Origin of the sequence: Pseudomonas sp. 10-1B, from assembly GCF_000935045.1 — a bacterium.
GTDB lineage: Bacteria > Pseudomonadota > Gammaproteobacteria > Pseudomonadales > Pseudomonadaceae > Aquipseudomonas.
In genome coordinates this window covers 1-57,671 of record NZ_JYKS01000032.1, presented here as the reverse complement: position 1 = coordinate 57,671, position 57,671 = coordinate 1, and the positions used below count along the sequence as shown (strand labels likewise).

The window sequence follows — 57,671 nt, the reverse complement described above, 5'->3', positions numbered from 1 at the left end:
GCCGGATGCCCGTGGCCGCCGCAGCCCGGAGCCGATCCCGGGGTCCGAAGAGATCCTGCCGGCCGATGCCGTGGTCATAGCCTTCGGCTTCCGCCCAAGCCCGGCGCCGTGGTTCGAGCAGCATGGCATCCAGCTGGACAGCCAAGGCCGTGTGGTGGCGCCGGAGAAGGGCAAGTTCAAGCACCAGACCAGCAACCCGAAAGTGTTTGCCGGTGGCGACATGGTGCGCGGTTCGGACCTGGTGGTGACGGCGATCTTCGAAGGGCGTACCGCTGCTGAGGGTATCCTGGACTACCTCGAAGTCTGATAGTTCGCATTCGCGGGCAAGCCCGCTCCTACAGGTTCCGTGCGATTCCTGTAGGAGCGGGCTTGCCCGCGAAGCTTTTGTATACAAAAATGCTTGATCTGTGGCATCCAATAGACAAAACGCATGGCCACGGCCGTGCCTTTTGCGCTGGCGTCTGAGAAAATGCCCGCACTTTTTTGCTGGATGCCGACATGACTGCCCTGAAGAACGATCGTTTCCTGCGTGCACTGCTCAAGCAACCCGTAGACGTCACCCCGGTGTGGATGATGCGCCAGGCCGGCCGCTATCTGCCGGAGTACCGCGCCAGCCGCGCCAAGGCCGGTGACTTCATGAGCCTGTGCATGAACCCGCAGTTCGCCTGCGAAGTCACCCTGCAGCCGTTGGACCGCTACCCGCTGGATGCGGCGATCCTGTTCTCGGACATCCTCACCATCCCCGACGCCATGGGCCTGGGCCTGTACTTCGAAACCGGCGAAGGCCCGCGTTTCAAGAAGGTCATCAGCACCCCGGCCGACATCGAAGCCCTACCGATCCCCGACCCGCAGAAAGACCTGGGCTACGTGATGGATGCGGTCAGTACCATCCGCCGCGAGCTCAATGGCCGTGTGCCGCTGATCGGCTTCTCCGGCAGCCCATGGACCTTGGCCACTTACATGGTCGAAGGCGGCTCGTCCAAGGACTTCCGCAAGACCAAGGCCATGGCCTACGACAACCCGCAAGCCCTGCACTTGCTGCTGGACAAGCTGGCCCAGTCGGTTACCAGCTACCTCAACGGCCAGATCCTGGCCGGTGCCCAGGCCGTACAGATTTTCGACACCTGGGGCGGCAACCTGTCGGCAGCGGCCTATCAGGAATTCTCCCTGGCCTACATGCGCAAGATCGTCAGTGGCCTGATCCGTGAGCACGAAGGGCGCAAGGTACCGGTGATCCTGTTCACCAAGAACGGTGGCCTGTGGCTGGAAAGCATCGCCGAAGCCGGTGCCGATGCGCTGGGCCTGGACTGGACCTGCGAGATCGGCGACGCCCGCCGCCGCGTGGGTGACAAGGTGGCGCTGCAAGGCAACATGGACCCGACCGTGCTGTACGCCAAGCCTGAGGCTATCCGCCAGGAAGTGGCGCGCATCCTCGCCAGCTACGGTCACGGCACTGGCCACGTGTTCAACCTGGGCCACGGCATCACCCCGGAAGTCGACCCGGAGCACGCAGGCGTGTTCATCAATGCTGTGCATGAGCTGTCGGCGCAGTACCATCAATGAATTGAGTGCTGAAACAAAACGCCCGGCCCTGTGCCGGGCTTTTTGTTGCATTAAGTTTTAATTCAGCGATCGTCGCTAATCTGGTCCCATCGAAACCGAAACAGGACCTGATCCTCATGAAAGCTCGTTACCTCGCCCTGATCCTTGCCCCGCTGTTCAGCACTGCCGCCCTGGCTGCTGGCTACACCGGCCCTGGCGCGCAATCGGTTACCACCGTGGCTGCCGCAAACGATGCCGCTGATGACACCCCGGTGGTGCTGCAGGGTTTCGTGACCAAGAAGATCAACAACGACGACAAGTACGAATTCAAGGACAGCACCGGCACCATCACCGTTGAAATCGACGATGAAGACCTGCCGCCGACGCCATTCAATGACAAGACCAAGGTCAAGCTGACCGGTGAGGTGGAGAAGCACCTGATGAGCCGGGAAGTGGATGTGGATATTGTCGAGATCATCAACTGATCCGAGGGCCCTATCGCCGGCAAGCCAGCTCCCACAGGTATTTCACGGGCCATTAGCCTTGTGGGATCCTGTGGGAGCTGGCTTGCCGGCGATGGGCTGCAAAGCAGCCCCCTGCTCAGGCTGTCTTGGGCGGTAACTTGCTCAGGTGCAACGCCACCAGCAACGCCACCGCCAGCAAGCTGCCAATGAACAGCCCAATGCCATTCCAGCCCCACTGGTGCCAGAACACCCCACCCGCCGTACCGGCCACGCTCGACCCGGCGTAATAGCTGAACAGGTACAGCGACGACGCCTGCCCCTTGGCCTTCAGCGCCCGCCGGCCGATCCAGCTGCTGGCCACCGAGTGCGCGCCAAAGAAGCCGAAGGTGAACACCAGCATGCCCACGATCACCATCGCCAGTGGGCTGGCCAGGGTCATCAGCAAGCCGCCCGCCATCACTACGATACTGGCCCAGAACACCTTGCGTCGGCCCAGCTTGTCAGCCAGGGCACCGACCTGTGCCGAGCTGTAGATGCCCGACAGGTACACCACCGACAGCAAGCCGACCAGCGCCTGGTTCATGTGATAGGGCTCGGCCAGCAAGCGGTAGCCGATGTAGTTGAATAGGGTGACGAAGGCCCCCATCAGCAGGAAGGCCTCGAGGAACAGCCAAGGCAGGCCGGCATCCTTGAAGTGCATGACGAAGCCGTCCAGCAGGCTGCGCGGGTTCATCGCCTGCGGGCGGAAATTGCGCGATTCGGGCAGCACTTTCCAGAACACCAGCGCGGCTACCAGGGCCAGGCCGCCGATGGTCAGCATTGCGGTGTGCCAACTGACGAAGTCGATCAGTACCCCGGTGATCAAGCGCCCGCTCATGCCACCAATGGCATTGCCACCGATGTACAGGCCCATGGCCAGGCCGATGTGCTGTGGGTGGATCTCTTCGCTCAGGTAGGTCATCGCCACTGCCGCCAGGCCGCTCAACGACAGGCCGACCAGGGCGCGGCTGGCCAGTACCAGTTCCCAGCTGGGCATCACCGCGCTGGCCAGGGTGGAGAGGGCGGCGCAGACCAGGGCGAAGACCATCACCGGTTTGCGCCCGATGCGATCGGAGATGGGGCCGGTGATCAGCAGGCCGAACGCCAGCATCGCCGTTGACACCGACAGCACCAGGCTGCTCTGCGCTGCGTTGATGGCGAATTCCTTCGACAGCAGCGGCATCATCGGCTGTACGCAATACAGCAGGGCGAAGGTGGCGAAGCCGCCGCTGAACAGGGCCAGTACGGTCTTCATGAAGGCGGGGGTGCCTTTTTCGATCCACATTTCGTTCAGGGAGGCGGGTTCTGGCTCGGCGGGAAGGGGGGCTACAGCAGTTTTCACGGGCGGGTACCTCTGGCGCAATGAAAAAAGCATATAGCTGGCTAATGATTAGATCCAATATATTGTTCGACCTATTTAAGATGTTTAACGACCTGTTCGGAGCCGATCATGGAACTGCGCCATCTGCGTTACTTCATCGCCGTGGCCGAAGAGCTGCACTTTGGCCGCGCCGCCCAGCAACTGGGCATTTCACAGCCACCGCTGAGCCAGCAGATCCAGGCGCTGGAGCAGGAGCTGGGGGCCCGGTTGTTCGAGCGTACCAATCGTCGGGTCGAGCTGAGCGAGGCGGGGCGTCTGTTCCTCGAGGAAGCCCGCCAGGTACTGGCGCAGGTGGAGAAAGCCGCCGATGTGGCCCGGCGTGCGCAGTTGGGTGAGCTGGGCGAGATGAAGATCGGCTTTACCTCCTCGGCACCGTTCACTTCGAAGATTCCCAAGGCCATCCATGCTTTCCGTCAGCGCTTTCCGGCGGTGCACTTGAACCTCAAGGAAATGAGCAGCCGTGATGTCGCCGAAGGGGTGTTCGACGAATCCATCGAAGTTGGGTTGATGCGGCCGATGCCGTTGCCGGAAGGCTTGCTGGCCACCGAATTGTTCCGTGAGCCGCTGGTGGCGGTGATCAATGCTTCGCATCCGCTGGCCGAGGGCACCGAGCAAGGCGTGCACATGGCGGCTCTGGCCCATGAGCCGTTCGTGTTCTTTCCACGCAGTTACGGCAGCGGTTTGCACGCACAGTTGTTGAGCCTGGCGCGGCAGGCGGGGTTCAGCCCGCATTTTGCCCAGGAGGCGGGCGAGGCGATGACCATCATCGGCCTGGTGTCGGCGGGGCTGGGGGTGTCGGTGCTGCCGGCGTCGTTCCAGCGCATGCGCATCGAAGGGGTGGTGTATCGCACCTTGCTCGATGAAGGGGCGATGTCGGCCGTATGGCTGGTGCAGCGTGAGCGTGGAGGGTCGGCCATGGCCAAGGCGTTTGCTGAACTGCTGACGGGGCAGGTGGCTGGCGGATCTATGTAGTTGCCTGATCTGGCCTCATCGCCGGCAAGCCAGCTCCCACACCGACCGCATCGCTCTTGAGTCACCCTGTGGGAGCTGGCTTGCCGGCGATGAGGCCAGGACAGGCAGTACAAGTCTGATGCTCCGGGCAAATGGCACTGGCCATTGCTGCGGCGCCGCCACATACTCGGGCATTCGTTGAAACACGGAGGTCAATCATGCGGCGCGTGGTGTTCAATCAGAAAGGTGGCGTGGGCAAGTCGAGCATCGCCTGCAACCTGGCGGCGGTCAGTGCCAATGAAGGCTACCGGACCCTGCTGATCGACCTGGATGCCCAGGCCAACTCGACCCAGTACCTCACTGGCCTGACCGGCGAGGACATTCCCATGGGTATTGCCGACTTCTTCAAGCAAAGCCTGTCCAGCGGGCCGTTCAGCAAGAAGAACAAGGTCGATATCTACGAAACCCCGTTCGACAACCTGCATGTGGTTACCGCCACGCCAGAACTGGCCGACCTGCAGCCCAAGCTCGAGGCCAAGCACAAGATCAACAAGCTGCGCAAATTGCTCGACGAGCTGGACGAGGACTATGAGCGTATCTACATCGATACCCCGCCGGCGCTGAACTTCTATGCGGTTTCCGCGCTGATTGCTGCAGATCGCGTGCTGATTCCTTTCGACTGCGATAGTTTCTCGCGCCAGGCCCTGTATGGCCTGCTGGCGGAGATCGAAGAGCTCAAGGACGACCATAACGAAGACCTGCTGGTCGAAGGCATCGTGGTCAACCAGTTCCAGTCCCGCGCCAGCCTGCCGCAGCAGATGCTCGACGAACTGCTGGCCGAAGGGCTGCCGGTGCTACCGGTGTATCTGGGCAGCTCGGTGAAGATGCGTGAGTCGCACCATGCCAGCCTGCCGCTGATTCACCTGGAGCCCAGGCACAAGCTGACGCAGCAGTTTGTCGAGTTGCACGATTTGCTGGAGCGCAGCGAGTAGGCATCAAGCCCACCTCCTTGCACGACCTCTGATTCCGACGCATAATCTCCCAAAACGGGAGATTTGCTTGGATGCGCGTCATTGCCAAAAGCACCTTGGTGAAGTTCTGGGAGCTGCCCGGGTTTGAGGATGCCAAGGCCCCCTTGGAAAGCTGGCACGATATAGCGATCAAGGCCGTCTGGCGAACGCCGCAGGATGTAAAGGATCAGATTGGCAACGCCAGCATATGTGGCAACAACCGCGTGGTCTTCAACATCGGGGGTAACAAGTACCGGCTTGTGGTTGAGATGCAATATCGCGCCGGTATTGCCTGGGTGAAGTTCGTCGGTACGCACAAGCGCTATGACGAGATTGACGTGGAGACAATCTGTGAATATTAAGCCGATCCGTAATGAGGACGATCTTCGAGCAGCATTCCAGCGCCTCGAAGCCATTTTTCAGTCTGAAGCGGGCACGCCTGAGGCTGATGAAATGGAAGTGCTTGTGACACTGATCGAAGTGTACGAGAACAAGCACTATCCCATTCACCCCGCCAATCCCATTGAGGCCATCAAGTTTTGTATGGATCAGCAGGGGCTTACGCCACGAGATCTTGAACCGTACATCGGTCCAAGCGGGCGAGTTTCGGAAGTATTGAGCGGGAAGCGCGGGCTGAGCCTTTCCATGATCAAGCGCCTGCATGATGGCCTTCGCATTCCCTATGAGTCGCTACTGGCAAGCGCTTGAAAACTAAACCCCCTGGCTACGCAACCACTCCAGCAACGACTGGAGTGGAAACGCCCCGGCCTGGCGGCTGACTTCGCGGCCGTTCTTGAACAGCAGCAGGCTGGGGATCGAGCGGATGCCCAGTTGCCCGGCCAGGTTGCGGTTGGCCTCGCTGTCGAGCTTGGCCAGGCGGCAGCGGCCGGCCAGTTGGCGGGCGGCTTGTTCGAAGGTGGGGGCGAAAGATTTGCACGGGCCGCACCAGTCGGCCCAGACGTCGATCAGCAGGGGCAGGTCGCCTTTGATCTGGCTGGTGTAGCTGGCTTCGGTGAGTTCGAAGGGGGCGCTCAGCAGCACCTGCTGTTTGCAGCGGCCGCATTTCGGCGCGTCGCCCAGGCGCTCGGCGGGCAGGCGATTGAGGCCGTTGCAGTGGGGGCAGGGGATGACCAGTGGTTCGGACATATCAATTCCTTGTGTTGTTTGTTCGAGCCCTATCGCCGGCAAGCCAGCTCCCACAGGGGTACCGTTTGCCTCAGGCGTGGCGCAGTACCTGTGGGAGCTGGCTTGCCGGCGATGGGGCCAGTACAGCCACCATCAATTCAAGATGAGCAGCTGATTTCCAGGTGTTTGCCCCACTCCGGCGGGCGTTCGGCATACGCCTGCATCCCGGGCTGCTCTTCGAAGGGTTTGCTCAGCACCTGGTGCAGCTGCCGCACTTCACTGTAATCCCCCGCTTCAGCTGCTTCGATGGCTTTCTGTGCCAGGTAATTGCGCAGCACGTACAGCGGGTTTACCGCATGCATGCGCTCGCGCCGCCCCTCGGCATTACCGACCTCTCGCTCGCAGCGGGCCAGGTAGTCCGCGCCCCAGGCATCGAAGCCGGCCAGGTCGATGAAGTCGTCGCGTACTACCTGCAAAGCCTCAGCCACCGGCTGCTCACCCAGTTTGCGGAAGAACAGGTTGTAGTCCACGCCACCGCTCTGCATGCGCTGCAACAGGCGCTCGACCAGCGCCATGTCGTCGTCCTCGGCGCTGGTCAAGCCCAGGCGTCGGCGCATCAGGTCCAGGTAATGGGCCTGGTACAGCGGCAGGAACAGCCCCAGCGCTTCCTTCAATGGCTCCACCTCGATCACCGTGGTCAGTGCCTGGGCCAGCGCGCTGAGGTTCCAGTGGGCGATAGGCACCTGGTTGGCGTAGCTGTAGCGGCCACGGTCGTCGGAGTGGTTGCAGATGAAGTTGGCGTCGAAATCGTCGAGGAAGGCGTAAGGGCCGAAGTCGAAGGTGATGCCAAGGATCGACATGTTGTCGGTGTTCATTACGCCGTGGCAGAAGCCATAGGCCTGCCAGCGGGCGATCAGTTCGGCATTGCGCTCGACGATGGTACGGAACATGGCCAGGTACGGTTGTTCGGCATCGCGGCACTCGGGGTAATGCTGTTCCAGCACATGGTCGATCAGCAGCCGCTGCTGCTCGGGCTGCTTGGTGTAGTAGAAGTACTCGAAATGGCCGAAGCGCACGTGGCTCTGTGCCAGGCGAGTGAGCATGGCTGCGCTTTCGCGGGTTTCGCGCCATACCGGGGTACTGGAACCGATCACGCACAGCGCCCGGCTGGTGGGGATGCCGAGGGCGTGCAGGGCTTCGGAGGCGAGGAACTCGCGAATCGACGAGCGCAGCACGGCGCGGCCGTCACCCATGCGTGAGTACGGGGTCTGGCCGGCGCCCTTGAGGTGCAGGTCCCAGTGTTCGCCGGCGTCATTGAGTACTTCGGTCAGCAGCAGGCCACGGCCATCGCCCAGGCGCGGGTTGTAGGAGCCGAACTGGTGGCCGGAATAGACCATCGCCCGTGGGTCGGCTTCTTCCCACAGCTTGTGGCCGCTGAACAGTTCGGCGAACACTGCCAGGTCGGCCTGGGCGGGGTCGAGGTCGAGCAGGGCCATGGCCGACTCGCTCGCTACCACCAGGCGCGGGTCTGCGATGGGTTCGGGCAGCACCTGGGTGGAGAACGCGTCGCCCAGGCGGGCGAAGCGGTTGTCGAAACTGAGTTGGTCGAGGGCTTTCACGGGCTGCTCCTGGAAATCGATGCCTAGGGGGCCGCTTTGCGGCCCATCGCCGGCAAGCCGGCTCCCACACCGACCACGCCGACTTCAAGTCATGTGCAGTGCCTGTGGGAGCTGGCTTGCCGGCGATCGAGGGCGAAGCCCTCGCAGGCATTTTGGGCGTTCATGTCCTATGGAGTCCACTCACACAGGTTGAGTGCCATCCGATTTCGGCTGTTCCATGGGAATCAGCTGCTGCTTGCCGCCTTTCGGGTCCATCAGGAATACCTCCACCTGGCGCACCGAGATCTTGATGTCGTGCGCCTTGAACTCGCGGTTGATGTAGCGGTTGATCTCGTCCAGGGTCGGGTTGCGGTCGCCCAGGTCGCGTACGTGCATGCGCAGCTCGTGGTCCAGCGAGCTTTCGCCGAAGTTGAGGAAGTACACGATCGGCTCCGGGTCCTTGAGCACCCGCGGGTTCTCATGTGCGCCCTTGAGCAACAGCTCGCGCACCAGGTCGAGGTCGGAGCCGTAGTCGATGCCCAGCTTCAGCGTCACCCGGGTGACGGTGTCGGTCAGCGACCAGTTGATCAGCTGGCCGGTGATGAAGGTCTTGTTGGGGACGATGATGTCCTTGCGGTCGAAGTCGGTGATGGTGGTGGCGCGGATGCGGATCTTGCTGACCGTGCCTGACAGGTTGCCGATGGTGATGGTGTCGCCGATGCGCACCGGGCGCTCGAACAGGATCATGATGCCGGAGATGAAGTTGGCGAAGATCTCCTGCATGCCGAAGCCCAGGCCTACCGACAGCGCGGCCACCAGCCATTGCAGCTTGTCCCAGCTGACCCCCAGGGTCGACAGGGTGCTGACGATGCCGACGCCGACGATGGTGTACGACAACAGCGTGGTGGTGGCGTAGGCGCTACCCTGGGCCAGGTTCAGGCGCGACAGCACCAGTACCTCCAGCAGGCCCGGCAAGTTGCCGGCCAGGGCAAAGGTGATGCCGACGATCACCAGCGCGCCCAGCAGGTCGCCGAGGCTGATCGGCACCATGCTGGCGGCGGCACCGGTGCCGCTGGTGTATTCGTACAGGACGAAGTTGTTGAGGTAGGCGAACACGGTGATCAGGTCCGACCACACCCAGTACAGGCCGGCGATGAAACCGCCGAGCAGGGCCAGGCGGATCAGGCGCAGCGACTGCTGGTTGACCTGTTCGATGTCCAGGGTCGGCTCTTCGCTGATGACTTCGCCATCCAGCCCTTCCTTGGCCGCCGCCCGCTTGCTGAGCGCGCGCTGGTAGGCCAGGCGCCGTGCCGCGACCGAGAGGCCACGCACGAACGCAGCCTCGATCACCAGCCAGAACAACAGCAGGTACAGGGTGTAGATCAGCCGGTCGGTGAGTTTCAGCGCGGTGTAGTAGTAGCCGAAGCACACGGCCACGAACAGGGCGATGGGCAGGGCGGTGAAGGCCACGCCCACGGCCTTGCGGAACAGCGAGGTGTCGCGGTGCGCGGGGCTGCTGAGCAGCAGGCGGCTGAGTAGCCAGGCCATCAGCGCGTAGCAGGTCAGCACCACGCCGATGCCCAGCACATCGTCGGCCAGCGCCGAAGGCTGATGCTCGGCCACCGCCACCACGCCGACCAGCGCCAGCACCACGGTACCCAGGCGGCGCACCCAGCCGCGCAGGAATTCGACCTGCGGCTTGTGCCAGCGGAAGTGGATTTCTGCCACGCCACCGGGGGCGAGGATGCGGTAGGCGGTGTAGAACACCAGCCAGGCCTGGGCCAGTTGCCAGAGTGCGGCGCCGAGGTTGGCGTTCTGCCCGCGGGCGTCGATCTGCAGGGCGTAGCTGCACAGGGCCAGGCCCAGGCTGACCGGCATTGCCAGGAGGATGTTGATGAGGATCGCCTGGGGTGTGTGCCACTGGCTGTCACGGCGGAAGTGGCCGATATCCTGATGCACCTTGCCCAGCCGTTGGTGCAGGTACTTGCGCCGCCACAGCAGGGCGCCGATCGCCAGCAACAGTGGCAGGAACAGCAGCGGGCGCTGGCTCAGGCCGTCGGCCAGTTCCTTCAGGCCCGAGCTCCACGGCAGGTTGGCGACCTGGTCAGCCAGGCGCTCTGGCACATAACTCAGCCAGTCCCAGTCCAGCGGTTTGTTGCTGGGGATCCAGAACATCTGCTCGTCGAGGGTGGTGCGCAGGCTCTGCGCGGTGCTCAGCAACTGCTTCTGGTTGAGCTGCAGGGTGATCGATTCGTTGAGCAGCGCCGACAGCTCGCGGTTCAGCCGTTCCAGCAGGTCGCTGCGGGTGATCGCCACTTCCAGCAAGGCCTTGCGCAGCTGCGGGTTCACCTCTTCCTGCGGCTGCGCGGCCAGCAGCTTGTCGACGTAGGTGACCGGGTTGCTCATCTGCTCGCGTTGCTGGTTGACCTCGAATTGGTACAGGCGGGTGTCGGCGATCTGGTCGGCCAGGTTGCGGTCGACCTTCAGGTGCGGCAGGGTCTGTTTCTGTTTGTAGAGAATCTTCGATAACAGCAGGCTGCCCTTGAGCACGTTGATCTGCTCGTCCAGCGCCTGGTCGGCCTGGGTCAGGCTGTCCAGTTGCTGCTTGGTACGCAGGTTCTGCTGGGTCAGTTCGTTGAGACGGTCGGTGCTCTTGAGCAGGTAGTCGGAGAGCTTGAGGTTGACCGAGCTTTCGGTGGCCAGCAGGCTGCTGCCGCCGGCTTTCTGGGCCTCGATCGACTGCTGGGTGACCGCTTCCTGGGACTGGGCCAGGCGCTTGTCGTTGATCAGCGTCTGCAGGTCCTGGATTTCCTGCTCCAGGCGCGCGGCGCGTTCGATCAGCAGGTCGTGGCGGGCGTTGCCCAGGTCTTGCAGCAGGCTGTTGCCGGCCAGCTCCTGGCGGCGCAGCAGGGTCAGCGCATTGAGCGAGGCCAACTCGGCATTGAGCTGGTTGCGCTGGTCGGCGTTGATCGGTTTGCCGGCGTCTTTGCCGTTCTTGAGGATGCTGTTGATCTGCTGGGTGCGTGCCTGGCTGTTGCTGATTTCGGCCTGGGCGCGTTCCGGGCGGGTCTGCGAATTGATGATCAGGCTGTTGGCTTCGGACAGCGCCTTCTGCAACTCGCCCTGCAGGGTGCTGCGCTCGCTGAGCATCTGCTCCAACTGCGGCACGCTGAGGCTGGCATAGCGCTGGACCACCGGCTGCGCCTTGCTTTCCTTGAGTTTGGCCAGTTCGCGCTGGTTGTCGCTGGTTTCTTTCGGCGCATCGGCCAGTTGCTGCTTGAGCGCGGCCAGTTTCTTCTCGTTGTCTTCCTTGCTGGCGAGCAGGTTGAGGGTTTGCTCCAGCACCTGCTGCAAGGCTTTCTGCTCGGCTTCGGGTAGCTTGCGCTCGGCGATCTTGTCGAGGCTGTTCTGGATGCCGGCGGTGGTTGGGGCTTCTGCCGCGATGGCCGCAAAGGAAAGAGACAGGCACAGCCCGAGCAGGGCTGTGCGAAGGTGTACGCGCAGGGACATAGGCAGACTACTTGTGGATCCGGCAGAAACGAAGTTTAGAGGAACAATCCTGGTCCGGGTCGCGTTCCTTCGGGGAATCTGACGCCCACTTTCTGGATCTTGTTCCCGTCGATGGTCGCCACGGTCCAGATCGTGCCATGCCATTCGACCTGATCACCTACTACTGGAGCGCCTCCGACCTTCTGTCGGATGAACTGTGCCAGTGGCATTTTCGCGTCCAGGCCATCGAGTTTCAGGCCGTACAGTGCCGCCACCGCACCCAGTTCGGCATCGCCTTCGAGCACGAAGTCGCCAAAGAAGCGCAGGTCCAGGCCGCGCTGCGGTGCCTGGCTGAACAGTTTGCCCAGGGCCGGCAGGTTGTGCTCATGGCCGATCACGCAGAGCATGTCGCCCACTTCCAGCACGGTGCTGCCCGACGGGTGCAGCAACTGCTCGCCACGGAACAGTGCGGCGATCCGCGTGCCTTCGGGCATTTTCAGCTCGCGCAGGGCGGCGCCGATGCACCATTTTTCGGTACCCAGGCGGTAGACGAACATTTCCCACTCGCTGGTGATGTGCACTTCCAGGGCGGAACGGGAGATCGGCGCCGGGTCTGGCGGTACTGTCACTTTCAACAGCTTGGCCATCCACGGCAGGCTGGTGCCTTGCACCAGCAGTGACACCAGTACGATGAAGAACGCCAGGTTGAAGAACAGCTGGGCGTCGGGCAGGCCGGCCATCAGCGGGAATACCGCCAGAATGATCGGTACCGCGCCGCGCAGGCCAACCCAGGAAATGAAGCCTTTCTCGCGGCCATGGAAGGCCTTGAACGGTAGCAGTGCAGCGACCACCGACAGCGGCCGCGCCACCAGGATCATCCACAGCGCCAGGCCCAGCGCGGGCAGGGCGATCGGCAGCAGGTCGTGGGGCGTGACCAGCAGCCCCAGCACCAGGAACATGCCGATCTGGGCCAGCCAGGCCATGCCGTCGAGCATGTGCAGGATGCCGTGGCGGCTGCGGATCGGCTTGTTACCCAGCACCAGGCCGCACAGGTACACGGCAAGGAAGCCGCTGCCATGCAGGGCGTTGGTCAGCGAGAACACTACCAGGCCGCCGGCTATCACCAGGATGGGGTACAGGCCGCCAGCCAGGCTGATGCGGTTGACCAGCTGCAGCATCAGCCAGCCGCCGCCCAGGCCCAACAGCCCGCCGATGCCGAACTCGCGCAGCAGGTGGCCCAGCAAGCTCCAGTGCAGGCCGGTCTGACCGCTGGCGATCATGTCGATGAGGGTGACGGTGAGGAACACCGCCATCGGGTCGTTACTGCCTGATTCGATTTCCAGGGTGGCGGTGACCCGCTCGTTCAGGCCTTTGCCGCCGAGCAGCGAGAACACCGCCGCGGCGTCGGTGGAGCCGACGATGGCACCGATCAGCAGGCCCTGGATCAGGCTCAGGTCGAACAGCCAGGCAGCCACCATGCCGGTGAGCGCGGTGGTGATCATCACACCGACGGTGGCCAGCGACAGCGCCGGCCACAATGCCACGCGGAAGCTCGCCACGCGCGTGCGCAGGCCACCGTCGAGCAGGATCACGGCCAGTGCCAGGTTGCCCACCAGGTAGGCGGTCGGGTAGTTGTTGAAGATGATCCCGCCACCGTCTACACCAGCGACCATGCCGACGGCGAGGATGATGACCAGGATAGGGATGCCCAGGCGCGACGACAGCGAGCTGACCAGGATACTTGCGCCCACCAGCAATGCGCCGATCAGGAACAGGCTGTTGATGGTGCTTGCATCCAAAGGCAGGTACTCCGGGACAGCGCGGGGAAAAGGGACTTGGTAGCGTACTTTTCAGCAAAAGCTAGCAGGTCGCGTGCCAATCGATTCTAACCTGATGAATTGGCAGCATGTAAAGCGTTTCTGCAGATGTACAAAAGGCACCGTGGTGGGTGCCTTTTGTTGTAGTGCCTGGGCGGGCCTCTTCGCGGGCTTGCCCGCTCCCACAGGGATATCACAAGGCTTGCTGGCGATGCAGTACCTGTGGGAGCGGGCGCGCCCGCGAAGAGGCCGGTGCAGGCTTACGCCTGCTTCACTTCACGCATCGGCTTGCCCTTCACCGGTGCACCGTTGGCCTTGTAGTACTTGGCGGTGCTGCGCGCCAGCGGCTTGCGGCCACGGATCTTGTCCGAGATCTTCTCGGCGATCATGATCGTGGTGGCGTTGAGGTTGCCGGTGATGATGATCGGCATGATCGACGCATCGACCACGCGCAGGCCCTGCATGCCGTGCACGCGACCCTGATTGTCGACCACCGCCATGTCGTCGGTGCCCATCTTGCACGAGCAGGACGGGTGGAAGGCGGTTTCGGCGTGCTCGCGGATGAACTTGTCCAGTTCCTCGTCGGTTTGCACGTGCGCGCCCGGGCTGATCTCGCGGCCGCGGTACGGGTCCAGCGCCGGCTGGGCCATGATTTCGCGGGTCAGGCGGATGCCGTCACGGAACTCCTGCCAGTCCTGCTCGGTGGCCATGTAGTTGAACAGGATGCTCGGGTGTTGGCGCGGGTCCTTGGACTTGGCCTGTACGCGACCACGGCTTGGCGAGCGCATCGAGCCCATATGCGCCTGGAAGCCGTGCTCCTTCACCCCGTTGGAGCCGTTGTAGTTGATCGCTACCGGCAGGAAATGATACTGGATGTTCGGCCATTCGAACTCAGGGCGAGTACGAATGAAACCGCCGGCCTCGAACTGGTTGCTGGCGCCGATGCCAGTGCCCTTGAACATCCATTCGGCACCGATGGCTGGCTGGTTCCACCACAGCAGCGATGGGTACAGCGATACCGGCTGGGTGCAAGCGTACTGCAGGTACAGCTCCAGGTGGTCCTGCAGGTTTTCGCCGACGCCCGGCAGGTCGTGCACCACCGGGATGTCGAGGCTTTCCAGCAGGGCGCGCGGGCCAACGCCGGAGCGTTGCAGCAGCTGCGGCGAAGCGATGGCGCCGGAGCTGACGATCACTTCCTTGCGTGCGCGGGCTTCGACACGCTCTTCGCTGTCGCCGACCAGGTAGGTCACGCCGACAGCGCGCTTGCCGTCGAACAGCACGCGGTCAGTCAGGGCATGGGTGACGATGGTCAGGTTCGGGCGCTTCTTGGACTGGTCCAGGTAGCCGCGGGCGGTGCTGGAGCGGCGGCCTTGCTTGGTCACGGTACGGTCCATCGGACCGAAGCCTTCCTGCTGGTAGCCGTTGAGGTCTTCGGTGCGCGGGTAACCGGCCTGCACGCCGGCTTCGACCATGGCGTGGAACAGCGGGTTGTTGCCGGCTTTTGGCGTGGTCACGCTGACCGGGCCTTCGCCGCCGTGGTAGTCGTTCGGGCCGATGTCGCGGGTTTCGGCCTTGCGGAAGTACGGCAGGCAGTCGAGGTAGGTCCAGTCTTCCAGGCCTGGCAGCTCTGCCCAGCCGTCGAAGTCCATGGCGTTACCACGGATGTAGCACATGCCGTTGATCAGCGACGAGCCACCCAGGCCCTTGCCGCGGCCACATTCCATGCGGCGGCCGTCCATGTGCGGCTCCGGGTCGGTCTCGTAGGCCCAGTTGTAGCGGCGGCCCTGCAGCGGGAAGGCCAGTGCGGCTGGCATCTGGGTGCGGAAGTCGAAGCGGTAGTCGGGGCCACCGGCTTCCAGCAGCAGTACGGTGACGCCGGCATCTTCGGTCAGGCGAGTGGCCAGGGTGTTACCGGCCGAACCGGCACCGACGATGATGTAATCGTATTCCATGGGTTTCTCCCATTTGAGCGGCAAGCTTCAAGCTACAAGCTGCAAGAAAAGCAGTCGTGCGAAGCTCGCGAATGGATGAGGCTTGCAAGGGCCGGTGGCATACGCCGACCGGCTCTTTCTTGCAGCTTGAAGCTAGCGACTTGAAGCTGTCGGTCAGAAGACCGACGAATAGCCGCCCAGCTCGACCTGGACCGACTTGATGCGAGTGTATTGAGCCAGCGAGCTGATACCGTTCTCACGGCCGACGCCCGACTGCTTGTAGCCACCGACCGGCATTTCGGCCGGCGATTCACCCCAGGCGTTGATCCAGCAGATACCGGCTTCGAGCTTGTGGATGATGCGGTGGGCACGGGTGATGTCGTTGGTGCAGACACCGGCGGCCAGGCCGTATTCGGTGTCGTTGGCACGGCGGATCACTTCTTCTTCGGTCTCGTAGGTGAGGATGCTCATCACCGGGCCGAAGATCTCTTCCTTGACGATGGTCATGTCGTCGCTGCAGTCGGTGAACACGGTCGGGGCGACGAACGCGCCCTTGGCGAAATCACCGGCGGTCAGGCGCTCACCGCCGCACAGCACGCGGGCACCTTCTTCTTTACCCTTGGCGATGTAGCCGAGCACGCTTTCCATGTGCTGGAAGCTGACCAGCGGGCCGAAGTTGGTGTTTTCGTCTTCCGGGTTGCCGGCGCGGATGCGGGCAACGCGTTCGACGATCTTGGCTTCGAAAGCCGCCTTCATTTCAGCCGGGATGAACACGCGGGTGCCGTTGGTGCACACCTGGCCCGAGCTGTAGAAGTTGGCCATCATGGCGATGTCGGCGGCCTTGTCCAGGTCGGCGTCGGCGCAGATGATCAGCGGCGACTTGCCGCCCAGCTCCATGGTGACTTCCTTGAGCGACGAGCTCGAGGCGCTGGCCATGACCTTCTTGCCGGTGGTGGTGCCGCCTGTGAAGGAGACTTTTTCGATGCGCGGGTGCTCGGTCAGCCAGGTGCCGACTTCGCGGCCGCTGCCGGTGAGAACGTTGAACACACCGTTCGGCAGACCGGCTTCGGTGTAGATCTCGGCCAGTTTCAGGGTGGTCAGCGAGGTGACTTCCGACGGCTTGAAGATCATCGCGTTGCCGGCAGCCAGGGCCGGGGCGGACTTCCACAGGGCGATCTGGATCGGGTAGTTCCAGGCGCCGATACCGACGGTCACGCCCAGCGGCTCGCGGCGGGTGTAGACGAAGGACGATTCACGCAGCGGGATCTGCTCGCCTTCGATGGCCGGCACCAGGCCAGCGTAGTACTCCAGCACGTCGGCGCCGGTGACGATGTCGACGTAGCGGGTTTCCGAGTACGACTTGCCGGTGTCCAGGGTTTCCAGCATGGCCAGCTCGTCGTTGCGCTCGCGCAGGATGTCGACGGCGCGGCGCAGGATGCGCGAACGCTGCATGGCGGTCATCGCGGCCCACACCTTCTGGCCGCGCTCGGCGCTTTCCACGGCCTTCTCGACGTCAGCCGCGGTGGCACGTTGCACATGGGCGAGGACTTCGCCGGTAGCCGGGTTGATGGCTTCGAAAGTGGCATCGCTGCCAGAGTCGACGTAAGCGCCATCAATGTAGAGTTTTTGCGTTCCGAAACGGGCCATAGTGTCCTCGCAAGTGCAGTGTGTGGTTTGGCTTGCGCGTCACGCTCCTGCCGGGTTGGCAAGGGCCGTGCGCGTTGGGTCAGCGGCCTGGTCATCTGTGCCCAGGGTGTGCTGCTTAGCCAGTTGTAGATCCATGTATTCGTAAGCAATCCGTACCGCCTGGTCGGTGTCGAATGCATCACCCGACAGGGCACCACGCAGCCACAATCCGTCGATCAAGGCTGCCAGGCCGCGGGCTGCCTTGCGCGCATGGTAGAGCGGCAGGACGCGGCGGAACTGGCAACACAGGTTGGAGTACAAGCGGTGGTCGTTGATCCGCTGCAACCTGTGCAAATCGGGCTGGTGCATGCTGGAAGCCCAGAAGGCCAACCAGGTTTTCATTGCCGGGCCATTTACCTGGCTGGCATCGAAGTTACCCTCGATGATCACTTTCAGGTGGGCGCGCGGGCTGTCGTCCGTCAGGGCCTGGCGACGTGCTCGAACGCCTTCGTTGAGCATGTTCATGATGTAACCCATCGTCGCTGCGATCAGGCCGTTCTTGTCCCGAAAGTAGTGACTGATGATGCCGTTCGACACACCGGCCAAACGGGCAATCAGCGCAATGCTGGCGTCCCCCAGACCGACCTGATCGACCGCCTGCAACGTGGCTTCGATCAACTGCTGGCGGCGGATGGGTTGCATACCGACCTTGGGCATCTTGCTATCTCCTCAGGCCTGCGAGCAGACGACAGGCGGCTGACTCGGCGAAGACCAGTCTATTTTGTTTTGATTGAACGTTCAATCAATAAAGAATAAGCTCTGCGACAATTTGTGCCATTGACAGTTTCTAAGGCCGTCGAGAAGGCACGGATTGACACCCCAGGAAATCGCGTAACCCCCGGAATACAAGGCGTTGACGGGCATGTGCGATGCGAAATGCAGATTCTGCCGTACGGCCATTGGCCCTGCGACAGGCCCTTGGAGCGGGCGGGGTGATCTGTGACGAATGCGCGCACCTCGCGTTGAGGCGTGGCATTTTCAGCAGGCCACCTGTCTGTTTTTTTGCAACGTATCGATTCGGGATCACGGTTTCCAGGGTGCTTTTATAACACCTGACGCAGTGGGGATATTCCACCAATTGCTCGGGAAAGACTGATTAGCCTCCACAGCCGTACTGCCCGGAGCATTCGTGCAATGAGTTCTGCCTCCCTAACCAAACCCCCCGCCGAGAGGGTACGGGTCAATCGCGTGGTGTTCTTCACCTCCGCGCTGATGATCCTCGTTCTGACTGCCTTGCTGATCGCTGTACCCGAAACTGCCGGCCAGGTGCTGGGCGTGGCCCAGAAATGGCTGACGCGCACCTTTGGCTGGTACTACATGCTGGTGATCTGCGGTTACCTGCTGTTCGTCGTCTACCTGGCCTTCTCCGACTACGGCAAGCTCAAGCTTGGCGGCAAGGATGACCAGCCCGACTTCAGCTATGGCGCCTGGGCCGGCATGCTGTTCTCCTCCGGTATCGGCATTTCGCTGCTGTATTTCGGCGCGTCCGAGCCGCTGGACCACTACTTCAACCCACCGGAAGGTACCCCGGCCAGCCTCGAGGCCGCGCGCCAGGGCCTGCAGTTGACTTTCCTGCACTGGGGTCTGCACGGCTGGGCGATCTACGCCCTGGTCGGCCTGGCCGTGGGTTACTTCGCCTACCGCCACAACCAGCCGCTGGCCCTGCGTTCGGCGCTGTACCCGCTGGTAGGTGAGCGCTGGGTCAAGGGCGCTGCCGGCAATGCCGTGGACATCTTCGGCATGTTCGTCACCCTGCTGGGCCTGGTGACCAACCTGGGTATCGGCTCGATGCAGGTAGCTTCCGGCCTGGAATACCTGTTTGGCATGGACCACAGCAAGACCAACCTGCTGGTGGTGATCCTGGTCATGGCTGGTGTGGCCACCGTGGCAGCTGTTTCGGGTGTGGAAAACGGTATTCGCCGCCTGTCCAACCTGAACATCGTGCTGTTCAGCGGCTTGCTGATCTTCGTGTTGCTGGGCGGCGAGACCCTGCACCTGCTCAACGGCCTGGTGCAGAACGTGGGCGACTACCTCAACGGCATCGTGCTGAAAACCTTCGACCTCTATGTGTATGAAGGCGAGACAGGCAAGTCCGAGCGCTGGCTGGGCCTGTGGACCGTGTTCTACTGGGCCTGGTGGATTTCCTGGGGCCCATTCGTCGGCATGTTCATTGCCCGTATCTCCAAGGGCCGCACCGTGCGCCAACTGGTGATGGGCGTGCTGCTGATCCCGCTGGGCTTCACCCTGGCCTGGCTGTCGATCTTCGGCAACACCGCGCTGGACCTGGTGATCAATCAGGGCGCGGTGGAGCTGGGCAAGACCGCGCTGGAGCAGCCGTCGATGTCGATCTACCAACTGCTGGAATACTTCCCGGCGGCCAAGATCGTGATCGGTGTGGCGGTATTCGTCGGCTTCGTGCTGTTCCTCACCCCGGCCGACTCCGGCGCGGTGATGATGGCCAATCTGTCGTGCAAAGGCGGCAAGGTCGACGAAGACGCCCCGCACTGGATGGTGGTGTTCTGGTCGGTGGTCATCACCCTGGTCACCATCGGCCTGCTGTTCGCCGGTAACTTCGAGGCCATGCAGACCATGGTGGTGTTGGCAGGCCTGCCGTTCTCGGTGGTGCTGGTGCTGTTCATGTTCGGCCTGTACAAGGCCATGAAGCAGGACGTGGCGGTCGAGCAGGAGCGTGCCGAACTGGCCGCCCGTGGCCGTCGCGGCTTCAGCGAGCGCCTGACCCAGCTGGAACTGCAGCCGACCCAGGCCGTGGTCCAGCGCTTCATGGACAAGCAGGTCAGCCCGGCGCTGAAAGAAGCCGCCGCGCATCTGCAGACGTTGGGCTTCGAGGTGGAAACCCGCGTTGGCCAGTCGCGCAACATGATGGGCCTGCGAGTGATGATGGACGAGGGTAACCCGTTCGTTTACGAAGTGAGCCTGGACGGCTATCTGGCTGCACCGAGCGAGGCACCGGTGGAAGGCGAGCCGGAAGTACGTCAGCGCTTCTATCGTGCCGAGGTGTACCTGCACGACGGCAGCCAGGAGTACGACCTGATGGGCTTTGCGCCCGAGCAGATCGTGCGTGACGTGCTGGATCAGTTCGAGAGCCACCGGCAGTTGCTGGGGCGGGTGTATAGCTGATTATCGTCAGGGGGCCGCTTTGCGGCCCTTCGCGGGCAAGCCCGCTCCCACAGGATTGTCACAGGCTTTGAAACCTGCTCGGTTCCTGTAGGAGCGGGCTTGCCCGCGAAGGGCTGCAAAGCAGCCCCAGCTTCTCAGCGGTTGCTGTAGCGCCCGTTCCTGCCATGCCCCGGCATCGCCTGGTTGCTGCGCACGGCGATCATCTGCTGCAGCCGGATCAGCTCGATGCCCTGGCCCTTGAGCCGTGGCAGTTCGCGCTCCAGCACTTCCAGGGTCTGTGGATAAGGGTGCCCGATCAGCACCGCCGAGCCTTGCTTGCGGGCAAGGGCGATACCCTGCTGCAACTGCGCGCTAATCGCCGCGGTGGTGCGCACGTCATCAAGAAAGACATCCCGTGAAACGTGGGCCAATCCTTGCGCCTGTGCTTCGGCAGCCGCTACGGTAGCCGCACTGGTACGGCTGTCGACGAAGAACAGGTGACGCCGTTGCAGCTCGCCCATCAGCCAGGCCATCGGCCCGCGCTGGGCGGTCATGCGGCTGCCCATGTGGTTGTTGATGCCGGCGGCATAAGGGACCTTGGCCAGGGCTGCGTCCAGGCGCCGGGCCAGTTCTTCGATGGTAATGCCAGGGTGCCAGGCATAAGCTCCGGTAGCCGGGTCCATGGGCATGTGCAGGATCACCGTCTTGCCGGCCTTGTGCGCCTGGCGGGCGAAGTCCGTGGCATGCGGGGTGTCGGGCATGATCGCCATGGTCACCGGGCCGGGGAGGGCCAGGGTGCGGCTGTCACGCTCGGGGCTCTGGCCGAGGTCGTCGATGATGATGCTCATGTAGGCCTTGCCGGCCGGCGCGGCTTGCGCGACCCCGGCCAGCAGGCAGAACAGCAGGCACAGCAGATACCGCATGGGCTGGATCACTTGCCCGAGGTGATGTTGAGGCCTTTGAGCAGGCTCAACGCCTGGCTCAGCTGGAAGTCATCGTCCTGTGGGCGCTCCTTGCGTTTGCTGCTGCCGGTCGGGCGGTCGGCGCCGCCGTTACCGTTGCCCAGGTGGCCCTGCAGGTCGGCTTCCTTGAAGTTGTCGGTGTCGGCTTCGGCGGTAAGCTTGGCCTGGCGCACTTCGATGTCGGGGACGATGCCCTGGGCCTGGATCGAGCGGCCGTTGGGGGTGAAGTACAGCGCGGTGGTCAGCTTCAGGGCGCGGTCATTGGCCAAGGGCAGCACGGTTTGTACCGAGCCCTTGCCGAAGCTGTCGGTGCCCATCAGCACGGCGCGTTTCTGGTCTTGCAGGGCGCCAGCGACGATTTCCGAGGCCGAGGCGCTGCCGCCGTTGATCAGCACCACCAATGGCACGCCTTCGCTGGCGTCGGCCGGGTCGGCCGAGAAGCGCAGCTCGGAGTTGGCGATGCGGCCCTTGGTGTAGACGATCAGGCCCTTGGTCAGGAAGTGGTCGGCCACTTCCACCGCCGATTGCAGCACGCCGCCCGGGTTGTTGCGCAGGTCGAGCACCACCCCGCGCAGCTTCTTGCCGTTGTCCTTGCGCAGCTTGGCCAGAGCCTTGCCCACTTCGTCGCCGGTCTTGACCTGGAACTGGGTGATACGGATGTAGCCGTAGTCGTTCTCCAGCAGCTGGCTCTTCACGCTCTTGACCTGGATGACCGCGCGGGTCAGGGTCACGTCGAAGGGGTTGCCGCCGTCGCGTACCAGGGTCAGGGTGATCTTCTCGCCCACCTTGCCGCGCATCTTGTCGACCGCTTCGGTCATGGTCTGGCCACGGGTCGGGGCGCCATTGATCTTGACGATCAGGTCGCCGGCCTGGACGCCGGCGCGCGAGGCCGGGGTGTCATCGATCGGCGAGACTACCTTGATGAAGCCATCTTCCTGGCCCACTTCGATGCCCAGCCCGCCGAACTCGCCGCTGGTGCTTTCCTGCAGCTCCTGGAAGTCTTCGGGGCCGAGGTAGGCCGAGTGCGGGTCGAGGTTGCTGAGCATGCCTTTGATGGCGTTTTCCAGCAGGGTCTTGTCGTCCACCGGCTCCACATAGGCAGCCTTGATGCGGTCCATGACCTCGGCGAAGGTGCGCAGTTCTTCCAGCGGCAGTGGCGCCTTGGCGGTCACCTCGGTGGCCGGCACTGCAGCCGCCTTGGCCGGCTCCGCGGCAGTGGCCAGGGGCGCGCCGACCGCCAGGGCGATGGACAGGGCCAGCTGGGTGAGACGAGGCGAGTGCAGCATGTCGAACGAACTCCTGATCCTGTAAGCGCTCCCTGCGGAGCATCGGCGCAGCATGTGGGCTGCGCCGTAGAAATTTGACTAGCCCCGGCACCACTGCGAAGGGTCGGTAGGCCGGCCCTGCTGGCGGATGGCGAAGTACAAGCCTGCCGTGTCCTGGCCACCGCTGTCGCCAACGGTGGAAATGGCTTCACCGGCCTTGACGATATCGCCGGCGTTCTTGAGCAGGCTCTGGTTATGGCCGTACAGGCTCAGGTAACCGTTGCCATGGTCGAGAATGACCAGAAGCCCGGCACCGCGCAACCAGTCGGCGAACACCACGCGCCCGCCGTGCACGGCGCGCACCTGCGTGCCCGGGTTGGCGCTGATCATCACCCCGTCCCACTTGGCCCGGGCATCGCTGCCGCGGGCATCGCCGAAGCGTGCCAGCAATCGACCATTGACTGGCCAGGGAAGTTTGCCCCGCGCGGCAGAAAATGCACCGCCGTAGCTCGCGCCGTCGCTGGAAACCATCGGGCCCAGGGTGGTACGGGCCTTTTTCGGCGGTTCCACGGGTTCGCGGGCTGGGTTGCGGGCAGCGGCGGCGGCCAAGGCTTGCTGCTGGCGGCGTTTTTCCGCTTCCTGCTGGGCCAGCAAGGCTTTCTTGCGTGCTTCCTCGGCCTCGCGGGCCTGGCGGGCCAGGGTTTCCTCGATGGTCTTGAGCACTTTGGCCAGGTCGGCCTGGTCCTGCTCACGGGCCTGCAGCTTCTGGCCGCGGTCTTTCACGTCGCTGTTGAGCTTGGCCAGCACCTGCTGGCGCTTGCCGCGCTCGGTTTCCAGTGCCTGGCGGCGGCTGTCGAGATCGGCACGCTGGGCCAGCAGCTGTTGCTGCTGGGTGGAGATTTCCTGCTCGACGTTGGCCAGCTGGCGCAGGGTTTCATTGAAGGTGCGCAGTTGCTCCAGGCGCGCCTTGCTCAGGTAGTCGTAATAGGTGAGGGTGCGGGCGAACTTCTCGGGGTTCTGCTGGTTGAGCAGCAGCTTGAGGTATTCCTCGCGGCCGTTCTGGTAGGCCGAACGGGCCTGGATGGCGATCAGTCGCTGTTGTTCAACGCGGGCGCTCTGGAGTTTTTTTTTCTCGGTATCAAGGCGCTCCAGCTCGCCCTCGGTCTTTTTTAGTTCTTGCTGCAGAGCCTCCACCTGCTTTTCGAGGTTGCCGATGTCGGTCTCGGTGGCTTTGAGGTCCTTTTGCACACCGGCTTTTTCTTCCTGGAGCTTGCCCAGCGTTTTCTTGAGCTCGGCAATGTCCTGGCGGGTGGCGTCCAGTTGCTGCTGGGTCTGCGCACGCTCATCGGCGAAGGCCGGGCTGAGCAGGCAAGACAGGGCTAGGAGGATCAGGGCGCGAAGCATGGGGTTTGGCGTACCAAGGATGGAGACTGGCCTAGTATGCCCGCGTGGGCGGGCAAAAAAAACGCCTCGCTGTGGGTGCGGCGGGGCGTTTGTCTGGAATTCATGTGTACAGGGGCTGCTTTGCAGCCCAATCGCCGGCAAGCCAGCTCCCACAGGGAGCTGTGGCTGACACCGAACCTGTGGCTTGCCGGCGATTGGGCCGCAACGCGGCCCCATGCACGGAATCAGGCGTCTACCAGGATGGACGTACCGGTCATTTCCACCGGCTTTTCCAGCCCCAGCAGCTTGAGCATGGTCGGCGCCACGTCGGCCAGCACGCCGCCGTCGCGCACCTTGAGGTTGCGCTTGCCCACATAGATGAACGGTACCGGCTCGGTGGTGTGCGCGGTATGCGCCTGGCCAGTGCACTCGTCTTCCATCTGCTCGACATTGCCGTGGTCGGCGGTGATCAGTGCTTCGCCGCCGACCTTGTCCAGCGCATCGACGATGCGGCCGACGCAGCCATCCAGGGCCTCGACGGCCTTCACCGCGGCGTCGAACACGCCGGTATGGCCGACCATGTCGCCGTTGGCGTAGTTGACCACGATCACGTCATAGCGCTGCTGCTCGATGGCGTCGACGATGCGGTCGGTGACTTCCGGTGCGCTCATTTCCGGTTGCAGGTCATAGGTAGCGACCTTCGGCGACGGGATCAGGATGCGCTCTTCGCCTTCGAACGGCTCTTCGCGGCCACCGGAGAAGAAGAAGGTGACGTGGGCGTACTTCTCGGTTTCGGCGATACGCAGCTGGGTCTTGCCGTTCTTCGCCAGGTACTCGCCCAGCACGTTGTTCAGGCTGGACGGGGCAAAGGCTGCCGGTGCCGGGATCTTCGCCGAGTACTGGGTCAGGCCGATGTAGGCCGCCATCTTCGGCAGGCGCGCACGGGGGAATTCAGTGAAGTCTGGTTCGACGAATGCACGCGACAGCTCGCGGGCGCGGTCGGCGCGGAAGTTCATGAAGATCACTGCATCGCCGTCTTCGACCTTGACCGCTGCGCCGATGCGCGTGGCCTTGACGAACTCGTCGCTCTCGTCGCGGGCGTAGGCCGCTTCCAGGCCTGCCAGGGCGGTGTCCGCGGTGTATTCGGCGGTGCTGTCGACGATCAGGTTGTAGGCGGCGCTGACGCGGTCCCAGCGGTTGTCGCGGTCCATGGCGTAGTAGCGACCGATCAGGCTGGCGATGCGGCCCTTGCCCAGTTTGGCGAAGGTGGCGTCGAGCAGTTCGATGGACGACTGCGCGCTGCGTGGCGGGGTGTCGCGGCCATCGAGGAAGGCGTGCAGGTAGATCTTTTCGGCACCGCGCTGCGCGGCCAGTTCGGCCATCGCCACCAAGTGGTCCTGGTGGCTGTGTACGCCGCCATCGGACAGCAGGCCGAGGATATGCACGGCCTTGCCGGCACCGGCTGCCTTGTCCACCGCACCGGTAAGCACCGGGTTTTCGAAGAACTCGCCGTCGCGGATGGCCTTGGTCACCCGGGTGAAGTCCTGGTAGACGACGCGGCCTGCGCCGAGGTTCATGTGACCGACTTCGGAGTTGCCCATCTGCCCGTCCGGCAGGCCGACATCCATGCCCGAACCGGAAATGAGGCCATGCGGCTGGCTGGCGCGCAGGCGGTCATAGACCGGCGTGTTGGCGGCGTAGATGGCGTTGTATTCGGGGCTTTCGCTGTGGCCGAAGCCATCCAGGATGATCAGGACCAGGGGTTTGGGCGTACTCGTCATCAATCAAACTCACGGTTGTTCAAAGATGATAAAGACACGCATTTTAGGGCAAATGCGCCACCTGCGGCGAATATTCCTCCCATTCCCCCGACCGGCGCATGCGTGCCAGCGATGTGAAGGTGGTTTTCCGGCCGGCCCGTCGGGCTTTGGTGGCATTGAGGGGCTGTGTATACTGGCCGGCATTTTCAATCGCGTGGAACACCCCAGATGGTTGCTAACCTGATTCAATTTGCGACAAACCACTACATCCTGGTGGCGATCTTCGTTGTTTTGCTGGTCGCATTGCTGGTCAACGAAATCCGTCGCGGCGGCCAAAGCCTGAGCAACGGCCAGCTGACGGCCCTGGTCAATGCCGAAAAAGCCCTGGTGGTCGACATCCGCCCGCCCAAGGAATACTCCGCCGGTCACATCGTCGGTGCGGTGAACATCCCGCAGGACAAGTTGGTCAACCGCATGACCGAGCTGGACAAGCACAAAGAGAAGACCCTGATCGTCGTCGACGCGATGGGCCAGCAGTCCGGCACCATCTGCCGCGAGCTGCTCAAGGCTGGTTACAACGCCGCCAAACTGAGCGGTGGCGTTTCCAGCTGGAAAGCCGATAACCTGCCCCTGGTGAAGTGATATGAAGCCCGTCATCGTCTATTCCAGCGACTACTGCCCCTACTGCATGCGTGCCAAGTACCTGCTCGAGAGCAAGGGCGTGGCCTTCGATGAAATCAAGGTCGACGGCAAGCCGCAGCTGCGTGCCGAGATGAGCCAGAAGGCCGGCCGTACTTCGGTACCGCAGATCTGGATCGGCAGCACCCATGTCGGTGGATGCGATGACCTCTATGCCCTGGAGCGCGCCGGCAAGCTCGACGCGCTGCTGGCGGCCTGATTTTGCACTGCATTCAAAAACATTAGGATAAGGATCTGCCATGACTGACCAACAGACCAACGGCGCTGCTGCAGAAGACAACAGCCCCCAGTTCTCCATGCAGCGCATCTATGTGCGCGACCTGTCGTTCGAAGCCCCGAAAAGCCCGCAGATCTTCCGCCAGACCTGGGAGCCGAGCGTTGCCCTGGACCTGAACACCAAGCAGAAAGCCCTGGAAGGCGACTTCCACGAGGTGGTGCTGACCCTGTCGGTCACCGTCAAGAACGGTGACGAAGTGGCCTTCATCGCTGAAGTGCAGCAGGCAGGTATCTTCCTGATCAAGAACCTGGACGCGGCTTCGATGAGCCACACCCTGGGTGCGTTCTGCCCGAACATCCTGTTCCCGTACGCCCGTGAAACCCTGGACAGCCTGGTGACCCGCGGTTCGTTCCCGGCCCTGATGCTGTCGCCGGTCAACTTCGACGCCCTGTACGCGCAAGAAATGCAGCGTATGCAGGAAGCTGGCGAAGCGCCGACTGTGCAGTAAGTTTGCTGGAATCAAAAAAGCGCCTCTCGGGGCGCTTTTTTGTTGCCTGCACTGGCCCTTTCGCGGGCAAGCCCGCTCCTACAGGGGTCACACAATCACTGTAGGAGCGGGCTTGCCCGCGAAAGGGCCGGGTCAGGTTAGAGATCAACTCCCGGCAAACCCATTCTGCCGCCACGCCTCATACACCGTCACCGCCACGGTATTGGACAGGTTCAGGCTACGGCACCCCGGCCGCATCGGCAGGCGCAGGCGTTGTTCGGCCGGCAGGCTGTCCAGCACTTCGGCCGGTAGCCCACGGCTCTCGGGCCCGAACAGGAAGGCATCGCCGGGCTGGTAGGCCACTTCGTGGAACGGGTGCGAGCCCTTGGTGGTAAAGGCGAACAGCCGCGGGTTGCCCAGGCTTTCCAGGCATCCGGCCAGGCTCTCGTGGCGCTTGAGCGTGGCATACTCGTGGTAATCCAGCCCCGCACGACGCAGGCGCTTGTCATCCAGTTCGAAGCTGATGGGTTCGATCAGGTGCAGGTCGCAGCCGCTGTTGGCGCACAGGCGAATGATGTTGCCGGTATTCGGCGGAATTTCTGGTTGAAAGAGGATGACGTGAAACATGCACGGCTCCAAGCGTGAAGATGACGGGCATTCTACCCCTGAACCGGACGTGCGTTCGAAGGCGTTCCCTCGGGTGATGCTGTCGTTGGCGATTGTCGGCTTGATGGTCGGGCTGATGATCGGCCGCCTGACCGCGCCCGACGAGCGTGAGCTGCAGCAGGTGGAGGTGGTGCAGGATGGCCTGGACCTGTGGTTCAACGAAGAGCCCCAGCTGCATGGCGAGCACGTGGAAGGTACGGTCGCGCTGTTGTTCCAGGCCCAGGGCAAGGCCCAGCATGGGCAACTGAGCTTGCAGGGCAAGCCGGTCAGCTGGCGCGTGCGCAAGAGCGAAGAAGGTTTGTTGCTGACGGTGGTGGCCGCGCGCCCCTTGCACGGCGAATGGATGGGTGCAAAGGACGCTGGGCGCTGGCGGGTGCAGGTGAAACTGCACGAATAAAAGAGGGGATATCCCGGCCTGCCTGTACCAGGGTCCCCAAAACGGGCGATGTCGCGAATAAAAGAGGGGTTTTCCCGGCCTGCCTGTACCGAGGACCCCGAAACTGGAGATGTATTAGCTATTGCAGGGGGCGTGCCAGTTTTGCAAAGCCCGTGGATATTGGGCTTTCAGGGGGATTTGGCCGGGTTTTGAGGGGATTTGTGCCTTTGTGAGGTGCATCGGGCACAGGATCGGTGCATCGGGAGGCTGAAATGGTTGGGGCCGCTTTGCGGCCCATCGCAGGCAAGCCAGCTCCCACAGGTACCGCGCAGATTTCAGGATTTGCGCGGTACCTGTGGGAGCTGGCTTGCCTGCGATGGGCTGCAAAGCAGCCCCAGGGGTCTGGCAGGCGAAACGCTTAATCAGTGCTCATCACCTTCCTCTTCATCTCCCCCAGCCACATTCATCCCCAGTTCCTTGATCTTGCGCGTCAGGGTATTGCGCCCCCAACCCAGCAGCAGCGCCGCATCCCGCCGCCGCCCGGCGGTGTGCTTGAGCGCCGTCTCGATCATGATCCGCTCAAAGCTCGGCACCGCACTGTCCAGCAGGTTCGACTGCCCACGCGCCAATGCCTGGTCGGCCCACTGGCGCAGCGCCTGCTCCCAGTTGGTCACCGGTGCGGCGTCCTGTGGCAGGTTCAGCAGTTCTGGCGGCAGGTCGCCAATCAGCACCTCGCGGCTGGAGGCCATCACGGTGATCCAGCGGCAGGTGTTCTCCATCTGCCGCACGTTGCCCGGCCAGGGCAGGTTGCGGATGAACTCTTCGGTTTCCGGCTTGAGGATCTTCGGCTCGACTGCCAGCTCCTGAGCGGCGCGGGCGAGGAAGTGGCGGGCGAGGGCAGGGATGTCTTCGCGGCGGTCGGCCAGCCTCGGGATGTGGATGCGGATCACGTTGAGGCGGTGGAACAAGTCTTCGCGGAACTTGCCAGCCTGCACCAGCGACTCCAGGTTCTGGTGGGTGGCGGCAATGATGCGCACGTCGACCTTGACCGGCACGTGGCCGCCGACGCGGTAGAACTCGCCATCGGCCAGCACCCGCAGCAGGCGGGTTTGGGTGTCGGCGGGCATGTCACCGATCTCGTCGAGGAACAAGGTACCGCCATCGGCCTGCTCGAAGCGGCCCCGGCGCAGGTTGGCAGCGCCAGTGAAGGCGCCTTTTTCGTGGCCGAACAGCTCGGACTCCATCAGGTCCTTGGGGATGGCGGCCATGTTCAGGGCAATGAACGGTGACGCCGCGCGTGGGCTGTGGCGGTGCAGGGCATGGGCTACCAGCTCCTTGCCGGTACCGGACTCACCGTTGATCAGCACGGTGATATTGGAGTGGCTGAGGCGACCGATGGCACGGAACACCTCCTGCATCGCCGGTGCTTCACCGATGATTTCCGGCGTGCGCGCCAGGCTCTGCGGCACATCCAGCCCCTGCTGCTCCTGGGCGTGCTGGTTGGCGCGCTTGACCAGCGAAACCGCCTCGTCCACGTCGAACGGCTTGGGCAGGTATTCGAAGGCACCGCCCTGGTACGAGGCCACGGCGCTGTCCAGGTCGGAATGGGCGGTCATGATGATGACCGGCAGGCGCGGGTGCTGCTCGCGGATCTGTGCCAGCAGGTCGAGGCCGCTGGTGCCGGGCATGCGGATGTCGGAAATGATCACATCCGGCTGCTGGCGTGCCAGGCGGCCCATGACACCGTCTGCGCTGTCGAAGCTCTGGGTGGTCATGCCTTCCTGTTGCAGGGCTTTTTCCAGGACCCAGCGGATGGAGCGATCATCGTCGACGATCCATACGGTTTCACTTCGGCTCATGAGGCGGTGGCTCCTTGTTCCAGGGGCAGGTAGATCGAGAAGGCGGTGTGGCCTGCATGGCTTTCACACTCGATCAGGCCCTGGTGCTGGCTGATGATGTTCTGAGTGATGGCCAGGCCCAGCCCGGTACCGTCCGGGCGGCCGCTGACCATGGGATAGAAGAGGGTGTCCTGCAGTTCCGGCGGAATGCCCGGGCCGTTGTCGATGATCTCTACCCGCGCCACCAGGCGATGACGCACATGGCCGATGGTGAACTGGCGCAGGGCGCGGCTGCGCAGGGTGATGCGGCCCAGGCGCAGCTCGTTCTGCGAGCTGATCGCCTGCATGGCGTTGCGCACGATGTTGAGCACGGCCTGGATCATCTGTTCGCGGTCGATCAGCACGTCCGGCAGGCTGGGGTCGTAATCGCGCACCAAAGTGATGCAGCCCTGGCTTTCGGCCTCGACCAGGCTGCACACCCGCTCCAGCACTTCATGGATGTTAGTCATGGCCAGCGACGGCAGCTTGTTCGAGCCGAGCATGCGGTCGACCAGGTTGCGCAGGCGGTCGGCCTCTTCGATGATCACGTTGGTGTAGTCGCGCAGGCCTTCTTCGGGCAACTCGCGGGCCAGAAGCTGGGCTGCGCCGCGGATGCCACCGAGCGGGTTCTTGATTTCGTGGGCCAGGCCGCGCACCAGCATCTTGGTGGTTTCCTGCTTGCTCAGCTGGGCCTCTTCCTTGGTGATGCGCAGCAGCCGGTCACGTGGGTGCACCTCCAGCAGCAGCAGGGTCTGGCCCTGGTGCAGGATCGGCGTTACCGCGTAGTCGACGGTGATGGTCTGCCCGGTCAGCGAAGTGAGCTGCGCTTCACGCTTGGTGAACGGATGCGCCTGCTCGACCGCCTGGCGCAACGAGCTGAGCGCTTCGGTCGATTCGGTGAACAACTCGCTGATGAATTGCCCATGGCTGCGCTGGCCACTGACCGCCAGCAGCATTTCCGCGGCCGGGTTCATGTACTCCAGGCGCAACTCGGCATTGAGCAGCAGCGTGGCGGTGGTCAGGTTGTCCAGAAGCAGACGGTGCTGTGCATCGCTGATGGTCATAAGGCGTCGTTGACCTCTTTTGGCGCTTGCCTGGCACTGGTGTGGTCAGGGCCGGGCGCGGGGTGGGTCCGCTGATGCGAGTCTTTCTACAAAAAATGCAAGAAACAAACCAAAGCTCCGAAAAGAAGCGGGATTTGCCGATAAAGGCCTGGATCTGCGCGAATTCGGATCAGAAACTCTGGATGAAGCGTTTCACTTGAACCAGATTGGGGAGCAAATAGGGGCGTGCCGCTTAATCGTGCACCAAGTTAGAGCATAGCGTGGCGGGTAGGGTTACTGTGTGACGCAGAAACGAAAACGGCCTCCCGAAGGAGGCCGTCTCGATGATGTCATCGGCGCCAGGCGCCGATCAGATCAGCAGCTGTAGTACAGCTCGTATTCCAGCGGGTGCACGAAGGTACGGACCTTGATCTCTTCTTCGCTCTTCAGCTCGATGAAGGCATCGATGAAGTCGTCGGAGAACACGCCGCCCTTGGTCAGGAACGCACGGCCTTTGTCCAGCTCTTCCAGGGCTTCTTTCAGGCTGCCGCATACTTGCGGGATGTCCTTGGCCTCTTCTGGTGGCAGGTCGTACAGGTTCTTGTCGGCAGCATCGCCTGGGTGGATCTTGTTCTGGATGCCGTCCAGGCCAGCCATCAGCAGGGCCGCGAAGGCCAGGTACGGGTTGGCCGATGGGTCCGGGAAGCGTGCTTCGATACGACGGGCTTTCGGGCTGCCGACGTAAGGAATACGGATCGAGGCGGAACGGTTGCGAGCCGAGTAGGCCAGCATTACCGGGGCTTCGAAGCCTGGGACCAGACGCTTGTAGGAGTTGGTCGACGGGTTGGTGAAGCCGTTCAGGGCCTTGCCGTGCTTGATGATACCGCCGATGAAGTACAGGGCAGTGTCGGACAGGCCGGCATAGCCTTCACCTGCGAAGGTGTTCTTGCCGTCTTTCCAGATCGACATGTGCACGTGCATGCCCGAGCCGTTGTCGCCGTACAGCGGCTTCGGCATGAAGGTGGCGGTACGGCCGTAGGCGTCGGCAACGTTGTGCACGACGTATTTCAGCGCCTGTACTTCGTCAGCCTTCTTCACCAGGGTGTTGAACTTGACGCCGATTTCGTTCTGGCCGGCTGTCGCCACTTCGTGGTGGTGAACTTCGACGGTCTGGCCCATTTCTTCCAGTGCGTTGCACATGGCAGTACGGATTTCGTGGTCGTGGTCGAACGGCGGGACCGGGAAGTAGCCGCCTTTCACGCCAGGACGGTGGCCTTTGTTGCCGCCTTCCACGTCAGCGCCGGTCATCCACGAGCCTTGCTCGGAGAAGATCTTGAACATCGAACCGGAGATGTCCGACTGGAACTTCACTTCGTCGAAGATGAAGAACTCAGGCTCCGGGCCTGCGAACACGGTGTCACCGATGCCGGTGCTCTTCAGGTACTCTTCGGCGCGCTTGGCGATCCCGCGTGGGTCGCGATCGTAGCCTTGCATGCTCGACGGGTCGACGATGTCGCAGGTGAGGATCAGGGTCGGCTCTTCGGTGAACGGGTCCAGTACGGCAGTGTCGTCGACCGGCATCAGGATCATGTCGGAGGCTTCGATGCCTTTCCAGCCAGCGATGGAGGAACCGTCGAACATCTTGCCGACTTCGAAGAAGTCTTCGTCCAGAGCGTCACGCGCGGGCATGGTCACGTGATGCTGAATGCCTTTGGTGTCCGTGAAACGCAGATCAATCCACTTGACGTCATGATCTTTGATGAGTTGAACCGACTTCGACATGTTGTCCTCCGGATGGTCTAGAGCGCGGTGGGCCGCTGCCCTGGAAAAAGGGTGTTGCCGGGCGCGGATAGTCGGCCAAGCTTACCTGCCTCACAAGGGAGCAAATTGCATGCCAGTGCCCGAAAATGGCGAGCGGGGGATAAAAGGAGGCGTTTGCGGGCATTTGGCGGTGGGCTGGCGGGGAAAAGTGCACCCTTACGATGCGATTTTCAGTATGGGCGCACCAATAAGGTGCATTGGGTGAATTGTGTGCTTTCTTTGAGGGCCTCATCGCCGGCAAGCCAGCTCCCACAGGTAGAGCGCAGGTCTTGAGGGCTGTGGATGGCCTGTGAGAGCTGGCTTGCCGGCGATGAGGCCGGTACAGGCAATATAAATCCGACCTTCTGTACAAAAGTTGGTCAAATCCTGAGCAATTTCCGCTATAATTCGCGCCCCTCATTTTCGGCAGGCCCTGCGCGCGCTGTTAACCAATGAAACTTATCGTCAAAGTCTTCCCAGAAATCACCATCAAGAGCCGGCCGGTGCGCAAGCGCTTCATCCGCCAGCTCGGCAAGAACATCCGCAACGTGCTCAAGGACCTCGACCCTGAGCTCGCGGTCGATGGTGTCTGGGACAACCTCGAAGTGGTCACCCGCGTCGAAGACGAGAAAGTCCAGCGCGAGATGATCGAGCGCCTCACCTGCACCCCGGGTATCACCCACTTCCTGCAGGTAGAGGAATACCCGCTGGGTGACTTCGACGATATCGTCGCCAAGTGCAAGCACCACTTCGGCCACCTGCTGCCCGGCAAGCACTTCGCCGTGCGCTGCAAGCGCGGTGGCCACCACGACTTCACCTCGATGGATGTCGACCGCTACGTCGGCAGCCAGCTGCGCCAGCAGTGCGGTGCCGCCGGCATCGAGCTGAAGCACCCCGAAGTGCTGGTGCGCATCGAAATCCGCGACCAGCGCCTGTACGTGATCCACAACCAGCACCAGGGCATCGGCGGTTATCCGCTGGGCGCCCTGGAGCAGACCCTGGTGTTGATGTCCGGCGGCTTCGACTCCACCGTGGCGGCCTATCAGATGATGCGCCGCGGCCTGATGACCCACTTCTGCTTCTTCAACCTCGGCGGCCGCGCCCACGAACTGGGCGTGATGGAAGTGGCCCACTACCTGTGGAAGAAGTACGGCAGCAGCCAGCGCGTGCTGTTCATCAGCGTGCCGTTCGAAGAAGTGGTCGGCGAGATCCTCAACAAGGTCGACAACAGCTACATGGGCGTGACTCTCAAGCGCATGATGCTGCGCGCTGCCGCGCACATGGCCGACCGCCTGGAGATCGACGCGCTGGTCACCGGCGAGGCGATTTCCCAGGTGTCCAGCCAGACCCTGCCGAACCTGGCGATCATCGACTCGGCCACCGACAAGCTGGTGCTGCGCCCGTTACTGGCCAGCCACAAGCAGGACATCATCGACCAGGCCTACACGATCGGCACCGCCGATTTCGCCAAGCACATGCCAGAATATTGCGGCGTGATCTCGGTAAACCCGACCACCCACGCCAAGCGTCACCGCATGGAGCATGAAGAGAAGCAGTTCGACATGGCCGTGCTGGAGCGCGCCCTGGAACGTGCCAAGCTGATCTCCATCGACCATGTGATCGACGAACTGGGCAAGGATGTCGAAATCGAGGAAGTGACCGAGGCGCTGCCCGGCCAGATCGTCATCGACATTCGTCACCCCGATGCCCAGGAGGACGAACCCCTGGTGATCGAGGGCGTCGAAGTCCAGGTAATGCCGTTCTACGCCATCAACAGCAAGTTCAAGCAACTGGACGCCAACCGCCAGTACTTGCTGTATTGCGACAAAGGTGTGATGAGCCGTTTGCACGCACACCACCTGCTCAGTGAGGGACATGCCAATGTGCGTGTTTATCGTCCGGCATAAGACGCCAGGGCTGTATGGCGGCAGCATCCGCCATCGCCCTCCCGACCATCGGGCCCGCTGAGCCTCAAACCGTACATATTCGCCGCCTACACTGGCGGCAACCGAATCCTCTGATCGAGATACACTTGTGATCGAAAATCTGCGTAACATCGCCATCATCGCCCACGTTGACCATGGTAAAACCACCCTGGTCGACAAACTCCTGCGCCAGTCCGGCACCCTGGAGCGTAACGAGCTCAACGACGAGCGCGTGATGGACTCCAACGACCAGGAAAAAGAGCGCGGCATTACCATCCTGGCGAAAAACACCGCCATCAACTGGAACGGCTACCACATCAACATCGTCGACACCCCCGGCCACGCCGACTTCGGTGGCGAGGTAGAGCGCGTGATGTCGATGGTCGACTCCGTGCTGCTGCTGGTCGACGCACAAGACGGCCCGATGCCACAAACCCGCTTCGTGACCAAGAAAGCGTTCGAAGCTGGCCTGAAGCCGATCGTGGTGATCAACAAGGTTGACCGCCCAGGTGCGCGTCCTGACTGGGTTCTGGACCAGATCTTCGACCTGTTCGACAACCTCGGTGCCACCGACGAACAGCTGGACTTCAAAGTCGTCTACGCCTCGGCCCTGAACGGCATTGCCGGCCTGGACCACACCGAAATGGGCGAGGACATGACTGCGCTGTACCAGTCGATCGTCGACAACGTGCCTGCACCTTCGGTTGACCGTGACGGCCCGTTCCAGATGCAGATCTCCGCACTGGACTACAACAGCTTCCTCGGTGTTATCGGCGTTGGCCGTATTGCCCGTGGTCGCGTCAAGCCGAACACCCCGGTTGTCGCCATCGACACCAACGGCAAGAAGCGTAACGGCCGTATCCTGAAGCTGATGGGCCACCACGGCCTGCACCGCGTCGACGTCGAAGAAGCCCAGGCTGGCGACATCGTCTGCATCAGCGGTTTCGACGAGCTGTTCATCTCCGACACCCTGTGCGCCCCGGATGCGGTCGAAGCGATGAAGCCGCTGACCGTTGACGAGCCGACCGTTTCGATGACCTTCCAGGTCAACGACTCGCCGTTCTGCGGCAAGGAAGGCAAGTTCGTCACCAGCCGCAACATCAAGGACCGTCTGGACAAAGAGCTGCTGTACAACGTTGCCCTGCGCGTTCAGGAAACCGATTCCCCTGACAAGTTCAAGGTATCGGGCCGTGGCGAACTGCACCTGTCGGTACTGATCGAAACCATGCGTCGTGAAGGCTTTGAGATGGCTGTAGGTCGTCCTGAAGTGATCATCCGCGAAGTCGACGGCGTCAAGCAGGAACCGTTCGAGAACGTCACCATCGACATCCCTGAAGAATCCCAGGGCAAGGTCATGGAAGAGATGGGCCTGCGTAAGGGCGACCTGACCAACATGGTGCCGGATGGCAAGGGCCGTGTTCGCCTGGAATACAACATTCCAGCCCGTGGTCTGATCGGTTTCCGTAACCAGTTCCTGACCCTGACCAACGGTGCAGGTATCCTGACCTCGATCTTCGATCGCTACGACACCATGAAGTCGGGCCAGATGTCCGGCCGCCTCAACGGTGTACTGGTTTCGGTCGAGACTGGCAAGGCGCTGACCTACTCCCTGGAAACCCTGCAGGCGCGCGGCAAGCTGTTCGTCGAGCACGGCCAGGAGATCTACAACGGTCAGATTATCGGCCTGAACAGCCGCGACAACGACCTGGGCGTGAACCCGACCAAAGGCAAGAAGCTCGACAACATGCGTGCTTCGGGCAAGGACGAAGTCATCGCCCTGGTACCGCCGGTTCGTCACACCCTGGAACAGGCCCTGGAATTCATCCAGGACGACGAGCTGTGCGAAGTGACTCCTAAGTCGATCCGCCTGCGCAAGAAGATCCTGGACGAAGGCGAGCGTACCCGCGCAGCCAAGAAAGCCAAGAACTGAGTTAGCTCAGGCTGAATGAAAACGCCCCCGGTCGAAAGGCCGGGGGCGTTTTTTTGCCTGCTGGGTTTGCATTGGCCCCTTCGCGGGCTTGCCCGCTCCCACAGGTACTGCACAGGTCTTGAATGTTGTGGAGATCCTGTGGGAGCGGGCAAGCCCGCGAAGAGGCCCTTGAAGGCTAACGCTTAGCGCCCAACCACCTTCGGCTTGTAAGCACAATACCCCGGCCGCGGCCCGACCTTGGGGTGGTTGCGGCACGTATCCGGGCGCTTGTCATAAATGGTGCACAGCCGGCTCTTACGATCCAGGTACATGCAATCATCGTTGCTCATCCGGGTCAGGGTGAAGATTCCCGACTTCTGGTTGAAGCGTTCGATGATGCCTTCTTTTTGCAGGCGCTTGGCCACGTTCTTCGGCGGTTCGTCTTTCTCGAACTCGTCGACCACGCCGATACGGATCAGATCCTTGATCTTCACCTCCACCGGCAGGGTGCAGCAGGTTGAATGGCAGCCATGGCACATATGGCTGGCATAGCGCTGCCAAGTCTCCAGGCGGTCGACTTCGGCGGCGGCGATCAGGGTCGTTTTCATCTTTATAGGGGTGGATCACGGTCTTGGGGCGCGCGATCATACCGGAGTTGTTCAAATTGTGAACAACCTTTTGCCGGAATCGCAGAGTGGGCATGAAAACTGCGAACCGTAACTTCCACTCCCTGTCGAAGGGTCTAGTCTCAAAAATCTCCCTCCGCTTTCGTCAACTTGCCAGAGGATGCCGCATGTCCCAGGAACCCAAAGCTCGTGACGCCGAGGTGGCCGAATTTCGCGCCGCTGTACTGGACAAGCTGACCTACGCGGTTGGCAAGGACCCGGAGCATGCCTTCGACCACGACTGGTTCGAGGCCATTGCCCTGGCCGCGCGCGATCACATGGTCGATCACTGGATGGACCACACCCGCCAGGCCTACCGCCGCAGCCAGAAGCGGGTCTATTACCTCTCCCTCGAATTCCTCATCGGGCGTTTGCTGTACGACAGCCTGAGCAACCTGGGGTTGCTGGACATCGCCCGTGATGCCCTGGAAGGGCTGGACGTGGACCTGGAGCGCATTCGCCTGCTCGAACCCGATGCCGCGCTGGGCAATGGCGGCCTGGGCCGCCTGGCGGCGTGTTTCATGGAGAGTATGTCGACCCTGGGCATTGCCGCCCACGGCTATGGTATCCGCTATGAACATGGCTTGTTCCGTCAGGCGGTGGTCGATGGCTGGCAGCAGGAGCAGACCGAGAACTGGCTGGACTTCGGCAACCCCTGGGAGTTCGAGCGTGCTGAGGTGATCTACCCGATCAGCTTTGGTGGCAGCGTCGAAACGGTGCACAATAGCCACGGCGACCAGCGTCAGGTGTGGTGGCCGGGCGAAACGGTGCGGGCGGTGGCCTACGACACACCGGTGGTCGGCTGGCGCGGGGCCAGCGTCAACACCCTGCGCCTGTGGCGTGCGCGGGCGCTGGAAGAGCTGCACCTGGAGCGCTTCAATGCGGGGGACCACCTGGGGGCCGTGGCCGAGGTGGCGCGGGCCGAGAGTATTTCGCGGGTGCTGTACCCGGCCGACAGTACCGAGGCCGGGCAGGAACTGCGCCTGCGCCAGGAATACTTCTTTGTGTCGGCTTCGCTGCAAGACTTGCTGCGCCGCCACCTGAACATGCACAAAGACCTGCTCAACCTGCCCGAGGCGGCGGCCATCCAGCTCAACGACACCCACCCTTCGATTGCCGTGGCGGAGCTGATGCGGTTGCTGGTGGATCAGCATGAAGTGCCTTGGGAAAAGGCTTGGGAGCTGACCGTCGGCACGCTCGCCTACACCAACCACACGCTGTTGCCCGAGGCCCTGGAAACCTGGCCGGTAGCGCTGATGGAGCGCATGCTGCCGCGGCACATGCAGATCATCTACCTGATCAATGCCTATCACATCGACGCGTTGCGGGCCAAAGGCCTGCACGATTTCGACGTGCTGCGCGCGGTGTCGTTGATCGAGGAAGACAACGGCCGCCGGGTGCGCATGGGCAACCTGGCGTTCCTTGGCTCGCACAGTGTCAACGGTGTTTCGGCGCTGCACAGCAAGTTGATGAAAAGCACGGTGTTCTCCGAGCTGCACAAGCTCTACCCGCAGCGTATCAACAACAAGACCAACGGCATTACCTTCCGCCGCTGGCTGTACCAGGCCAACCCGCAACTGACGGCGATGCTGGTCGAGGCGCTGGGCGCCGAGCTGCTGGACGACCCGGAAGGCCGCCTGAGCAGCCTGGTGCCGTTCGCCGAGAAGGGCAGCTTCCGCAAGGCCTTTGCCGCCCAGCGCCTGCACAGCAAGCGCGCCCTGGCCAGCATCATCCAGGACCGCCTAGGCGTCACGGTCAACCCCGAGGCGCTGTTCGACGTACAGGTCAAGCGCATTCACGAGTACAAGCGCCAGTTGCTCAACCTGCTGCATACCGTGGCGCTGTACCAGGCCATGCGTAACGACCCAGGCACCAATTGGGTGCCACGGGTGAAGATCTTCGCCGGCAAGGCCGCAGCCAGTTACCACCAGGCCAAGTTGATCATCAAGCTGGCCAACGACATCGCCCGGGTAGTGAACAACGACCCGACCGTGCGCGGTTTGCTGAAGGTGGTGTTCCTGCCCAACTACAACGTCAGCCTGGCCGAGAGCATCATTCCGGCGGCGGACCTGTCCGAGCAGATATCCACCGCGGGTTACGAAGCGTCCGGGACCAGCAACATGAAGTTCGGCCTGAACGGCGCGCTGACCATCGGCACCCTGGATGGCGCCAACGTGGAGATGTGCGAGCAGGTGGGGGCCGACAACATGTTCATCTTCGGCCTCACGGCGCAGCAGGTAGAAGCGCGGCGCAAGGCCGGGGACTTCGGTGCCAGTGCGGCGATTGCAGCGTCCAGCCGGTTGAGCGACGTGCTGCAGGTCATCCGCAGCGGTGTGTTCTCGCCGGATGACCCTTCACGCTACACCGCGCTCATCGACGGGCTGGTGGCCCATGACCGCTTCCTGGTGTGTGCCGACTTCGATGCCTACTGGGATGCCCAGTGCCGGGTCGAGGAGTTGTGGCACACGCCGCAGGAGTGGTGGCGCATGGCGGTGTTGAATACCGCGCGGATGGGCTGGTTCTCCTCGGACCGGACCATTCGGGAATATGCCAGCGAGATCTGGAAGGCGCTGGATTGAAGCAAGCCTGTGCTGGCCCTTTCGCGGGCACGCCCGCTCCCACAGGGACTGCTGGCTCTAGAGGCCTGTGCAGAACCTGTGGGAGCGGGCGTGCCCGCGAAGGGGCCTACAACCAGACCACCGGGCCTGGCGCGCGCTGAACTACCGACCTATTGTGCCGTCAGAGAGCCGTGGCGAGTCTCATCGCTCGCTAGCCCGCCACTCTCCCTGTAAACTGCGGGGGTTTTTCTTCCCCCAATCCGTTCGGAGCCATACATGTCCCGCGTTACCCTGAGTCGCTATCTGATTGAGCAGACCCGCAGCAACAATACCCCTGCCGATCTGCGCTTCCTGATCGAAGTGGTGGCGCGTGCGTGCAAGGAAATCAGCCATCACGTGTCCAAAGGCGCCCTCGGTGGTGTGCTGGGCAGCATGGGCACCGAAAACGTGCAAGGCGAAGTCCAGAAGAAACTGGACGTGATTTCCAACGATATCCTGCTGGAAGCCAACGAATGGGGCGGCCACCTGGCCGGCATGGCCTCCGAAGAAATGGACAACGCCTACCAGATCCCGGGCAAGTACCCGAAAGGCGCCTACCTGCTGGTCTTCGACCCGCTGGACGGCTCGTCCAACATCGACGTCAACGTCTCGGTCGGCACCATCTTCTCGGTACTGCGTTGCCCTAACGAGTACCTGAGCCAGAACGAAACCCTGAACGAAAAGGCCTTCCTGCAGCCAGGCACCCAGCAGGTCGCCGCCGGTTACGCCATCTACGGCCCGCAGACCATGCTGATTCTGACCCTGGGCAACGGCGTCAAGGGCTTCACCCTGGACCGCGAGCTGGGCAGCTTCGTGTTGACCCACGAGAACATCCGCGTGCCGGAAAGCACCGCCGAGTTCGCCATCAACATGTCCAACCAGCGCCACTGGGAAGCCCCGGTACAGCGCTACGTGGGCGAACTGCTGGCAGGCGAGACCGGCCCGCTGAAGAAGAACTACAACATGCGCTGGATCGCCTCGATGGTGGCCGATGTGCACCGCATCCTGACCCGTGGCGGCCTGTTCATGTACCCCCGTGACGCCCGCGAGCCGAGCAAGCCGGGCAAGCTGCGCCTGATGTACGAAGCCAACCCGATGTCGTTCATCATCGAGCAGGCCGGCGGCGCTTCCACCAACGGTTACGATCGCATCCTCGACATTCAGCCAGAAAGCCTGCACCAGCGCGTGTCGGTAATCCTCGGCTCGAAGGAAGAGGTCGAGCGCGTCACCGCCTATCACAAGGAGTAAGTCATGCTCGCACCTTGGCAGCCGTTGCTGGAGTGGTGGTTCGGTTGGGGCACCAGTCCCCAGGCCGTGGCTGACGAGAAGAGTACGCTGTGGTTCGGCAAGCATCACGATGCCGAGGCCCAGGCGCTGTTTGGCGAACTGGTCGAGCATGCCCTGGCGGGCGGGCTCGACGAGTGGCAGCAAAGCCCGCAGGGCTGGCTGGGGCTGCTGATCTTGCTGGACCAGCTGCCGCGCATGATCTACCGCGACACGCCGCGCGCCTTCGAAGGCGACCGGCGGGCCCAGGTGGTGGCCATGCAGGGCCTGCAGAAGGGCTGGGACTACCAGTTGCTGCCGATCCAGCGGGTGTTCGTGCTGTTGGTGCTGGAGCATGCCGAGGTGCTGGACTGGCAGAACCTGTGCGTCGAGCGTTACCAGGTACTGCTGGAAGAGCAGCCCGAGGCCAACCGCCGGCTGTTCGAAGGCTTCCTCGACTATGCCGAGCAGCACCAGCGGGTGATCGCCCGGTTCGGGCGCTTCCCGCACCGTAACCTGGTGCTGGAACGGCCTAGTACCAGCGAAGAGATGGACTTCCTGCTCGAGCCTGGGTCTCGGTTCTGAGGCTGCTATCGCGATGCAAGGCCGCTCCTACAGGGGGCGGCCTTTTTTATTGAGCGATGATTAATGCTTTGTGATTAATCGCGAAGTAGTGGCCATCCGACCAATGGTGTAGGGGTAAAGGGGGTGGGGCAGGGAACCTGGGAGGGTTTTTCCCGTCGAAGGTCCCGGCAGGCCACTCGCCTGTACCCCGTCTCCAGGAGTGTCCTTTCATGTCGCTGCGTTCCCTCGCCCTGTTGTCGCTGTGCGTCGTCCTGACTGCCTGCAGCAAAGTCAACCAGGAAAACTATTCCAAGATCAAGGCCGGTATGAACAAGGCCGAGGTCGAGCAGTTGCTCGGCACGCCGACCGAGTGCTCTGGCGCGTTGGGCATGAGCAGCTGCACCTGGGGGGACGAGAAGAGCTTCATCAGCGTGCAGTACGCAGCTGACAAGGTGCTGATGTATTCAGGGCAGGGTCTCAAATGAGGCGTTCATACCTGCTGATGGGCGTATGCCTGGCGTTGCTGCTGGGCGGTTGTGCAGGCTCCGTGCACGACCCACTGGCGCCGAAAACCGCTGGCAACGTCGACCTCAAGCGCTACCAGGGCAAATGGTACGAGCTGGCGCGTCTGCCCATGCGCTACCAGGCCGACTGCGAACAGTCCGAGGCGCACTACAACCTCAAGGCCGATGGCACCTTTGGCGTGCTCAATCGCTGCCGCACCATGGGTGACGAATGGCTGCGCGCCGAGGGGCATGCAAGCGTCCAGGAGCCGGGGCACACCGACAAGCTGTGGGTCGAGTTTGATAACTGGTTCACCAAGCTGGTGCCTGGCGTGGCCCGGGGCGAGTACTGGATCCTGTATGTGGATGATCACTACCGCACGGCCATCGTCGGCAGCCCGGACCGCAAGTACCTGTGGATTCTGTCGCGCACGCCGACGCTGGCGGCCTGGGAGCGTGAGAGCTTGCTGTCCAGGGCGCGGCAGCAGGGGTATGACACCAACCGGCTGATCTGGCGCGCTTCGGACCAGCAGATCGTCAAGATGCACTGAGGTTGGCCCAGCTGGCCTCATCGCCGGCAAGCCAGCTCCCACAGAGACTTCACGGGGCTTGAGGCTGATGCGATCGAGGTGGAGCCAGCTCCCACAGGTACTGCACAGTTCTAAAGACCTGTGGTGATTCTGGACTGCACGGGGCTTGAGGCTGATGCGATCGAGGTGGGAGCTGGCTTGCCGGCGATAGGGCCGGAACAGGCTGCCAATCAGCCCAACAGCTGCCGCAACACCTCGGCAAACGCCCGCGCACTTTGCTCTTCCTGCGCATGCCGCCCCTGGCGCACTACCCACTGCCCATTCACCATCACATCGCGCACCTGGCGATCCCCGCCGGCAAACAACCAGCGATTGAGGATGGCATCGCCATCGGCCATGGCGATGTAAGGGTCCTGCCCATCGAGCACCAGCCAGTCGGCACGCTTGCCCACGGCCAGTTCGCCGACCGCCTGCCCCAGTGCCTGCGCACCACCCGCCAGTGCGGCGTCATACAGCGTGCGCCCAACCATCGGCTGGTCACCGCGATACAAGCGGTTGCGCCGCTGGTCACGCAGGCGCTGGCCATATTCCAGCCAGCGCAACTCCTCCACCACGCTCAGCGACACATGGCTGTCCGAGCCAATGCCCATGCGTCCACCCTGCGCCAGGAAGTCCACCGCCGGGAAAATCCCGTCACCCAGGTTGGCCTCGGTAGTCAGGCATAGCCCGGCCACCGCGCCACTGCGGGCCATGGCGGTGACTTCGTCCGGCTCGGCGTGGGTGGCGTGGACCAGGCACCAGCGCGGGTCCACCTCGACATGCTCGTACAGCCACTGCAGCGGACGCAGGCCGCTCCAGGCCAGGCAGTCGTCGACTTCCTTCTGCTGCTCGGCGATATGGATATGCACCGGGCATTGCTTGTCGCTGGCTGCCAGTACCTCGGCGACCTGCCCCGGCGTCACCGCCCGCAGCGAGTGGAAGCACAGGCCCAGTCGTTGCGCGGGTTGCGCGGCCAGCACGGGGGCGAGTTGCGCCTGCAATTGCAGGTATTGTTCGCTGGAGTTGATGAAGCGCCGCTGCCCGTCGTTCGGTGCCTGGCCGCCGAACCCGGCATGGCTGTACAGCACCGGCAGCAAGGTCAGGCCAATGCCGCTGTCGGCCGCGGCCGCGCTGATGCGCCGGGACAGTTCGGCTGGGTCGGCATAAGGCTTGCCGGCCTGGTTGTGGTGCACGTAGTGGAATTCCGCCACCGAGGTGTAGCCGGCCTTGAGCATCTCGATGTACAGCTGGCGAGCGATGACCTGCAGCTGTTCCGGGCTGATCTGGCCGACCAGGCGGTACATCAGCTCGCGCCAGGTCCAGAAACTGTCGTTGGGGTTGCCGGCGACTTCCGCCAGGCCGGCCATGGCGCGCTGGAAGGCATGCGAGTGCAGGTTGGGCATGCCGGGCAGCAGCGGCCCGGCCAGCCGCTCGGCGCCTTCGGCCGAAGCACCCGGCTCGATACGGGCCACGTGACCGTCGCTGGCGACCTCGATGCGGACATGGCTGGCCCAGCCCGTAGGCAGCAGGGCGCGTTCGGCGAAGTAGGCGGACATCGGTGAAATCCTGTTATTGTTAACTTGTATATACATATACAGGTGTTTGCCTGCCGGGTAAACTGCGGCAAGCTACCGCTCATTCCATTGCAAAGGACTCAACGCCGTGCCGACACCTCCTGTCTCCGCGCTGGTTGCCCAGATGGGCGAGGGCCCGGCGCCGCTGTATGCCCGGGTCAAACAGATGATCATCCAACAGATCGACAACGGCAGCTGGCCGCCGCATCACCGGGTTCCCTCGGAGAGCGAGCTGGTCAGCGAGCTGGGCTTCAGCCGCATGACCATCAACCGCGCGCTGCGCGAACTGACTGCCGAAGGCCTGCTGGTGCGCATGCAGGGGGTCGGCACCTTCGTGGCCGAGCCCAAGGGCCGTTCGGCGCTGTTCGAGGTCAACAACATTGCCGACGAAATTGCTGCGCGTGGCCACCAGCATAGCTGCCAGGTGATCACCCTTACCGAGGAAGCGGCCGGTTCCGAGCGGGCCCTGGCCCTGGATATGCGCGAAGGCCAGCGGGTGTTCCATTCGCTGATCGTGCATTTCGAGAACGGTGTGCCGGTGCAGATCGAGGACCGCTACGTCAACGCCGCCATTGCCCCGGAGTACCTCAAGCAGGATTTCACCCGGCAGACGCCTTACGCCTACCTGTCCCAGGTGGCGCCGCTGACCGAGGGTGAACATGTGGTCGAGGCGATTCTGGCCGAGCCGGAAGAGTGCCGACTGTTGCAGATCGAGCGGGGCGAACCTTGCCTGCTGATCCGCCGTCGCACCTGGTCCGGCCGCCAGCCGGTGACCGCTGCGCGGCTGATCCACCCCGGTTCCCGTCATCGCCTGGAAGGACGTTTCAGTAAATGAGCCAGTTGCAGTTGTTGCGTGCGCAGGATTACCCGCGCATGCCGTGGAAGAACGGTGGCGGTTTCACCGAAGAGATTACCCGCGACAGTGGCGAGGGTCTGGAAGGCTTTGGCTGGCGCCTGTCGATTGCCGATATCGAGGAGTCCGGCGGCTTTTCCACCTTCGCCGGCTACCAGCGGATCATCACCGTGCTGCAGGGCGACGGCATGCGCCTGTTGGTCGACGGCCAGGCCAGCCGGCCGTTGCTGGCGTTCGATGCCTTCGCCTTCAGCGGTGAGAGCCAGGTCAGCTGCAAGCTGCTGGGCGGGGCGATTCGCGATTTCAACCTGATCTATGCACCGCAGCGTTATCGCGCGCGGTTGCAGTGGCTGGATGGTACCAGCCGGTTGTATAGCTCGGCTTCGACGCTGTTGCTGTTTGCCGCGAGCAATCAGGTTGAAGTGGCAATGGCCGGGCATGAGACGCAGCGGTTGGGGTTGTATGACTGCCTGCGGCTGGAGGGCAACGATGAGTTGCTGGGGCTGGATGTGCAGGGGCGGTGCTGTCTGATCGAACTCATTTCACGTTGAGATAGCCGGGGCTGCTGCGCAGCCCTATCGCGACACAAGGCCGCTCCCACAGGGGACCGCGCATGCTCTGGCTGACGCGGTCCCTTGTGGGAGCGGCCTTGTGTCGCGATAGGGCCGCAAAGCGGCCCCAGCTTTTTCAGCCGTCCAGCGGAAAGCTGCGAATATTTTGGTTGTCCATGCTTGTACATACAAGTAAAGGTGTGTTTGTATATTGACCACGACATCCCCGCCCGCGCATGACCGCAGAGGACCTTTTCCGTGACCGACAACAACAAATACCGTGACGTTGAAATCCGTGCCCCACGTGGCAACAAGCTGACCGCCAAAAGCTGGCTGACCGAAGCGCCACTGCGCATGCTGATGAACAACCTCGACCCGCAGGTCGCGGAAAACCCGAAAGAACTGGTGGTGTACGGCGGTATCGGCCGCGCCGCGCGTAACTGGGCCTGCTACGACAAGATCGTCGAAACCCTGACCCGCCTGGAAGATGACGAAACCCTGCTGGTGCAGTCGGGCAAGCCGGTCGGCGTGTTCAAGACCCACAGCAACGCCCCGCGCGTGCTGATCGCCAACTCCAACCTGGTACCGCACTGGGCCAACTGGGAGCACTTCAACGAACTGGACGCCAAGGGCCTGGCCATGTACGGTCAGATGACCGCCGGCAGCTGGATCTACATCGGCAGCCAGGGCATCGTCCAGGGCACCTACGAAACCTTCGTCGAAGCCGGTCGCCAGCACTACGGCGGCAGCCTGAAAGGCAAGTGGGTACTCACCGCTGGCCTGGGCGGCATGGGCGGCGCCCAGCCATTGGCCGCGACCCTGGCCGGCGCCTGCTCGCTGAACATCGAATGCCAGCAGAGCCGCATCGACTTCCGCCTGGAAACCCGCTACGTCGACGAGCAGGCCACTGACCTGGACGACGCTCTGGCACGCATCGCCAAGTACACCGCCGAAGGCAAGGCCATCTCCATTGCCCTGCACGGCAACGCCGCCGAAATCCTGCCGGAACTGGTCAAGCGCGGCGTGCGCCCGGACATGGTCACCGACCAGACCAGCGCCCACGACCCGCTGAACGGCTACCTGCCTGCCGGCTGGACCTGGGAACAGTACCGCGACCGCGCGCAGACCGAGCCGGCTGCAGTGGTCAAGGCCGCCAAGCAGTCGATGGCCGTGCACGTGCAAGCCATGCTCGACTTCCAGAAGCAGGGCATCCCGACCTTCGACTATGGCAACAACATCCGCCAGATGGCCAAGGAAGAGGGCGTGGCCAATGCCTTCGACTTCCCCGGCTTCGTGCCGGCCTACATCCGCCCGCTGTTCTGCCGCGGTATTGGCCCGTTCCGCTGGGCGGCGCTGTCCGGCGATGCCGAGGACATCTACAAGACCGACGCCAAGGTCAAGGAGCTGATCCCCGACGACGCCCACCTGCACCGCTGGCTGGACATGGCCCGTGAGCGCATCAGCTTCCAGGGCCTGCCGGCACGTATCTGCTGGGTTGGCCTGGGTCTGCGCGCCAAACTGGGCCTGGCCTTCAACGAAATGGTCCGCAGCGGCGAGCTGTCGGCACCGGTGGTGATCGGCCGCGACCACCTGGACTCCGGCTCGGTATCCAGCCCCAACCGCGAAACCGAAGCCATGCGTGATGGCTCGGACGCTGTGTCCGACTGGCCGCTGCTCAACGCCCTGCTGAACACCGCTGGCGGCGCCACCTGGGTATCGCTGCACCACGGTGGCGGCGTGGGCATGGGCTTCTCCCAGCACTCGGGCATGGTCATCGTCTGCGACGGCACCGATGAAGCCGCCGAGCGTATTGCCCGCGTCCTGACCAACGACCCGGGGACTGGCGTGATGCGCCACGCCGATGCCGGTTATGACATCGCCATCGACTGCGCCAAGGAGCAGGGCCTGGACCTGCCGATGATCACCGGCTGATCGCCACGCTTTGGCTCGCACCCTGCAAGGGGTGATACTGAACAACAAGAAGGGGCACGCAGGCATCCACAGACGGGCCTGCGGCTCCACGCGATTGGAGTAGCGAAGTGACCGAATTTACCCTCAAGCCCGGCACCCTGACCCTGGCCCAGCTGCGCGCGATCCACGCCGCGCCCGTGCGCCTGCAACTGGACGCCAGCGCCGCGCCAGCGATCGATGCCAGCGTCGCCTGCGTCGAGCAGATCATTGCCGAAGACCGCACCGCCTACGGCATCAACACCGGTTTCGGCCTGCTGGCTTCGACCCGCATCGCCAGCCACGACTTGGAAAACCTGCAGCGCTCGCTGGTGCTGTCCCACGCCGCCGGTGTCGGCGCGCCGCTGGATGACAGCCTGGTGCGGCTGATCATGGTGCTGAAGATCAACAGCCTCAGCCGTGGCTTCTCCGGCATCCGCCGCAAAGTCATCGACGCGCTGATCGCCCTGGTCAATGCCGAAGTCTATCCGCACATCCCACTGAAAGGTTCAGTGGGTGCATCCGGTGACCTGGCGCCACTGGCGCACATGTCGCTGGTGCTGCTGGGCGAAGGCAAGGCCCGCTACAAGGGCCAGTGGCTGCCTGCCACCGAAGCCCTGGCCGTCGCCGGCCTCGAACCGCTGACCCTGGCCGCCAAAGAGGGCCTGGCCCTGCTCAACGGCACCCAGGCATCCACCGCCTATGCCCTGCGCGGCCTGTTCCAGGCCGAAGACTTGTACGCTGCGGCCATCGCCTGCGGTGGCCTGAGCGTCGAAGCCGCGCTGGGCTCGCGCTCGCCGTTCGATGCGCGCGTCCACGAAGTGCGTGGCCAGCGCGGCCAGATCGACACCGCCGCCTGCTTCCGTGACCTGCTGGGCGACTCCAGCGAAGTGTCGCTGTCGCACAAGAACTGCGACAAGGTCCAGGACCCATACTCGCTGCGCTGCCAGCCGCAGGTCATGGGCGCCTGCCTGACCCAGTTGCGCCAGGCCGCCGAAGTGCTGGGCATCGAAGCCAACGCCGTGTCGGACAACCCGCTGGTGTTCGCTGCCGAAGGTGACGTGATCTCCGGCGGTAACTTCCACGCCGAACCGGTGGCCATGGCTGCCGACAACATCGCCCTGGCCATCGCCGAAATCGGCTCGCTCAGCGAGCGCCGCATCTCGTTGATGATGGACAAGCACATGTCCCAGCTGCCGCCGTTCCTGGTGGAAAACGGCGGGGTCAACTCTGGCTTCATGATCGCCCAGGTCACCGCTGCCGCCCTGGCCAGCGAGAACAAGGCGCTGTCGCACCCGCACAGCGTGGACAGCCTGCCGACCTCGGCCAACCAGGAAGACCATGTGTCGATGGCCCCGGCTGCCGGCAAGCGCCTGTGGGAAATGGCCGAAAACACCCGTGGCGTGCTGGCCATCGAATGGCTGGGCGCCTGCCAAGGCCTGGACCTGCGCAAGGGCCTGAAAACCTCGGCCAAGCTGGAGCAGGCGCGCCAGGCGCTGCGCAGCGAAGTGCCGCACTACGACCGTGACCGTTTCTTCGCGCCCGACATTGAAAAGGCCGTGGAACTGTTGGCCAAGGGTAGCCTGACCGGTTTGCTGCCGGCCGGTGTGCTGCCAAGCCTGTAATGCCCCTGGGGCCGCCATGCGGCCCAATCGCCGGCAAGCCGGCTCCCACAGAGGAGGTGCAACACACTATTCCCTGTGGGAGCTGGCTTGCCGGCGATTGGGCTGCAAGGCAGCCCCCTTCGATCTCACGACCACAAGAACAACTCAAGGACGTGACATGCAACAAGCTCAAGGTCTCAAGCGTGGGCTAAGTGCCCGCCACATCCGTTTCATGGCCCTCGGTTCCGCCATCGGCACCGGGCTGTTCTACGGCTCCGCCTCGGCCATCCAGATGGCCGGCCCGGCCGTGCTGCTGGCCTACCTGATCGGTGGCGCCGCGGTATTCATGGTCATGCGCGCCCTCGGTGAAATGGCCGTGCACAACCCGGTGACCGGTTCCTTCGGCCACTACGCCAGCACCTACCTCGGCCCCATGGCCGGCTTCATCCTCGGCTGGACCTACGCCTTCGAAATGGTCATCGTCGCCATCGCCGACGTCACCGCCTTCGGTATCTACATGGGCTTCTGGTTCCCGGAAGTGGCCCGCTGGATCTGGGTGCTGGGCATCGTCTTCCTGATCGGCGGCCTCAACCTGTGCAACGTCAAAGTGTTCGGCGAGATGGAGTTCTGGCTGTCGCTGCTCAAGGTCGGCGCCATCGTCGCCATGATCCTGGCTGGCCTGGGCATCATGGCCTTCGGCTTCAGCCAGGTGGGTAGCGGGCATGCCGTGGGCGTGAGCAACCTGGTCGAGCACGGTGGCTTCATGCCCAATGGCGTCGGCGGCCTGATCGCCTCGTTCGCCGTGGTGATGTTCGCCTTCGGCGGCATCGAGATCATCGGCGTCACCGCCGGTGAAGCCAAGGACCCGCAGCGCGTGATCCCCAAGGCGATCAACGCCGTGCCGCTGCGCATCCTGCTGTTCTACGTGCTCACCCTGTTCGTGCTGATGTGCCTTTACCCTTGGCCGCAAATCGGCAGCCAGGGCAGCCCGTTCGTGCAGATCTTCAGCAACCTGGGAATTGGCTCTGCCGCCGCCGTGCTGAACATCGTGGTGATTTCCGCCGCGATTTCGGCGATCAACAGCGACATCTTCGGCGCCGGCCGCATGATGTATGGCCTGGCCCAGCAAGGCCACGCCCCGCGCGGCTTCAGCAAGCTGTCGAAACACGGCGTGCCGTGGATGACCGTGCTGGTGATGGGCGCCGCGCTGCTGATCGGCGTGCTGCTCAACTACCTGATCCCCGAGAACGTGTTCCTGCTGATCGCCTCGATCGCCACCTTCGCCACCGTGTGGGTATGGCTGATGATCCTGCTCACCCAGGTGGCCATGCGCCGCAGCATGAGCCGTGACGAGGTGGCCCAGCTACAGTTCCCGGTACCGTTCTGGCCCTATGGCCCGGCCATGGCCATTGCGTTCATGGTGTTCATCTTTGGTGTGCTCGGCTACTTCCCGGATACCCAGGCAGCGTTGCTCGTCGGCGTGGTCTGGGTGGTGTTCCTGGTAGCGTCCTACCTGCTGTGGTGCAAGCCGCGGACAGGGCAGGGCAAACCGGCAGCGGAGCCGGTCGAGCTGCACCGCTAGTACAGGAGATTGCGTATGAGAACCCTCTGGCAGCACTGCCATGTGGCAACCATGGCCGAGGGCCGTTACTCGGCCATCGAGGACGCGGCGATCGTCACCAGCGCCGGGCTGATCGAGTGGATCGGCCCACGCGCCGAGCTGGCGCCGGTCGCGGCCGACCGCACGGTGGACCTGGGCGGCGCCTGGGTCACCCCGGGGCTGATCGACTGCCACACCCACGCGGTTTTCGGTGGCAACCGCAGCGGCGAGTTCGAGCAGCGCCTGCAGGGTGTCAGCTATGCCGAAATCGCCGCGCAGGGCGGGGGCATCGCCAGCACCGTGCGGGCCACCCGCGCGGCCAGCGAGGACGTGCTGTTCGCCAGTGCCCGCCAGCGGGTCCAGGCGCTGATGCGCGATGGCGTGACCACGCTCGAGATCAAGTCCGGCTACGGCCTGGACCTGGCCAACGAGCGCAAGATGCTGCGCGTGGCCCGGCGCCTGGCCGACGAGCTGCCGCTGACGGTGCGTGCCACCTGCCTGGCTGCCCACGCCTTGCCAGCGGAGTACGCCGGCCGGGCCGACGACTACATCACGCACATCTGCGACGAAATGCTGCCGGCCCTGGCCGCCGAAGGCCTGGTGGACGCGGTGGATGCCTTCTGCGAGCACCTGGCGTTCTCCCCGGCCCAGGTCGAGCGGCTGTTCATCAAGGCGCGCGAGCTGGGCCTGCCGGTCAAGCTGCACGCCGAACAGCTATCGTCGTTGCATGGTTCCAGCCTGGCGGCGCGTTATCAGGCGCTGTCGGCCGACCACCTGGAATTCATGACCGAGGAGGACGCCATTGCCATGGCCGAGGCCGGCACGGTCGCGGTGCTGTTGCCGGGCGCCTTCTACTTCCTGCGCGAAACCCAGCTGCCGCCGATGGACGCGTTGCGCCGCCACGGGGTGAAGATTGCCCTGGCCAGCGACCTCAACCCCGGCACCTCGCCAGGCTTGTCGCTGCGGCTGATGCTGAACATGGGCTGCACCTGTTTCCGCATGACCCCGGAAGAAGCCCTGGCCGGCGTCACCGTGCATGCCGCCACGGCGCTGGGCCTGGGCGACAGCCATGGCTCGCTGGAGGCTGGCAAGGTGGCCGACTTCGTCGCCTGGCAAATCGAGCGCCCTGCCGACCTGGCCTACTGGCTGGGCGGTGACCTGCCCAAGCGCGTGGTGCGCAAGGGCCACGAGATTTCCAATTGAGTGAGGCAAGATGGACAAGGTACTGAGTTTCCACCAGGGTCGTTTGCCGTTGCTGATCAGCATGCCCCACGCCGGCCTGCGCCTGACCGACGCCGTGCGCGACGGCCTGGTCGACCAGGCGCGCAGCTTGCCGGACACTGACTGGCATATCCCACAGCTGTACGACTTCGCCCGCGACATGGGCGTCAGCGTGGTGGCGGCGGAGTATTCGCGCTTCGTCATCGACCTGAACCGCCCGGATGACGACAAACCGTTGTACGCCGGCGCCACCACTGGCCTGTATCCGGCCACACTGTTCGATGGCGAGCCGCTGTTCAAGGAGGGGCTGGAGCCGACCGCCGAAGAGCGCAAGACCTATCTGGAAGCGATCTGGCGCCCTTATCACAACACGATCCGGAGCGAGCTGGACCGGCTACGTCAGCAGTTTGGCTACGCCCTGCTGTGGGACGCCCACTCTATCCGTTCGCTGATCCCGCACCTTTTCGATGGCAAGCTGCCGGACTTCAATCTGGGCACCTTCAACGGCGCCAGCTGCGAACCGGAGCTGGCCGAGCGGCTGCGAGGCGTGTGTGCTGCCGCCCAGGGCTACAGTCACGTCCTCAACGGGCGCTTCAAGGGCGGCCACATCACCCGTCACTATGGTAATCCGGCCCAGCATATTCACGCTGTGCAGTTGGAGCTGGCACAACACACCTACATGGAAGAGCGGGAGCCCTTCGCTTACCGCAAGGACCTTGCCCAGCCGACGCAGGAGGTACTGCGCAAACTGCTTGAAGCATTGCTGGCATGGGGCCGCGAGCGGTACGGCCGTTAACCTCCCTGTGCATGCCTGCGCGGCGTCCTGCCCGGACACCGCGCAGCCTGCCTGGGCTACTCGGTAGCCGAGCGTGGCCGGCGATCAGGGTCGGCCAAGGAGGTGAGCTCGTGAATCAGACGCGACTCGCGCGCCCGCTTGTTACGCTCCAGCGCTCTGAACTGTTGCTCCAGCGCATCGATGGGCTGTTCCGGGTACTGATCTGGAAGCTCGGATACCTGTACCTGGTAGGCCTGCTCGATTTCTGCAAAGCGATCGGCATGGGCTTGGCGCAAGTGCTGGACCCACCTGTGGTTGCCAGCGGCAAAGTTCAGGAAGTCCTCACCCAGCTCGCCGCGCTGGACCTGCAACTCTGCCGAAGCCAGCTCATCCATTGAGGCGTTGATCGCGTAGAGCAAGGGGTCATACGGTTGCCCGAGGTCCAGCGAAATGTTCAGTTCCCGACGGTAAGTAAGGCGCAACTCCGCTTCATCCCGTCCGGCAGCTTCGCGTTCGGCAATCTCATCCAGTGCCTGCAAGCGGTACAGGCGACGCAGTTCTCGGTAGAGGTTGGCTTCGGTATCCGCGGCATCGATCTGCAGGCGCTGGTTGGCGATGTACAACTCGATATTTTGGAAAACCAGCAATGCACCGTCATGGCAGGTCTGTTCGCCGTCTTCCCGTAGCAGCGCTTCGCTGGCGTGATGATTGAACAGGGCAAGATCGTCCGGGTTGACTAAGGCGCTGACCAGCACCTTACGCACCCGCGCACAGAATGCCGCGCGGGTTTTGCCATTCAGGTAGGGGGCCGAGTTGCGCAGACGACCTATGAGTGCCAGGAGGTTTCCTGCCGAGCCGCCCGACTGAAGGGCCGCCCAGCTACTTCTCAAGCCCTCGTTCTCTACGTTTGAGGCAAGCAGCCAGTCTTCCACCTTGGGTACGTCGGCAGCGGGGTCCAGATAAGGAAGGTGGAAGTGTCCGACGGCCTCGTCCTCTCCCGATGAGTCGCTCAGGCTGTCAAATGGGTCGATGGCGAAGGTAAAGCTGCGCTGGCTTTCTGACGATGTGCGCACTCTGGCGACTGTGTCCTCGGTCAGCGGGTTGCTGAACAGCAGGATTGAGCTGATCGGGAAGTCGTTGTCCAGATTGGCCAGAATGTGGGGTGGTAGATCGGTGAGGCGATTGTCACTGAGGTCCAGCATCTCCAAGGGAAGCAAACTGTCCACCCATGCTGGCCACTGTTCCAGCGCCATGCCGTTCAGGTCCAGGCGGCGTAATGTGCGCAGCGATGGCGGGACGCTGGTGATCGTGCCCATGCGGTTGTCGGAAAGGTCTAGCGAGCCGAGATTGTGCAACTGGCCCAGTGTGTCGAGCACAGATTGGTCGACCACCAGGCCTGTACTGCGCAAGGCCAGGTCTGTCAGGCCAGGCAAACACAGCAACGCTCTGGGCAACGTCTGCTCGGCCCGTTGGTAGTTGTCGATGGTCAGGCGCGTGATCCCAGGGAAGCGTGCCAGCAACACTTCGAGCTGTGCAGTCGAGCCGCTGACCCGCTCCAGTACCAGGTTATGCACGCGTTCGGTGAAAAAGCTTGGCAAGGACCGCGGGAATAGTTCGAGGGAGAAGTCGGTCAGGCGCAATGCAGCGCGGGACAGTCCTGTTTCCTGGTAATGCCAGAACGCGTTCAGTTCGGCGGCGATACGGGTTCTGCTAGCCAGCATGGCTTGGGTGACCGGGGCGGCCGAGCTGGAAGCATTCACATAGTTGTCGATGCTGTCGCGTAGCTCCTGGCGTTGATCCAGCAAGCCGGCCAGGCGTGTCCGGAATGCGTCTGACTGGTCAATTTCCAAGCGCGAAGCGCGCCCATCCTCGCTGAGGACGACTCGCAGCAGATCATCGTCGAAGATCGGGTTGCCCTGCAGCGAGACCAGGGCCTGCTCGGCGGGCGGGAGCTGACTGTCACTCAAGAACCGTGGTAGCACCCTGATATGGTTGTAGCGCAGGCCAATGTGGCGTACACGGGTCACGGTTTCGGTCTGTAGCCCTTCTGGCCAATGGTCCAGCGCCATGTTGTCGAGGCCGAGGTAGTCCAGGGTCAGTTGGTTGAAATGTGGTGGATACTGCTCGGACAGTCGGTTGCCGCTGAGGTCCAGCCGGCGTAAACGGGTCAGGCCGACCAGGCTATCGATATCGGTCGAGGATAACGAGGTGTTCTGGTTGATCAGGCTGAGCGATTCGAGCATTGGCAAATGTTCGGCAATCACCGGCAGGCTGAACTGGAAGGGTGAGGGCAAAGCATCAGCGTGGTAGGCGCGAGTGACCTCCAGCGACCTTAGGTTGGCGAACTGGCGAAGCAGGCTGCTCAACTGCGGGCCGTGCTGGTTCCACCCCTCATAGTTTTCCGGCAGCGTTTCGATCAGGCACAGGTCAGTGACGCTGGCGCTGAAGAACGCTGGCAACAAGAGCGGAAAGTCCAGCAATGACAGGCGCTCCAGCCGAAGAGGCGAGGGGGTTGCGCTGTTGCGCAAGGCATTGTCGTACCAGTGCTGCGTAATAGCATTCAGCGAGCGCTCCAGGTCATGCGGACTCTGGTTTGGCGACAGTGCGGCCAGTTGGCGCCAATCGTCCAGTCTGCTCTGCAATTGGTCGCGTTGCTCCAGCAGGCCCCTGAGCATGTCATTGATCTGGCTACGGTTCAGATTACGGTTTTCCAGCGCTGTCAGCAGATGTTCGGCTGGCCTGGGCACCCCCACGTGTTGGCCAACCTGGCGAATCGAACTCAGCAATGTCTGCCGGGAGATACTGGTGGCGCGTGGTCGGCCGCCGCCCAACGGGTAGCCAAGGCGCCCGTCGGCCAAGCGCATGGGCGAACGGTAGCCGGGGCGTACAGGCTGCATCCCGAGTACAGTCCTCAGGGCCGGGCGGGGCAACAAGGGGCTGTCCTGTATCAGTCGTTGCAGCGCTTGCTCATCGGCGACACCCAGTCGGATCATGACTGCTGGAAGTACCTCGTACAGTGCGGCGTAGAGGCTTGGATGGGGCACGATCAGGGCATCCGGCTGGCGTTCGTCGTGGACGATGTAGCCCGCCTCGGCGTGGGTGATGGTATGGGGTGGACTATCCAGCGGGCCTAGCGCATGTTCCTGGGCAGGCCACGACAGGTGCTGCAGTAGTTTGACCCTGGTTTCGGCTGGCCAGCCCGGCAAGCTGGCGAGTGTATGCAGGATCAGCCGATCGGTATCCCAGTTTGGCTCACTGCACAGGTACAGCCCCTCATAGGCACGGGTCAGTCGAATCTGTTGCTGGTAAACACGGATTTCCTCGCCGAGGCGCAGTGGCACCTTGCCGGTGCCGAGCACCTGCAATTCGCTGGTACTTGCGGCGCGGGCCAGTTCATTGGCGACAGCGGCCGGCAGGCGCGGGTAGGCCTGCTGGATGGTTGCGGCGCCCGGCTCCAGTTGATGAGGTAGGCCAGCGTAAGCAGCGCTGAACCCGGACGGCTGCGTGCCGCCGGTGAGACGCAGGCGAATGGTTTGGTCCAGCTTGAAACGTAGCAGGGTATCTTCCAGCAAGGCCGGCAGCCGCTGGCTTTCGGTCAAGGCCCGGCGGAGTGCCTCTTCGCGGCTACCGCTGACTGCGACCAGGCGTTGTAGAGTCTGGTCGTCGAAGTGGGCGCTCAGGTGGCCAATACGCCGCAGCAGTTCGAGCCCCGACCAGCTCAGTGGGTCATCTGCCCGGTGCAGCCAAGCGCCGGCGCCGTTATGCCGCAGCGGCGGTTGGTATCGGTACGGGTCTTGAGGGTGCTGGATGCAATATTCGCCCGTAGCAGGTGCTCGCCCGACGATATAGTGCTCTCCAGGTAGGGTCAGCCACTGCCTGCCATCATGTTGAACAAGGCCGAGCTCGTCCGCCTCCAGGCCGGCTGGCAGCACCTGGTTGCTCCGGTAGGGCGCAAGGTCAGGCTTCCACAAGTGAACCTCGCCATCGGCTGTTTCGACGTCTTCCAGCTCTTCGATGAAGGAAGGCGTCTCCACCGGGATGCGTTCGACTGCGGGCCGTTCATCGTCGGGATCTTCGACCAGCGGCGGCTCCTCGACGCCGCCAGGGTCGCCGCTGTTGGTGCCTTTCAAGGCGCTGGCTGCGGCGCCAAGGGCGGCCATGATCGCCACGTTCTCGATCACATCGACCATGTAGGTGTACGCGGTGTCCCGTTCGTCGTTTTCCCAGGCTTCGATGCCGTCATACACCTCGGCCGCCAGTTGTGCCACGCACACGGCGAGCATGAACTCTCCCAAACCGGGCACGAAGAAACCGGCGATGTTCAAGGCCATCAACCCGCGCCCGGCAATCAACTCCAGGTGGGCCTTGGCCGTACGCCGGTCGACGATTTCGGTAGGGACCGCGTGGAACAGGGCATCCTTTTCATGGCGCTGGGCTTTCTGGAAAGCCATCACACCCTGGAACGCGTGGCTGAAGCGTGCTGCAACCGGGTGCAAGGCGGCATGCGGGTCGGCAATGTGTTCCAGGATGCCGCGCACGCTCCAGTTCAGTGGCGTGAGCCGTTCCCTGAGGCGGGCACTTATCATTGCCTTGTCGCGTTCTGCGAGGTGCTTGTCCAAATAGCCGATATTGGTCTGAAGGCGGTCGCGCAACTCGGCCTGCAAGGCGTGAAGGTCGGGGAACTCCTTGAGTGGCGTTGTGCTGTCCTCGGGGATATACAGTGCTACGGCCTGTTGCCCTGCGCTATGCAGATCAAGCAGTACGACACCGGTCAGCTCGGCCTCCCACAAGTCAAGCAAGCTGAAGGTTACCGCCGAGCTGGCCGATGGCGGCTGATCGAGTGGCGTGGTCAGGGCGGCGGTATAC

The 57,671-nt window shown here is 63.1% G+C and carries 45 protein-coding genes (1 of these 45 running past the window's edge); 26 read left to right on the top strand and 19 right to left on the bottom strand.

The features are described 5' to 3' along the window. The 3 genes from TZ03_RS18035 to TZ03_RS18025 form a co-directional block, all read left to right on the top strand. A protein-coding gene (locus TZ03_RS18035) for an FAD-dependent oxidoreductase (protein ID WP_003249156.1) crosses the window boundary here: on the top strand, nucleotides 1-307 show its 3' portion. It extends 1,112 nt beyond the left edge of the window; only the last 307 of its 1,419 coding nucleotides appear in the window; its start codon lies beyond the left edge, outside the window; it ends in the stop codon at nucleotides 305-307. Nucleotides 308-498: 191 nt separating this feature from the next. Then, a complete protein-coding gene (gene hemE, locus TZ03_RS18030) occupies nucleotides 499-1,563 on the top strand; it encodes a uroporphyrinogen decarboxylase (protein WP_051099567.1) in 1,065 nt (354 codons plus the stop codon). A gap of 116 nt (nucleotides 1,564-1,679) precedes the next feature. Further along, nucleotides 1,680-2,027: a YgiW/YdeI family stress tolerance OB fold protein gene (locus TZ03_RS18025; RefSeq protein ID WP_051099566.1), complete on the top strand. Its 348-nt coding sequence runs from the start codon at nucleotides 1,680-1,682 to the stop codon at nucleotides 2,025-2,027. 115 nt (nucleotides 2,028-2,142) lie between these two features. Here TZ03_RS18025 and TZ03_RS18020 read toward each other — a convergent pair whose 3' ends face one another. Next, nucleotides 2,143-3,330 (bottom strand): MFS transporter, encoded by a 1,188-nt coding sequence (locus TZ03_RS18020; RefSeq protein WP_236692851.1) that lies wholly within the window; start codon nucleotides 3,328-3,330, stop codon nucleotides 2,143-2,145. Between the two features lie 165 nt (nucleotides 3,331-3,495). On the opposite strand from TZ03_RS18020, the gene TZ03_RS18015 reads away from it, so the two are divergent. The 4 genes from TZ03_RS18015 (at nucleotide 3,496) to TZ03_RS18000 (ending at nucleotide 6,095) form a co-directional block, all read left to right on the top strand. Then, complete coding sequence (locus TZ03_RS18015; protein ID WP_051099564.1) at nucleotides 3,496-4,398, top strand: LysR family transcriptional regulator; 903 nt, start codon at nucleotides 3,496-3,498, stop codon at nucleotides 4,396-4,398. A gap of 197 nt (nucleotides 4,399-4,595) precedes the next feature. Beyond that, nucleotides 4,596-5,369 carry a ParA family protein gene (locus TZ03_RS18010; protein WP_051099563.1) on the top strand — a complete coding sequence of 258 codons (774 nt, stop codon included), beginning with the start codon at nucleotides 4,596-4,598 and terminating at the stop codon, nucleotides 5,367-5,369. A 71-nt stretch (nucleotides 5,370-5,440) separates the two neighbouring features. After that, nucleotides 5,441-5,749: a type II toxin-antitoxin system HigB family toxin gene (locus tag TZ03_RS18005; protein WP_051099562.1), complete on the top strand. Its 309-nt coding sequence runs from the start codon at nucleotides 5,441-5,443 to the stop codon at nucleotides 5,747-5,749. Further along, nucleotides 5,739-6,095, top strand: coding sequence for a helix-turn-helix domain-containing protein (locus tag TZ03_RS18000; RefSeq protein ID WP_051099561.1), 357 nt, complete (start codon nucleotides 5,739-5,741; stop codon nucleotides 6,093-6,095). Before TZ03_RS18005 ends, TZ03_RS18000 begins: the two co-directional genes overlap by 11 nt. A gap of 3 nt (nucleotides 6,096-6,098) precedes the next feature. Here TZ03_RS18000 and trxC read toward each other — a convergent pair whose 3' ends face one another. From trxC to betI, 7 genes are all read right to left on the bottom strand, one after another. Continuing rightward, on the bottom strand, nucleotides 6,099-6,533 hold the full coding sequence (gene trxC / locus TZ03_RS17995) for a thioredoxin TrxC (RefSeq protein ID WP_051099560.1): 435 nt from the start codon (nucleotides 6,531-6,533) through the stop codon (nucleotides 6,099-6,101). A gap of 137 nt (nucleotides 6,534-6,670) precedes the next feature. Beyond that, nucleotides 6,671-8,131, bottom strand: coding sequence for a protein adenylyltransferase SelO (gene selO / locus TZ03_RS17990; RefSeq protein ID WP_051099559.1), 1,461 nt, complete (start codon nucleotides 8,129-8,131; stop codon nucleotides 6,671-6,673). Between the two features lie 180 nt (nucleotides 8,132-8,311). After that, nucleotides 8,312-11,620, bottom strand: coding sequence for a mechanosensitive channel MscK (mscK, locus tag TZ03_RS17985; RefSeq protein WP_051099558.1), 3,309 nt, complete (start codon nucleotides 11,618-11,620; stop codon nucleotides 8,312-8,314). A 35-nt stretch (nucleotides 11,621-11,655) separates the two neighbouring features. Further along, nucleotides 11,656-13,398 carry a potassium/proton antiporter gene (locus TZ03_RS17980; RefSeq protein WP_051099557.1) on the bottom strand — a complete coding sequence of 581 codons (1,743 nt, stop codon included), beginning with the start codon at nucleotides 13,396-13,398 and terminating at the stop codon, nucleotides 11,656-11,658. A gap of 278 nt (nucleotides 13,399-13,676) precedes the next feature. After that, nucleotides 13,677-15,368, bottom strand: a complete 1,692-nt coding sequence (gene betA, locus TZ03_RS17975) for a choline dehydrogenase (RefSeq protein WP_051099556.1) — start codon at nucleotides 15,366-15,368, stop codon at nucleotides 13,677-13,679. Nucleotides 15,369-15,521: 153 nt separating this feature from the next. Beyond that, the gene (betB, locus tag TZ03_RS17970; protein ID WP_051099555.1) at nucleotides 15,522-16,994 is read right to left on the bottom strand and encodes a betaine-aldehyde dehydrogenase; all 1,473 of its coding nucleotides are present in this window, start codon (nucleotides 16,992-16,994) and stop codon (nucleotides 15,522-15,524) included. A gap of 39 nt (nucleotides 16,995-17,033) precedes the next feature. Continuing rightward, nucleotides 17,034-17,690: a transcriptional regulator BetI gene (gene betI, locus TZ03_RS17965; protein ID WP_051099554.1), complete on the bottom strand. Its 657-nt coding sequence runs from the start codon at nucleotides 17,688-17,690 to the stop codon at nucleotides 17,034-17,036. A 477-nt stretch (nucleotides 17,691-18,167) separates the two neighbouring features. On the opposite strand from betI, the gene TZ03_RS17960 reads away from it, so the two are divergent. Continuing rightward, entirely contained in the window at nucleotides 18,168-20,171 is a 2,004-nt protein-coding gene (locus tag TZ03_RS17960) for a BCCT family transporter (protein WP_051099553.1), read from the top strand. A 134-nt stretch (nucleotides 20,172-20,305) separates the two neighbouring features. Here TZ03_RS17960 and TZ03_RS17955 read toward each other — a convergent pair whose 3' ends face one another. The 4 genes from TZ03_RS17955 to gpmI form a co-directional block, all read right to left on the bottom strand. Continuing rightward, a complete protein-coding gene (locus TZ03_RS17955) occupies nucleotides 20,306-21,073 on the bottom strand; it encodes a divergent polysaccharide deacetylase family protein (RefSeq protein WP_051099552.1) in 768 nt (255 codons plus the stop codon). 8 nt (nucleotides 21,074-21,081) lie between these two features. Next, nucleotides 21,082-22,398, bottom strand: coding sequence for a S41 family peptidase (locus TZ03_RS17950; protein WP_051099551.1), 1,317 nt, complete (start codon nucleotides 22,396-22,398; stop codon nucleotides 21,082-21,084). Between the two features lie 78 nt (nucleotides 22,399-22,476). Beyond that, nucleotides 22,477-23,781: a murein hydrolase activator EnvC family protein gene (locus tag TZ03_RS17945; protein WP_051099550.1), complete on the bottom strand. Its 1,305-nt coding sequence runs from the start codon at nucleotides 23,779-23,781 to the stop codon at nucleotides 22,477-22,479. A 224-nt stretch (nucleotides 23,782-24,005) separates the two neighbouring features. Beyond that, nucleotides 24,006-25,541 carry a 2,3-bisphosphoglycerate-independent phosphoglycerate mutase gene (gene gpmI, locus TZ03_RS17940; RefSeq protein ID WP_051099549.1) on the bottom strand — a complete coding sequence of 512 codons (1,536 nt, stop codon included), beginning with the start codon at nucleotides 25,539-25,541 and terminating at the stop codon, nucleotides 24,006-24,008. Nucleotides 25,542-25,748: 207 nt separating this feature from the next. Between gpmI and TZ03_RS17935 the strand changes: the two genes are divergently transcribed. From TZ03_RS17935 to secB, 3 genes are read left to right on the top strand one after another with little or no spacing between them, the layout of a single operon-like run. After that, entirely contained in the window at nucleotides 25,749-26,162 is a 414-nt protein-coding gene (locus TZ03_RS17935; protein WP_051099548.1) for a rhodanese-like domain-containing protein, read from the top strand. Nucleotide 26,163: 1 nt separating this feature from the next. After that, complete coding sequence (gene grxC, locus TZ03_RS17930) at nucleotides 26,164-26,418, top strand: glutaredoxin 3 (RefSeq protein WP_051099547.1); 255 nt, start codon at nucleotides 26,164-26,166, stop codon at nucleotides 26,416-26,418. Between the two features lie 40 nt (nucleotides 26,419-26,458). After that, on the top strand, nucleotides 26,459-26,944 hold the full coding sequence (gene secB, locus TZ03_RS17925) for a protein-export chaperone SecB (protein ID WP_013974581.1): 486 nt from the start codon (nucleotides 26,459-26,461) through the stop codon (nucleotides 26,942-26,944). A 144-nt stretch (nucleotides 26,945-27,088) separates the two neighbouring features. Here the strand turns inward: secB and trmL are convergent, their stop codons facing one another. After that, nucleotides 27,089-27,550 (bottom strand): tRNA (uridine(34)/cytosine(34)/5-carboxymethylaminomethyluridine(34)-2'-O)-methyltransferase TrmL, encoded by a 462-nt coding sequence (trmL, locus tag TZ03_RS17920; RefSeq protein WP_013974580.1) that lies wholly within the window; start codon nucleotides 27,548-27,550, stop codon nucleotides 27,089-27,091. Here trmL and TZ03_RS17915 point away from each other — a divergent pair. Further along, entirely contained in the window at nucleotides 27,549-27,986 is a 438-nt protein-coding gene (locus TZ03_RS17915) for a hypothetical protein (RefSeq protein ID WP_051099546.1), read from the top strand. The two genes, trmL and TZ03_RS17915, sit on opposite strands and share 2 nt — an antisense overlap. Before the next feature lie 401 nt (nucleotides 27,987-28,387). On the opposite strand, the gene ntrC is transcribed toward TZ03_RS17915, so the two are convergent. The 3 genes from ntrC to glnA all read right to left on the bottom strand — a co-directional run bounded on the left by ntrC (nucleotide 28,388) and on the right by glnA (nucleotide 32,667). Beyond that, a complete protein-coding gene (gene ntrC / locus TZ03_RS17910; protein WP_051099545.1) occupies nucleotides 28,388-29,824 on the bottom strand; it encodes a nitrogen regulation protein NR(I) in 1,437 nt (478 codons plus the stop codon). Continuing rightward, on the bottom strand, nucleotides 29,821-30,906 hold the full coding sequence (gene glnL / locus TZ03_RS17905) for a nitrogen regulation protein NR(II) (RefSeq protein WP_025340937.1): 1,086 nt from the start codon (nucleotides 30,904-30,906) through the stop codon (nucleotides 29,821-29,823). Before glnL ends, ntrC begins: the two co-directional genes overlap by 4 nt. A 354-nt stretch (nucleotides 30,907-31,260) precedes the next feature. Further along, nucleotides 31,261-32,667, bottom strand: coding sequence for a type I glutamate--ammonia ligase (gene glnA / locus TZ03_RS17900; protein WP_051099544.1), 1,407 nt, complete (start codon nucleotides 32,665-32,667; stop codon nucleotides 31,261-31,263). Between the two features lie 470 nt (nucleotides 32,668-33,137). Here glnA and thiI point away from each other — a divergent pair, with 470 nt between their 5' ends. Beyond that, nucleotides 33,138-34,592 (top strand): tRNA uracil 4-sulfurtransferase ThiI, encoded by a 1,455-nt coding sequence (gene thiI / locus TZ03_RS17895; RefSeq protein ID WP_051099543.1) that lies wholly within the window; start codon nucleotides 33,138-33,140, stop codon nucleotides 34,590-34,592. 127 nt (nucleotides 34,593-34,719) lie between these two features. Continuing rightward, on the top strand, nucleotides 34,720-36,540 hold the full coding sequence (typA, locus tag TZ03_RS17890) for a translational GTPase TypA (protein WP_016712460.1): 1,821 nt from the start codon (nucleotides 34,720-34,722) through the stop codon (nucleotides 36,538-36,540). Nucleotides 36,541-36,722: 182 nt separating this feature from the next. Here typA and TZ03_RS17885 read toward each other — a convergent pair whose 3' ends face one another. Further along, complete coding sequence (locus TZ03_RS17885; protein WP_049870388.1) at nucleotides 36,723-37,127, bottom strand: YkgJ family cysteine cluster protein; 405 nt, start codon at nucleotides 37,125-37,127, stop codon at nucleotides 36,723-36,725. Between the two features lie 185 nt (nucleotides 37,128-37,312). Between TZ03_RS17885 and TZ03_RS17880 the strand changes: the two genes are divergently transcribed. The 5 genes from TZ03_RS17880 (at nucleotide 37,313) to TZ03_RS17860 (ending at nucleotide 42,662) form a co-directional block, all read left to right on the top strand. Continuing rightward, entirely contained in the window at nucleotides 37,313-39,763 is a 2,451-nt protein-coding gene (locus TZ03_RS17880; protein WP_051099542.1) for a glycogen/starch/alpha-glucan phosphorylase, read from the top strand. 255 nt (nucleotides 39,764-40,018) lie between these two features. Next, complete coding sequence (locus TZ03_RS17875; protein WP_051099541.1) at nucleotides 40,019-41,029, top strand: class 1 fructose-bisphosphatase; 1,011 nt, start codon at nucleotides 40,019-40,021, stop codon at nucleotides 41,027-41,029. A gap of 3 nt (nucleotides 41,030-41,032) precedes the next feature. Then, nucleotides 41,033-41,629: a DUF924 family protein gene (locus TZ03_RS17870; RefSeq protein ID WP_051099540.1), complete on the top strand. Its 597-nt coding sequence runs from the start codon at nucleotides 41,033-41,035 to the stop codon at nucleotides 41,627-41,629. 209 nt (nucleotides 41,630-41,838) lie between these two features. Continuing rightward, complete coding sequence (bamE, locus tag TZ03_RS17865) at nucleotides 41,839-42,093, top strand: outer membrane protein assembly factor BamE domain-containing protein (RefSeq protein ID WP_051099539.1); 255 nt, start codon at nucleotides 41,839-41,841, stop codon at nucleotides 42,091-42,093. Continuing rightward, a complete protein-coding gene (locus TZ03_RS17860; protein WP_051099538.1) occupies nucleotides 42,090-42,662 on the top strand; it encodes a lipocalin family protein in 573 nt (190 codons plus the stop codon). The genes bamE and TZ03_RS17860 overlap by 4 nt, the downstream gene beginning before the upstream one ends. Nucleotides 42,663-42,871: 209 nt before the next feature. On the opposite strand, the gene TZ03_RS17855 is transcribed toward TZ03_RS17860, so the two are convergent. Then, a complete protein-coding gene (locus tag TZ03_RS17855) occupies nucleotides 42,872-44,236 on the bottom strand; it encodes a formimidoylglutamate deiminase (protein WP_051099537.1) in 1,365 nt (454 codons plus the stop codon). A 142-nt stretch (nucleotides 44,237-44,378) separates the two neighbouring features. Between TZ03_RS17855 and hutC the strand changes: the two genes are divergently transcribed. The 7 genes from hutC to hutG all read left to right on the top strand — a co-directional run bounded on the left by hutC (nucleotide 44,379) and on the right by hutG (nucleotide 52,826). Beyond that, nucleotides 44,379-45,089, top strand: a complete 711-nt coding sequence (gene hutC / locus TZ03_RS17850; RefSeq protein WP_177328482.1) for a histidine utilization repressor — start codon at nucleotides 44,379-44,381, stop codon at nucleotides 45,087-45,089. Beyond that, nucleotides 45,086-45,658 (top strand): HutD family protein, encoded by a 573-nt coding sequence (locus TZ03_RS17845; protein ID WP_051099535.1) that lies wholly within the window; start codon nucleotides 45,086-45,088, stop codon nucleotides 45,656-45,658. Before hutC ends, TZ03_RS17845 begins: the two co-directional genes overlap by 4 nt. Before the next feature lie 258 nt (nucleotides 45,659-45,916). After that, nucleotides 45,917-47,590: a urocanate hydratase gene (hutU, locus tag TZ03_RS17840; RefSeq protein WP_051099534.1), complete on the top strand. Its 1,674-nt coding sequence runs from the start codon at nucleotides 45,917-45,919 to the stop codon at nucleotides 47,588-47,590. Between the two features lie 107 nt (nucleotides 47,591-47,697). Then, on the top strand, nucleotides 47,698-49,230 hold the full coding sequence (gene hutH, locus TZ03_RS17835; RefSeq protein ID WP_051099533.1) for a histidine ammonia-lyase: 1,533 nt from the start codon (nucleotides 47,698-47,700) through the stop codon (nucleotides 49,228-49,230). A gap of 157 nt (nucleotides 49,231-49,387) precedes the next feature. Then, complete coding sequence (locus tag TZ03_RS17830) at nucleotides 49,388-50,791, top strand: amino acid permease (protein WP_051099532.1); 1,404 nt, start codon at nucleotides 49,388-49,390, stop codon at nucleotides 50,789-50,791. Nucleotides 50,792-50,806: 15 nt separating this feature from the next. Further along, the gene (gene hutI, locus TZ03_RS17825; protein WP_051099531.1) at nucleotides 50,807-52,012 is read left to right on the top strand and encodes an imidazolonepropionase; all 1,206 of its coding nucleotides are present in this window, start codon (nucleotides 50,807-50,809) and stop codon (nucleotides 52,010-52,012) included. Between the two features lie 10 nt (nucleotides 52,013-52,022). Beyond that, complete coding sequence (gene hutG, locus TZ03_RS17820; protein WP_051099530.1) at nucleotides 52,023-52,826, top strand: N-formylglutamate deformylase; 804 nt, start codon at nucleotides 52,023-52,025, stop codon at nucleotides 52,824-52,826. Between the two features lie 56 nt (nucleotides 52,827-52,882). Here hutG and TZ03_RS17815 read toward each other — a convergent pair. Further along, on the bottom strand, nucleotides 52,883-57,671 hold a 4,789-nt coding region (locus TZ03_RS17815), incomplete at its 5' end, for an NEL-type E3 ubiquitin ligase domain-containing protein (RefSeq protein WP_051099529.1).

Coding starts and splice junctions, on each gene's coding strand:
- glnA (WP_051099544.1), bottom strand. CDS start 32,667: ATGTCGAAGTCGGTTCAACTCATCAAAGATCATGACGTCAAGTGGATT.
- TZ03_RS17885 (WP_049870388.1), bottom strand. CDS start 37,127: ATGAAAACGACCCTGATCGCCGCCGCCGAAGTCGACCGCCTGGAGACT.
- TZ03_RS17950 (WP_051099551.1), bottom strand. CDS start 22,398: ATGCTGCACTCGCCTCGTCTCACCCAGCTGGCCCTGTCCATCGCCCTG.
- TZ03_RS18010 (WP_051099563.1), top strand. CDS start 4,596: ATGCGGCGCGTGGTGTTCAATCAGAAAGGTGGCGTGGGCAAGTCGAGC.
- grxC (WP_051099547.1), top strand. CDS start 26,164: ATGAAGCCCGTCATCGTCTATTCCAGCGACTACTGCCCCTACTGCATG.
- ntrC (WP_051099545.1), bottom strand. CDS start 29,824: ATGAGCCGAAGTGAAACCGTATGGATCGTCGACGATGATCGCTCCATC.
- betI (WP_051099554.1), bottom strand. CDS start 17,690: ATGCCCAAGGTCGGTATGCAACCCATCCGCCGCCAGCAGTTGATCGAA.
- gpmI (WP_051099549.1), bottom strand. CDS start 25,541: ATGACGAGTACGCCCAAACCCCTGGTCCTGATCATCCTGGATGGCTTC.
- TZ03_RS17845 (WP_051099535.1), top strand. CDS start 45,086: ATGAGCCAGTTGCAGTTGTTGCGTGCGCAGGATTACCCGCGCATGCCG.
- secB (WP_013974581.1), top strand. CDS start 26,459: ATGACTGACCAACAGACCAACGGCGCTGCTGCAGAAGACAACAGCCCC.
- trxC (WP_051099560.1), bottom strand. CDS start 6,533: ATGTCCGAACCACTGGTCATCCCCTGCCCCCACTGCAACGGCCTCAAT.
- TZ03_RS18020 (WP_236692851.1), bottom strand. CDS start 3,330: ATGTGGATCGAAAAAGGCACCCCCGCCTTCATGAAGACCGTACTGGCC.
- hutI (WP_051099531.1), top strand. CDS start 50,807: ATGAGAACCCTCTGGCAGCACTGCCATGTGGCAACCATGGCCGAGGGC.
- TZ03_RS18025 (WP_051099566.1), top strand. CDS start 1,680: ATGAAAGCTCGTTACCTCGCCCTGATCCTTGCCCCGCTGTTCAGCACT.
- TZ03_RS17935 (WP_051099548.1), top strand. CDS start 25,749: ATGGTTGCTAACCTGATTCAATTTGCGACAAACCACTACATCCTGGTG.
- TZ03_RS17860 (WP_051099538.1), top strand. CDS start 42,090: ATGAGGCGTTCATACCTGCTGATGGGCGTATGCCTGGCGTTGCTGCTG.
- TZ03_RS17915 (WP_051099546.1), top strand. CDS start 27,549: ATGCACGGCTCCAAGCGTGAAGATGACGGGCATTCTACCCCTGAACCG.
- hutG (WP_051099530.1), top strand. CDS start 52,023: ATGGACAAGGTACTGAGTTTCCACCAGGGTCGTTTGCCGTTGCTGATC.
- mscK (WP_051099558.1), bottom strand. CDS start 11,620: ATGTCCCTGCGCGTACACCTTCGCACAGCCCTGCTCGGGCTGTGCCTG.
- TZ03_RS17855 (WP_051099537.1), bottom strand. CDS start 44,236: ATGTCCGCCTACTTCGCCGAACGCGCCCTGCTGCCTACGGGCTGGGCC.
- TZ03_RS18005 (WP_051099562.1), top strand. CDS start 5,441: ATGCGCGTCATTGCCAAAAGCACCTTGGTGAAGTTCTGGGAGCTGCCC.
- hutC (WP_177328482.1), top strand. CDS start 44,379: ATGGGCGAGGGCCCGGCGCCGCTGTATGCCCGGGTCAAACAGATGATC.
- TZ03_RS18015 (WP_051099564.1), top strand. CDS start 3,496: ATGGAACTGCGCCATCTGCGTTACTTCATCGCCGTGGCCGAAGAGCTG.
- betA (WP_051099556.1), bottom strand. CDS start 15,368: ATGGAATACGATTACATCATCGTCGGTGCCGGTTCGGCCGGTAACACC.
- TZ03_RS17870 (WP_051099540.1), top strand. CDS start 41,033: ATGCTCGCACCTTGGCAGCCGTTGCTGGAGTGGTGGTTCGGTTGGGGC.
- trmL (WP_013974580.1), bottom strand. CDS start 27,550: ATGTTTCACGTCATCCTCTTTCAACCAGAAATTCCGCCGAATACCGGC.
- glnL (WP_025340937.1), bottom strand. CDS start 30,906: ATGACCATCAGCGATGCACAGCACCGTCTGCTTCTGGACAACCTGACC.
- thiI (WP_051099543.1), top strand. CDS start 33,138: ATGAAACTTATCGTCAAAGTCTTCCCAGAAATCACCATCAAGAGCCGG.
- TZ03_RS17875 (WP_051099541.1), top strand. CDS start 40,019: ATGTCCCGCGTTACCCTGAGTCGCTATCTGATTGAGCAGACCCGCAGC.
- TZ03_RS17880 (WP_051099542.1), top strand. CDS start 37,313: ATGTCCCAGGAACCCAAAGCTCGTGACGCCGAGGTGGCCGAATTTCGC.
- TZ03_RS17955 (WP_051099552.1), bottom strand. CDS start 21,073: ATGCGGTATCTGCTGTGCCTGCTGTTCTGCCTGCTGGCCGGGGTCGCG.
- TZ03_RS17830 (WP_051099532.1), top strand. CDS start 49,388: ATGCAACAAGCTCAAGGTCTCAAGCGTGGGCTAAGTGCCCGCCACATC.
- TZ03_RS17945 (WP_051099550.1), bottom strand. CDS start 23,781: ATGCTTCGCGCCCTGATCCTCCTAGCCCTGTCTTGCCTGCTCAGCCCG.
- TZ03_RS17960 (WP_051099553.1), top strand. CDS start 18,168: ATGAGTTCTGCCTCCCTAACCAAACCCCCCGCCGAGAGGGTACGGGTC.
- hemE (WP_051099567.1), top strand. CDS start 499: ATGACTGCCCTGAAGAACGATCGTTTCCTGCGTGCACTGCTCAAGCAA.
- bamE (WP_051099539.1), top strand. CDS start 41,839: ATGTCGCTGCGTTCCCTCGCCCTGTTGTCGCTGTGCGTCGTCCTGACT.
- betB (WP_051099555.1), bottom strand. CDS start 16,994: ATGGCCCGTTTCGGAACGCAAAAACTCTACATTGATGGCGCTTACGTC.